This window comes from Nocardioides mangrovicus, from assembly GCF_003674065.1.
Lineage (GTDB): Bacteria > Actinomycetota > Actinomycetes > Propionibacteriales > Nocardioidaceae > Marmoricola > Marmoricola mangrovicus.
In genome coordinates this window covers 394,410-450,207 of the sequence record NZ_RDBE01000006.1, presented here as the reverse complement: position 1 = coordinate 450,207, position 55,798 = coordinate 394,410, and the positions used below count along the sequence as shown (strand labels likewise).

Here is a 55,798-nt window from a genome sequence, read left to right as displayed (position 1 = left end):
CCCCGACATGACGCCGACCCTGTGGGGAGCGGTGGTCGGCACCGGCGTCGGCGTCGGACTGCTGCTGGTGGTCGACCGCGTGCTCGCCGCGCGACGGACACCGTTCGAGGTCCGCGTGCTGCCCTACCTGCGCGACCTGCCGCAGCAGAGCGCAGCACGGCCGACGCTCGCGCCCACCTCCGCCCTGCAAGGGGTGTTCGGGCCGCTGCTGCAGCAGGCCGCCGACGTCGTCGAGCGCTTGCTGGGCGGTTCGGCGTCCATCCGGCGCCGGCTCGAGCGGGCGGACCTCGACCTCACGGTGCGCGACTTCCGGGTGCAGCAGGTGCTGTGGGGGCTGGTCGGGTTCGCCGTGGTGGCCGTGCCGGCGGTGCTCGTCTCCCTGGCCTCGCCGCAGCGGGCCGTGCCGTTGTTGGCGGTGTGCCTCGTCGCGTTCGCGCTGGGCGTGCTGCTGCGCGAGAACCGTCTTACTGCCCAGGTGACCACCCGCGAGCGGCTGGTGATGGAGGAGTTCCCCACCGTCGCCGAGCTGCTCGCGCTCTCGGTGGCCGCCGGTGAGAGCCCGGTGGCGGCGCTGGACCGGGTCTGCCGCCGCTCCCACGGCGAGCTCGCGGCCGACCTGCGCCGCGTGCTGGCCGACGTCCGCACCGGCACCCCGGTCACCCACGCCTTCGACGCGTTGGCCAGTCGCACCGGACTCCCCGTGGTCGCCCGCTTCGCCGAGGGTCTGGCCATCGCGGTCGAGCGCGGCACCCCGCTCTCCGACGTCCTGCACGCCCAGGCCGCCGACGTCCGCGAGGCCGGGCGCCGCGCCCTCATCGAGTCCGGCGGCCGGCGCGAGATCGCGATGATGGTGCCCGTCGTGTTCCTCGTCCTGCCCATCACCATCCTGTTCGCCTTCTGGCCCGGCCTGGTCGGGCTGCACCTGGTCACCACCTAACGAGGTTGGAGAAAGAGATGACACGACTGATCGATCGCTGGCTGCATGCCCGCCAGGACGACGAGCGCGGCGACGTGCCCGGGTGGGTCTTGATCACGGTGATGACGGCCGGCCTGGTCGCTGCTCTATGGGCCATCGCCGGCAACCAGCTGGGCGCCATGCTGCGGTCGGCGCTCTCCTCCGTCTCGGGGTAGCCGTGTGTCGGAGGGACGACCGCGGGGCCGCGGTCGTCGACTTCGTGCTGGTCAGCCTGGTGCTGGTGCCGTTGTTCCTCGGCATCATGCAGGTGGCGCTGGTGACCTTCGTCCGTACGACGCTCACCTCCGCCGCCTCCGAGGGCGCTCGCTATGCCGCCACCATCGACCGGGGCCCGGCCGACGGCGTCGCCCGCACGCGACAGCAGGTCTCGCGGGCGATCGCCGGCCACTTCGCCCGCGACGTGACCGCCGAGCCGGCCACCGTCGACGGCGTGGCCGGCGTCGTCGTGCACGTGCGCGCGGTGGTGCCGCCGCTGGGGCTGTGGGGGCCGGGCGTCGCGCTCGACGTCAGCGGCCACGCCGTGAAGGAGCAGGCACCGTGAGACGCCGGACCGAGCAGGGGACGGCGATCGTGGAGTTCAGCTGGTTGGCGATCCTGCTGCTGGTGCCGTTGGTCTACATCGTGCTCGGCGTGCTCGACACCCAGCGCACGGCCTTCGCCGCCACCACGGCTGCACGTTCGGCCACCCGTGCTTTCGTCACCTCGCCCGACGAGGCCTCGGCGCCGGCCCGCGCCCGCGCCGCCGCCCGGCTCGCCTTCGCCGACCAGGGCCTGGACCAGGCGCCGCTCGACCTCCGACTGCACTGCACCCCGCAGCCCTCGAACTGCCTCTCGCCGGGATCGGTCGTCTTCGCCGAGGTGCGCTCCAGCGTGCGGCTGCCGCTCTTCCCGGCGGCGCTCGGCCATCAGGCGCCGGCCGTCGCCGTCGACGCCTCGCACCAGTCGCCGTACGGCACCTTCCGCGAGGACCGCCCGTGAGCCGGGACGAGCGGGGCAGCGTCACCCCGCTGATCATCGGCTTCACGCTGATCCTGCTGGTGCTCGTCGCCGTCGTCACCGACGCCAGTGCCGCGTTCCTGCGCCGCCAGGAGATGGACTCCCTCGCCGACGCCTCCGCGCTCGCCGCCACCGACGGCCTCCAGGGCGACCAGGTCTACACGCGCGGCCTCGACCACGAGCAGGCCGAGATCGACCCCGTGGCCGCGCAGCGCTACGTGCAGGACTACCTCGCCCGCTCGGGGGCGAGATCGGCCTACCCGGGCCTCGACGTCCGGGTGGTCACCGACACCAACGTGGTCCGCGTCCGCCTCAGCGCCCCGCTCGTGCTGCCCTTCCACGTACCCCACGCCGGACCGAGCACGACCGTCACCGGCGATGCGGCCTCCGAGGTACTCATCGGCCGATGAGGAGAGCGATCGCGTGGGCGACGCGCTGAATCGGTGTGGACTGCGTGCCGGCCGTCCGGATCCTCACCGGTGCGAAGCGACCCCCCAGAAAGGCCACAGGAACGGCACAGGACCCGCCGCGAGGCTCTCGCGTCATGACTCCTCCTCACTCCCGTCGCACCGTGCTGCGTGCCGGTGCCGCCAGCGGCATCGGCGCTGTCTTGGCCACCGAGATCCTCGGCGCCGTCCGTGACACCGCGTTCGCGGTGCCCACCGCCTCGTCGAGGGCCGCCCTCGCCACCTCCACCGCCTGCACCACGTTGACCAAGGAGGAGACGCAAGGCCCGTTCTGGGTCGATGAGAAGCTCGAGCGCTCCGACATCCGCACCGACACCGAGGGCACGACCGGGACCCAGGCCGGTGTGCCCCTGACGCTGACCATCAACCTGCAGGACGCCGGTGCGAGCTGCGCACCCCAGGCCGGTGCGTACGTGGACATCTGGCACGCGAACAACCAGGGCGCCTACTCCGACGTCTCCGGCAGCGGCAACCCCGACAACGTCGGGCAGAACTGGCTTCGCGGCTACCAGGTCAGCGACGCCAACGGCTCGGTCACCTTCACCACCGTCATGCCGGGCTGGTACACCAGCCGCACCATCCACATCCACTTCCGGGTGCGACTCACCCTCAGTGACAGCTCGACGGTCAACTTCACCTCGCAGCTCTACTTCGACGACACGATCAACAGCGCGGTCCTCGCCACCAGCGGCTACAAGTCCGAGGCCAACCGCGACACCTACAACTCCGGCGACCAGCTCTACGACGCCACGCTCCAGGTGCCTCTCACCGGCGACACCACCAGCGGCTACGCGGGCTCGTTCACCGCCAACCTCGACTTCGGCGACGACAGCAGCACCAGCACCAGCAGCTCGAGCACCGACCAGACGGTCTCGGCGACGCTCGTCTCCGCGGTCGCGAAGCGTCGATCACGGCGCCGCCTGGTCGTGGTGCGCCTGAACGCCGGTGAGCGGGTCACCGGCAGGGTCCGGCTGGTCCGTCACGACACCGTGCTCGCCCACCGTCGCTGGGGGTGGCTCGCCCAGGGAGCGCACACGTTGCGGGTCAAGGTGCCTCGCAAGGTCGCCCACGGCGACGCCAAGGTGCTGGTCAACCTCGCCGACGCCAGCGGCAACACGTGGTACGCGGTCAGACGCGTCCACGTGCCGCGCTGACGGGTCCCACCACCTCGTCCCGGCGCCCGGACGCGCTTGGTTCAGTAGGGAGTCGTCGCCGCGACGGCCAGGGCGCGGCCCATCTTGAACGGGCTGGCCTGACGGTAGAGCCAGGGACGCCCGAACCAGAGGTAGCCGTCGACGTCGGCGTCGCCGGTGTTCGGGGTCGGGCGGATGCCGAGGGTGTCGCAGCGGGTCTGGGTGAGCGAGCGGCAGACGTCGGCGTTGTCGAAGTCGCCGTGCGGGTGCATCGTCCAGTACTGCGACCAGGTGAAGCCCTGGCCGTTGTCGGCGGTGTCGATGACCGCCTTCTTGCCGGGCAGGCCCAGCCGAGTCAGGGCGGCGACGACGTCGTGGGCGTGCGCGACGTCGTCGGCGGCGGGGGAGTAGTGGGTGGCGCCGAGCGCGAAGCCGCGGGCGTACTGCACGCCGGCGCGCTGCAGCAGCGAGGCGGCCTGGGAGGCGGTGAGCCAGTCGGCGTCGCCGGCGTCGAGGTACACCGAGGTGCGGGGCAGTGCCGACAGCGTCTGCGCGGCGTAGGCCACCAGGCCGAGGCGGACGCTGGGGCTCCAGCCCTTGAGGGCCAGCGGCAGGTCCGGCTCGAGGACGATCGCGGTACGGGCGTTGCCGATGCCGGCGGCCAGTGCGTCGATCCAGGCGCGGTAGGCGCGCTGCTGGGCCGGGCCGAAGCTGTGGCCCTTGCCCTTCTCGCCGAACCTGCCCCACTCGCGGAAGACGGCCAGCTGCACCAGGTCGTCGGGGTTGCCGTTCTGGCTGTTGGCGACGTAGCTGCGCACCTTGGCGGTGATCGCCCTGGTGCCCACCCAGCCGCCGAACCAGCGCGCCCGCGGCGTCAGCGCGATCTTGGCCAGCAGCGTCTTGTCGGTGCCGCTGGCCCGCAGGTAGGCGCCGTAGGCCTCGTCGTACTTGGAGGTGTACACGCCCCACGGCTGGGCCAGGTGGGGCGTGGTGGCCTCGGCCGGTGCGGCCGCCGGACGGGCCTGGGCCACCGACGTGCCGCCGCACGTGAGTGCGGCGACGAGCAGCGTCGCGAGGACGGCGCGGAGCAGACGGGTCACCGCGCCAGCGTAGAAAGAATCCGTCTATTTCGTGACAGAACGGATAGGTTCGCCCAGTCGTTCCCGTAGCCCCAGGGCCAGCCCGAGCAGCGTCGCCTCGTCGAAGGCGCCGCCGACGCGCTCGGCCAGCCACCGGCGCCGGACCGGTCCGAGCCGCACGCGGGAGTGCACGCGGGTGCCACCGTCGGGGGTGGGGGCACAGAACAGCGCCCACGAGAACGCCGTGCGGCCGCGCTGCGAGCGGTGCACCAGCACCACGGGCTCGACCGCCTCCACCAGGGTCAGAGTGGCCTCACGACCGCCCCAGTCGGGGATGGTGTCGCCGACCTCGAGGTGCTGCAGCGACGCCACCACCTCGCGGGTCGCACGACGACCGGCGGGCACGAACCGCTCGACGCTGCGGGGCAGGTACCAGCCGCCGCGCTGCTTGCCCAGCTGCACCAGCCACGGCCAGACGTCCTCGGGCGGAGCGGCGAGCGTGAACGCCCGGTCCATCGCGACGTCGGCGGCCACCAGGTCGTCGCCCGGCAGCCGGGCGGCCACCTCGTCCGCGGTGGGTCGCACGACGTCGGTCAGCACCTGCCTCAGACTAGTGACATGAACGACCGGCCGATCGAGACCTGGCTGACCGACATGGACGGCGTGCTGGTGCACGAGGAGACGCCCATCGCGGGGGCCCAGGAGTTCGTCGAGGCGCTGCAGAGCTCCGGGCGTGAGTTCCTGCTGCTGACCAACAACTCCATCTACACCCCGCGCGACCTGCGCGCGCGGCTGCTGCGCAGCGGCATCGACGTCCCCGAGGAGCGGATCTGGACCTCGGCGCTGGCCACCGCCCAGTTCCTGCTCGAGCAGCGACCCGGCGGCTCGGCGTACGTCATCGGCGAGGCCGGCATCACCACGGCGCTGCACGACGTCGGCTACGTGATGACCGAGCGCGACCCCGACTACGTCGTGCTCGGCGAGACCCGCACCTACTCCTTCGAGGCCATCACCCGGGCGATCCGGCTGATCGAGGCCGGGGCCCGGTTCATCGCCACCAACCCCGACGTCTCCGGGCCCAGCCCCGACGGCTCGCTGCCGGCCACCGGCTCGGTGGCGGCGCTCATCAGCGCGGCCACCGGCAAGCAGCCCTACTTCATCGGCAAGCCCAACCCGCTGATGATGCGCAGCGCGCTCAACCGGCTCGAGGCGCACTCGGAGTCGACGGTGATGATCGGCGACCGGATGGACACCGACATCAAGAGCGGCCTGGAGGCCGGGATGCGCACGGTGCTGGTGAAGACCGGCTCCACCCGCCCCGACCAGGTGGGCGACTGGCCCTACCTGCCCACGCACGTCGTCGACTCGATCGCCGACCTCGTCGGGCTGGTCGGCGAGCTCGCGCCCGGCACCTGGGCAACCGAGTCGTAGGTAGGCTGTCCGGTCGTGGCAGGACCCGACTTCGACACCGAGATCAAGCAGCTCCAGGCGACGATGGGCACCATCGGCAAGGTGCTCGGCCTGGACGCGATGCGCGCCGAGATCGCCGACCTCGGCGACCAGGTGGCCGCACCCGATCTGTGGGACGACCAGGCCAACGCCCAGCGCGTCACCGGCCGGCTCTCGGACCTGCAGGGCCAGCTCGACCGGTTCACCTCGCTGCAGAACCGCGTGGAGGACCTCGAGGTGCTCGTCGAGCTCGCCCGCGAGGAGGGCGACGCCGAGTCGCTGGCCGACGCCGAGGCGGAGCTGGGCCGGCTGCACAAGTCGATCGAGTCGCTGGAGGTCCGCACGCTGCTCTCCGGCGAGTACGACGCCCGCGAGGCGCTGGTGACGATCCGCTCGGGCGCCGGTGGTGTCGACGCCGCCGACTTCGCCGAGATGCTGATGCGGATGTACACGCGCTGGGCCGAGCGCAACAAGTACGGCGTCGAGGTCTTCGACACCTCCTACGCCGAGGAGGCGGGCCTGAAGTCGGCCACCTTCGCCGTCCACGCCCCGTACGCCTACGGCACGCTCAGCGTCGAGGCCGGCACCCACCGGCTGGTGCGCATCAGCCCCTTCGACAACCAGGGCCGCCGGCAGACCTCCTTCGCCGCCGTGGAGGTGGTGCCGGTGCTCGAGCAGACCGACGAGATCGACATCCCCGAGGAGGAGATCCGCGTCGACGTCTACCGCTCCAGCGGACCGGGCGGCCAGTCGGTCAACACCACCGACTCCGCGGTCCGGCTGACCCACCTGCCGACCGGCACGGTCGTGTCCTGCCAGAACGAGAAGTCCCAGCTGCAGAACAAGGCCTCGGCCATGGTGATTCTCAAGGCCAAGCTGCTGGCCTTGAAGAAGGCCGAGGAGAAGGCCCACCTCGACGAGCTGCGCGGCGACGTCGCGGCCAGCTGGGGCGACCAGATGCGCAACTACGTGCTGAACCCGTACCAGATGGTCAAGGACCTGCGCACCGAGTTCGAGTCCGGCAACCCGCAGTCGGTGCTCGACGGCGAGATCGACGGCTTCCTCGAAGCCGGCATCCGCTGGCGCCGCGGCGCCGAGGCCACCGCCACGGCCTGAGCGCTACCGCGTCGTGTTGAGGGCGTTCGCCACCTGGACGCACCACGCGTCGGCGCGCTCGCGCACGTCGCGGGCCGGCGTCGCGCCGGGCGCGGCGACCTCGCAGGAGAGCCAGGTGGCGCCGAAGAGCCCCGCGACGCGGACGCGGCGGGTGCCGTCGGAGAGCCGGCAGGCCTGACGCACGCTGGGTGAGCCGAAGCTCACACCGGTGGTGGCGGCCCGGCAGCCGCGGTGACGCCCGCTGTCGGCGACCACGGCCTGTGCCTGCTGCGCGGTGGTGGAGCGGGCGAAGACCCAGGCGCTGGCCGAGCTCTGGTCGTGCGACCAGCGGCAGCCGATCTCGTGCACGACGTCGTCGAGACCGGTCTCCACGTCGGCCTTGTCGCCGTTGCCCCACCGCGTGGCCTTGACCCCGCTGAGCTTCTTGCTGGCCAGCGCATCGCGCAGGGCCGCGTCGGAGAGCCGGGAGCAGAACGGCGTCTGGGCCAGCCGCATCGAGCCGGTGTTGAGCCGCTCGATCGGCGTCGGCGAGGCCGTGACGGCCGTGTGCGACTGCTTCGGCGCGGAGCTGCAGCCCGCGCCCAGCGCCAACGACGCCACCGCCAGCCCCAGCACCCATCCGCGCACCGCCACACCCTACGGGCGAGCCTGCGCCGCCCGCCTTGGGCGCCGCCCTACAGTGGCGAGCGGTCGGACGTGCAGCCCTGCACGCCCGCGCCCGGTCCCGAGGCGGCCCGGGGCGGTGATGTCCACCTCCGGCCACCGACGATGTGATCAAGTTCGAGAACGTCACCTCGACCTACGACGCCGCGCAGCATCCTGCGCTCGAAGGCGTCAACGTCGAGGTCGAGAAGGACGAGTTCGTCTTCCTGGTGGGGGCCTCCGGCTCCGGCAAGTCGACGTTCCTGCGTCTCATCCTGCGCGAGACCCGGCCCACCAGCGGCCGCGTCTACGTCGCCGGCAAGGAGATCAACCGCCTCGCCGGCTGGAAGGTCCCCGGACTGCGCCGCCAGATCGGCACCGTGTTCCAGGACTTCCGGCTGCTGCACAACAAGACCGTCGCCGAGAACGTCGCCTTCGCGCTGCAGGTCATCGGCAAGCCGCGCGCCCACATCAAGCGGGTCGTCCCGGACACGCTGGAGATGGTCGGGCTGCAGGGCAAGGAGAACCGTATGCCCGACGAGCTCTCCGGCGGCGAGCAGCAGCGCGTGGCCATCGCGCGCGCGTTCGTCAACCGGCCGATGATCCTCATCGCCGACGAGCCCACCGGCAACCTCGACCCGAACACCTCGGTCGGGATCATGAAGTTGCTCGACCGGATCAACCGCACCGGCACGACCGTCGTCATGGCCACCCACGACGTCGACATCGTCGATCAGATGCGCAAGCGCGTCATCGAGCTCGACGAGGGCCGGGTCGTGCGCGACCAGTCCCGTGGCGTCTACGGTCGGAGCTGATCGATGCAGCTGAGGTACGTCTTCTCCGAGGCCGCCATCGGGTTGCGGCGCAACCTGACGATGACCATCGCGCTCGTGGTGACGATGTTCGTCTCGCTCACGCTGGTGGGCATGGGGCTGCTCCTGCACGCCCAGGCCGACAAGGCCGAGCAGCGCTGGGGCTCCCAGCTGCAGATCACCGTCTACCTGTGCAACGCCAACGCTCGCGCCGCCACCTGCGCGGGCGGCGAGGTCACCGACCCGCAGAAGTCGGCGGTGGTGCAGGTGCTCAAGACCCACCCCGAGGTCAAGAACTTCTCCTACCGCAGCAAGCAGCAGGCCTACGACGCGCTGCAGAAGCTGGCCAAGCAGCAGGACACCTCGAGCAACGACCTCTACTCCACGGTCACCGTCAACGACATGAACCAGTCGTACACCGTGACGCTGAAGGACCCCCGCAAGTACCAGGGGGTCGAGCAGGCGATCGCGGGCCTCGACGGGGTCGAGAACGTCCAGGACCTGCACAACCTGCTCTCGCCGATCTACAAGTTCCTCTCCGCGATGCTGGTCGGGGCGCTCGTCTTCGCCGGCGTGCTGCTGGTGGCCGCCGTCTTGGAGGTGGGCAACACCATCCGGCTCACCGCGCACGCCCGACGTCGCGAGATCGGCATCATGCGGCTGGTCGGGGCGGGCAGTCTCTCCATCCAGCTGCCGTTCCTGATGGAGACGCTGGTGGCCGCGATGATCGGCATCGTGCTCTCGGCCGGCGCCTTGGCCTTCTTCGTCTGGTACGTCGTCTACGGCAAGCTGCGCACGTCGAACATCGTGTACTGGATCGACTACTGGGACCTGTTGCGCGCGATCGCGGCCATCGCCGTGCTCGGCATCGTCATGACGGTGATCCCGACACTCCTGATGACCCGCAAATACCTCAAAGTCTGACGCTGCGGGCATACGTTCTCCTCGTTCATCTTCCCCCACTGAACGAAGGCAGATCCCTGTGGAGAAGCCGCACCCCCTGGTCAAGCGCGCCCTCGTGACGGCCTCGCTGGTCGCCCTGGTCACCGCCGGCACCCTGGCCCCCTCGGCCAACGCCGACGACCACCTCAAGCACAAGAAGAAGCAGGTCGAGGCCCACATCAGCTCGGCCCAGGCCGACCTGGACGAGTCCTCGCACGCCGCGGTGGCCGCCTACACCAAGCTGCAGTCGGCGAAGACCCAGCTCGGCGGGGCCCAGCAGAAGCTGGCCACGACGCAGTCGCAGCTGGTGCAGGCCCAAGCCGTCGCCGCGCAGGTCGGCCAACAGCTGGCCGCCGCGCAGGCCCAGCTGGTGACGGCGACCGCGAAGCTGCGGGCCGGCGAGCAACGGGTGGTCGACCAGCGCTCGCAGGTGGCCCGGATGGCCGCCCAGAGCGTGCAGGGCATCGACCCGCGCGTGGTCGGGCTGGTCGCGCTGGTCAGCGACGACGACCCGGCCAACCTCAGCGACCAGATGCAGGGGGTCGGCAACGCGATCGACCACCAGAGCGCGGTGCTCGCCGGGCTGCGCACCGCCGAGGAGCAGCTGCGCGCGACCCGCAAGCAGGTCAAGCAGGCCAAGGACGACGTCGCGAAGCAGCAGGCGGCCGCCGAGGCCAACGTCGCCGAGCAGCAGCGGCTGACCAACCAGGCCGCCGCCGACGAGCAGTCGGTCGTCGCCCTCATCGGCCAGCGCCGCTCCGCCGCACGGCAGGCCAAGGTCGTAGAGAAGACCGACCGGCAGAAGCTCAAGCAGCTGCAGGCCGAGGACGCCAAGATCGAGAAGCAGCTCAAGGCCCAGGCCGCGCACGCGCAGAGCTACAGCAACTCCGGACCGCTGCTGATGCCGGCCCAGGCGGCGGTCACCTCGCCGTTCGGCTGGCGTGAGCACCCGATCTACCACTACTGGGGGCTGCACGACGGCGTCGACCTCGGCGTCGGCTGCGACACCCCGCTCAAGGCGTCGGGCAACGGCAAGGTGACCCAGGAGTACTACAGCTCGGTGTGGGGCAACCGCCTCTTCCTCGACCTCGGCAAGGTCAACGGCCACGCCATCACCGTCATCTACAACCACCTCACCTCCTACAAGACCTCCGTCGGGGAGTCGGTGACGCGCGGCCAGACCGTCGCGCTCTCCGGCACCACCGGCTGGTCGACCGGCTGCCACCTGCACTTCACGGTGATGGTCGACGGCCAGCCCCAGGACCCCATGAAGTGGTTCTGAGGAGCTGCGCCGACGCTGGTCGAGCAGGGCGTCCGATGGGGACGCTGGTCGAGGACTGCGCCCCGGGCGCTGGTTGAGGACGGTGCTCACGTGGGGGCGCTGGTTGAGGAGGGCGCCCCGCGCCCGTCTCGAAACCGAGCCCGGTGAGCCTGGTTCTGGCCTTGGTGTCGAAACGATTGCCGCGCAACCTGCTCCACCAGCGGCTTATCGCCTGGACCGGACTGCGAGAATGGTCCGATGGCCAAGGAGACGGGGACGAAGCTGATCGCGTCCAACCGCAAGGCCCGGCACGACTACCACATCGAGGACACCTTCGAGGCCGGGCTGGTGCTGCAGGGCACCGAGGTGAAGTCGCTGCGCGCCGGCCGCGCGACGCTGACCGACGGGTTCGGCGAGATCCACCGCGGTGAGGCGTTCCTGCACGGCGTCCACATCCCCGAGTACACCCAGGGCACCTGGACCAACCACCAGCCGCGCCGCGTCCGCAAGCTGCTGCTGCACCACGCCGAGATCGAGAAGATCGAGTCGCGGGTCAACGAGCGCGGCTTCACCCTCATCCCGCTCTCGCTCTACTTCAAGGACGGCCGCGCCAAGGTCGAGCTCGGGTTGGCCAAGGGCAAGAAGAGCTACGACAAGCGCCACGCGCTGGCCGAGCGTCAGGCCGACCGGGAGAAGCAGGAGGCGCTGGGTCGCCGTCTGAAGGGCATGGAGTAGGCGGCCGCGTGATCCCGGAGTCCGACGCCGACGTCCCCGCCTGGTGGAGCTCGCTCGGGCTCCCGGGGCTGGTCGACGTCCACGTCCACTTCCTGCCGCCCGGCATCCAGCGCGCGGTGTACGAGGTGTTCGACGCCGCCGGTCCCAAGATCGGCCAGCCGTGGCCGATCACCTACCGCGGCACCCACGAGGAGCGCGTCGACCAGCTGCGCGCGCTCGGCGTCCGCCGCTTCGGGGCCCTGCCGTACGCCCACAAGCCCGGGGTGGCGACCTACCTGAACGACTGGGCCCGCGACTTCGCTGCCCGCACCCCCGACGCGTTCTGGTCCGCCACCCTCTACCCCGAACCCGAGGCGGCCACCTATGTGACCGATCTGGTCGCCGCGGGGGCCGAGGTGTTCAAGGTCCACGTGCAGGTGGGGGAGTTCGCCCTCGACGACCCCCTGATCGACGAGGCCTGGGGCACGCTGGCCGACGCCGGCACCCCGGTGGTGATCCACGCCGGCTCCGGTCCGGTCGGCAACGCCTTCACCGGGCCCGGGTCGCTGGCCCGGGTGCTCCAGCAGCACCCGCGGCTCACGGCGGTCGTGGCCCACATGGGCGCGCCCGAGTACGCCGACTTCCTGGCGCTGGCCGAACGCTATGAGCGCACGCACCTGGACACCACGATGGTGTGGACCGACTTCTTCGAGGCGCTCGACCACGGCCACGGCGGCTTCCCGGCCGACCTGCTGCCGCGCGTGGTCGACCTGGGGCCGAAGGTGCTGCTCGGCAGCGACTTCCCGACCATCCCGTACCCCTACGCCCACCAGCTCGAGGCGCTCACCCGGTTGCGCGACCTCGAGCCGCGCCTGGACGACGACTGGCTGCGCGAGGTCTGCTGGCACACCCCGGTCCGGCTGCTGGGTGATCCGCTGGAGTGACCGGTGGGACGAGCCGACATCGGCCCGTCACGTACACCTGTCCTACGGGTCGGTACGACACAAGCCCCTCATCTGTCCGTGATGTAGGGGTATCAGATGATTCGTACGTTTTGAGCGTTCCAACCGGCCGCCGACGTCGACGTCGAAGCCGCACAGCTCACCGCCCGCCTCGCGCTCCTCCTGCCCCCGACGGGAGTCACGTTGACGATCGCTCCGCCGTCCCCGCCTGTCCGCACAGCCCCACCGGCGCGGCCCGCCACCGACCCACCGGCACCGCCCGCCCACGAGCCGTCGCGCTCACGGCGCGCACCGCGCCCGGTGCCGCGCCGGTTCCGACCCGACATCGAGGGCCTGCGGGCGATCGCCGTCGTCAGCGTCGTGGTCTACCACGCCGGCCTCGGGCTGCCCGGCGGCTACGTGGGCGTCGACGTCTTCTTCGTCATCTCAGGCTTCCTCATCACCCGGCAGCTGGTGGCCGCCGTCGCCCAGCAGGGCATCCGCGCGCTGCCGGTGTTCTACTCCCACCGCATCCGGCGGCTGCTGCCGGCCGCAGTGGTCGTCGTGCTGGCCACCGTGCTCGCGGCCCGGATCTGGGCGCCGGCCCTGCAGCTGCGCTCGATCGTCACCGACGCCGCGTTCACCACGTTCTACGGGCTCAACTACCGGCTGGCCGCGCTGGGCACCGACTACCAGCACGTGGGCACCGCCGCCTCTCCGCTGCAGCACTTCTGGTCGCTGGCGGTGGAGGAGCAGTTCTACGTGGTGTGGCCGATCGTCGTGGCCCTGGCGCTCGTGCTGGGCTCGCGCCGTGGCCGGGCGGCGCTGATCGTGCTCGTGGTCGCGGTCGTCGCGGTGTCCTCGGCGTACGCCGTGGTGGTCACGCGCGCCTCGGCGCCCTGGGCGTACTTCTCGCTGCACACCCGCGCCTGGGAGCTCGCGCTCGGCGCCCTCGTCGCGTTGGCCGCACCCGCCCTGGCGCGGCTGCCGCGCCGGCTGGCGGCGATCGGTGCCTGGGGCGGGATCGCGATGATCGTGCTGAGCGCGGTGCGCTACACCGACGCCACCGCGTTCCCCGGCTACGCGGCGTGGCTGCCGGTGGGCGGCGCCGCGCTGGTCGTGGCCGCCGGGTGCGGTGAGCGCACCTCGGCCGAGCGGGTGCTCGGCGAGCCGCTCATGCAGTGCCTCGGCCGGATCTCCTACGCCTGGTACCTGTGGCACTGGCCGATGCTGGTACTGGCCCCCGACGTTCTGGGCCACCGGCTCGACGCCGTCGAGCGCGGCGCCGTCGTGTGGCTCTCGCTGGTGGCCGCGCTGGTCAGCTTCTTCGCCGTCGAGGAGCCGGCCCGCAACCTGCGCATGCCCGACTGGCGCTGGTTCGCCACCGCGTTCGCGCTGAGCGGCACCGTGGTGGCGGCCTGCGGCGCGGCGGTGCTGTGGGGTCCGCGGCTGGTGGGCACCGGTGCCGACCAGAACCTCACGGTGCTGGGCACGACGAGCAGCAGCGCCCACGGCATCGACGCCGTGATCGAGCGGCAGCTGAAGGCGGGCCTACGCATCGAGGCCGCCCCGGCCAACCTCACGCCGAAGCCGGCCGACGCCTCGGCCAGCCTGCCGCCGACCTCGCACGACGGCTGCCACGCCGGCTTCACCCAGGTGCAGCAGGGCTCGTGCGTCTACGGCGACACCACCGCGCACCGCACCGTCGTGCTCTTCGGCGACTCCCACATGGAGCAGTGGCAGCCGGCGCTGGACCAGCTCGGCCGGCGGATGCACTGGCGGGTGGTCAGCTGGACCAAGGCCGCCTGTCCCGCCGCGGCGCTGACCGTGCAGAACCCGTCGTTGAACCGCACGTACACCGAGTGCGACACCTGGCGGGCCCAGACCATCTCTCGGATCCGCGCGCTGCAACCGGCGCTGGTGCTGATGAGCCAGTCGGAGAACGTCGCCTCGTCCTCGGTGAGCCCCTCCGCGTTCGCCGACGCGACGCTGCGCACGATCGACGCGCTGCAGGCCGGCGGTGTGGTGAAGGTCCACTATCTGCAAGACATCCCGATCCCGGGCACCGACCTGCCGACCTGCGTCGCGAGCCACCTCGACGACGTCGGCCACTGCGACTTCGAGCGCTCGAAGGCCTACACCTACCCCGCCCGGCACGCGGCCCTGGCGCCGGCGCTGCGCAAGGCCGGGGTGGCCCAGACGGATCCGGCCGACTGGTTCTGCACGAGCACCGAGTGCCCGGCCGTCGTCGGCAACGTCCTGGTCTACCGCAACGACTCGCACATGACTGTCCCCTACAGCCGCTGGCTCGCACCGGCGCTGCGACCGGTCCTGCGGGCCGCGAAGGAGAGCCGCTGATGTTCATCGCCATCCTCGAGCTACGGCACACCATCACCCAGCACGCGCACCTCTACCTGTTCTCGATCTTCGTGGTCCTCACCTGGCTGGTCTGGTGGGTCAAGGTGATGCTCTCGCGGCGCTACCGGCCCTGGCGCCGGGCGTACACGGTGTCCACCAGCGTCGTGATCCCCGTCGTCGACGAGCCGCTGGAGCTGTTCCGCGACGTGCTGCGCCGGATCACCGAGCAGCGGCCCGACGAGACGGTCGTCGTGATCAACGGCCCCGTCAACGTCGCGCTGCAGGAGGTGTGCGAGGAGTTCGCGCCCGCCGTGCGGTGGACGTGGACGCCGGTGGCCGGCAAGCGCAACGCCGTGCGGGTGGGCGTCGAGGCTACCCGGGGCGATGTCGTGGTGCTGGTCGACTCCGACACCGTGTGGACACCGCACACGCTGCGCGAGCTGGTCAAGCCGTTCGCCGAGCCCGACGTCGGCGGCGTCACCACCCGGCAGCGGATCCTCGAGCCCGAGCGCTGCTTCCTCACCCGCTGGGCCGACTGGCTGGAGAACACCCGGGCGCTGTACTCGATGCCGGCCCAGAGCGTGCTCGGCACCGTCGGCTGCCTGCCCGGGCGCACCATCGCCTTCCGGCGCGACGTGCTCGAGGACTCCATGGAGGAGTTCATGACCGCGCGGTTCCTCGGCATCTTCCTCGAGGTCTCCGACGACCGGACGCTGACCAACCTCGCCCTCAAGCGCGGCTTCCGCACCGTCTACCAGGCCACCAGCCTCGTCTACACCGACGCGCCCACCCGGGTGTGGAAGATGATGAAGCAGCAGCTGCGGTGGGCCCGCGGCAGCCAGTACAACACGCTGCGGATGCTGCCCTGGATGAGCCGTCGGGCCCGGGTGCTCGCGTTCTTCTTCGTCTGCGACATCGTGATGCCCTTCCTGCTCATCACGGTCATCACGGCCTGGGCCATCCGGCTCGGACTGGGCACGGGGGAGAACCTCTACGCCGGGCTGCTGCACATGCCCTCGCGCTCGTGGATGCTGCCCGCGATCATCGCGTTCACGGTGCTGCTCTCCACGCTGTCGATGACGCTGCGCCAGCTGCGCCATATCGAGGACAAACCCAGCGACCTGCTGTGGATGCCGCTCTACATCGTCTTCAGCACGTTGTTCTTGATGCCGTTGCGGGCCTACGGGTTCCTCCGGCTCGGCCACGTCGGCGGCTGGGGCACCCGCACCGCCGCGTACTCCGTCGACACCGACGACCGCTCGACCGGCGCCGACGGCTCGGCCGTGGTGGCCGGCGGGGCACCCCGGACCGGCGACCCCCGCGCGCTCGTCCCGTACCTGATCGCCACCGCGCTCGTGACCTTGGGAGTGATGTTCGATGCTCAGCTCTTCTGACCAGAAGGCCGACGCCGCCGAGGCCGAGGTCTCCGACGGCATGCCGCGGCTCTCGCGCCTCAACCTGACCCTCATCTGCCTCTCGATCGTCTCGATGTGCGCCGCGCTCTACATGTCGCCGATCGCCGCCGGAACCCGCAAGCAGGTCACCTCGGGGGTGTCGGCGGCCCTCGACAAGGCCGGTGTGGCCGACCTCGGTGCCGGCGCGGCCAGCCCGTCGGCGACACCGAGCGCGAAGCCGACCACCAAGGCTGCCGTCGCCGCCCGAGCTGCCACGGTGAGCGCCTCGCCGACGTCCTCGGCCTCGACGTCGGCCACCGCCTCGGCGACGCCGACCCACACCGCGGCGCACGCCTCGATCGTGAAGAGCAACACGGCCAAGAAGATCTCCTGCTCCTCCTTCACCTACCAGCAGGACGCGCAGGCCGTGTACGTGCAGAACCTGTCCGACCCCTACGGCCTCGACGGCAAGGTCGGCCCCTACGACGGCGACGGACTGGCCTGCTCGGCCCTGCCCGACGACCCCAGCCGGGCGGCCTCCACGCCCGTGGGGGCGTACGTGCCGCCCACCCCGAGCGCCGCCGCGAAGGCGGCACTGGTCAACCCGAGCCAGGACTACTTCGGCTACTCCCAGAACGGGTTGCCCGGCGACAGCGCCATGTTCACCTCGTTGGCCAAGCAGGCCGGGAAGGCGCCCAGCTCGGTCGGCTGGTTCCAGAACTTCGACACCGCCTACCGCGGCGACCTGGTGACGAAGGCCTGGAAAGCCGGCGCCCTGCCGGTCATCACGCTGATGCCGACCGGCGCGGACTCCACCAAGAGCTACAGCCTGACCTCGATCCTCAACGGCAGCTGGGACAGCTACCTGACCCGCTACGCCGGCGACGTCGTCCGTACCAACCTCCCGGTGACCATCCGGTTCGCCCACGAGATGAACAGCACCTCCTACCCGTGGGCCGCGGGCATGACGTCGTACAACAACACCCCGGCCAAGTACGTCGCCGCCTGGCGCCACGTGTGGTCGATCTTCCAGAGCGTCGGCGCCAACGACGACGTCATCTGGTTGTGGTCGCCCTCGCGGGTCGACAATCTCGTGCCGAGCAGCACCAACGGCATCAGCTCCATCGCCGACGACTACCCCGGCGACGCCTACGTGGACTGGGTGGGCGCCTCCGTCTACCTGCGTCGCGCCAGCGTCGGCGCGAGCTACGCGGCCTCGTTCGGCCAGACCGTCAACCAGCTCGAGGCGCTGACCGACAAGCCGATCTTCTTCGCTGAGACCGCCGCCATCCAGACCGACAACGGCGCCGACCAGACCGCCCTGAAGGCCGCCTGGACCGCCAACGTGCTCAGCACGTTCGCCGCCGACAGCCGCATCGTCGGCTTCTTGTGGTTCAACAACGTCGCCACCGCCGAGGGGGTGACCAACGACTGGCGGGTCAGCTCGTCCGCCGACGCGCTCGCCGCCTTCTCCGCCGGCGTCGCCGCTGAGGCGTTCGCCGCCGGCGTCGACCCCGACTCCTGACCCTGCCTCGCACCACCTCCCGCACTCACCCGAACCGAAGGAGTACCCCCATGAAGCTCTCCGTCATCGGCACCGGCTACCTCGGTGCCACCCACGCGGCCGCGATGGTCGCCCTCGGCCACGACGTGGTCGGCCTCGACGTCGACGCCGACAAGGTCGCCAGCCTGTCCAGGGGCGAGGTCCCCTTCCACGAGCCCGGCCTGCCCGAGCTGCTGCGCGAGGGCCTGGCCTCCGGGCGGCTTCGGTTCACCACCGACGTCACCGACGTGGGCGCGAGCGCCGACGTGCACTTCCTGTGCGTCGGCACCCCGCAGAAGCCGGGGGAGAAGGCCGCCGATCTCACCTACGTCGAGGCCGCCATCGCCGCCCTGTTGCCCGAGCTGCGGGCCGGGGCCCTAGTGGTGGGCAAGTCCACGGTGCCGGTCGGTACGGCGGCGGGTCTGGCCGAGCGGGTGGAGGCCGTCGACGCCGACCTGGTCTGGAACCCCGAGTTCCTGCGCGAGGGGTTCGCCGTGGACGACACGCTGCGCCCCGACCGCATCGTCGTCGGGGCCACCTCCGAGCGCGCGGAGAAGACGCTGTTGGAGGTGTACGCCTCGCTGGTCGAGGCCGGCACCCCGGTGGTGAGCATGGACTACGCCACCGCCGAGCTGGTCAAGGTCGCCGCCAACGCCTTCTTGGCCACCAAGATCTCCTTCATCAACGCGATGGCCGAGGTCTGCGAGGCCGTCGACGCCGACGTCACCCTGCTCGCCGACGCCATCGGCCACGATGAGCGGATCGGCCGCCGCTTCCTCTCCGCCGGGCTGGGCTTCGGCGGCGGTTGTCTGCCCAAGGACATCCGCGCCTTCATGGCCCGCGCCGGCGAGCTCGGCATCGATCAGGCGCTGACCTTCTTGAAGTCCATCGACGACATCAACGTGCGCCGCCGAGCCCGCACCGTCGACCTGGCCCGCGAGATGTGCGGCGGGTCGCTGGCCGGCCAGCGCGTGGCCGTCCTCGGTGCGGCCTTCAAGCCGGACTCCGACGACATCCGCGACTCCCCGGCCCTCGACGTCGCCCTGGCCTGCCAGCGCGCCGGCGCCGCCGTGCGCGTCTACGACCCCCATGCGATGGACAACGCCCGCCGCGACTACGCGACGCTGGCCTACGCCGCCAGTGCCGTGGAGGCGGCCACCGATGCCGACGTCGTGCTGCACCTGACCGAGTGGGAGGAGTTCGTCACGATGCACCCCTCGACGCTCTCGGCCGTCGTCCGGCAGCGTCACATCGTCGACGGGCGCAACAAGCTCGACCGCGAGCTGTGGACCCGCGAGGGCTGGACCCACCGGGCGCTGGGTCGCCGCTCGCTATAGCGCCGGCAGGACGTCGGTGTGGGTGAAGTTCTCGCCCTTGAACAGCAGGGGTTCTCCGGCCACCGAGGCGAGGGCGTAGGAGAAGCAGTCGCCGAGGTTCAGTCGAGCCGGTGACCCCGAGCCCTTGCCGTAGCGCCGGTAGGCGAAGCGCGCGATCCGCGCCTGCTCGGCGGTGAACGGTGCGACGTCGATCTGCAGCTCGTCGAGGAGCTCGTCGAGACGCTGGCGGGTGGCCGGTCCCTGAGCGTCGAGCACGATGCCGCACTCCGCCAAAGACGCCGCCGACATGCGCGCGCGGCTGCCGAGCAGAGCTGCGGCGAAGACATCGCACTCGGGTTCGTCCCGCGCCATCGCCACGATGGCCGAGGAGTCGACGATCACGCCGGCAGGCCGGTCTCGGGGTCGTAGAGGTCATCGGTCGTCTCGATCGCCCGGTCCGGATCGGGGACCTCGGCGTGCATCTCCGCCAGGATCACGTCGATCCTCTCGCGACGCCTCGCCAGCTCCACCTGCTCCGGATCGGCGCCGTGACGGCGCAACAGCATCTCCAACGCCTCCTCGATCGCACCGGTCTGCGTCTTGCCCGTCCGCGCCGCGGCGTCCTTCGCCAGCTGGTGCACCCGCTCGGACTTGATGTTCAGTCCCACGGGTAGAAGTCTACCTTCGGCCGTTGACACCCATCTACCTCGTCGACCGATTGCTATGCTGTCAGCACAACTCAAGAGGGGCTGATTGGTTTCGACTGGGGACGCTAGTCCCAGGAGAAGCGGGTCGAGGAGCCAGCGTCATCTCGTAAACGACCGCTGGAACACACAGTTGCCAACTCTAAGCGCAACGACTTCGCTCTCGCTGCCTGAGCAGTGATCGAAGGGTCAGACCGGGCATCCGTCTCCGTCCCGGACCCTGGCCTCATTTAGGAGACTTGCTGGTCACTCCCTGTCAGGAGGGGTGACCGGGACTTTTTCCTGACTGAGCTCGTCGGCGACCTGTTCGTGGGAGTGCCGGAGCCGAGAAACCGCCATCACGAACTGCACCCGGAGAAGACCTGGTTCGGCGCTCGAGGACGCGGGTTCGATTCCCGCCAGCTCCACGCAACGCGCACGTGCGGCATCCCCGGGTGTCGCCGCGGCTACCGTCACCGCTCAGCCCCGAGTCGTCCTAAGTCTGGGCTCCCAGCTCGTCCAGCTCGCCAGCAGCGCAAGCGCTTCGGCCTCTGGCGAGTCCGGCTCGGGTGTGTAGACGTTCAGTCTGAGACCGGTGTCGGCGCTGAGGTCCATCGCCTCGTACGGGAGGGTCAGCTCGCCGACGATCGGGTGTCGCAGCCGTTTGACGCCGGCGCGATGGAACTTGACGTCGTGCCGGGCCCAGCGGGTGGCGAAGGCCTGGCTCCTGGTGCTGAGCTCGCCGATCATCTGCGTCAGCACGCGGTCGTTCGGCGCCCGACCCGCCTCGGATCGGATGAAGGCGACCGAGTCGTCCGCCGCCTTGTCCCAGTCGACCCAGAAGTCCTCGGCAGCCGGGTCGAGGAAGCAGAACCGTGCCGAGTTGACCGGGCCGCGCTCGGCGAACAGCGGTGACTCGAACACCGGGGCGTACAGGGCCCTTCCGAGTTGGTTGGCAGCCAAGATGTCGAAGCGGCCGTTGCGCACGTAGACCGGTACCGTCGCCATCGCGTCGATGACACGCAGCGTTGCGGCTCGTACCCGGCTCGGCGGCGTCGATCCCCGTCGACCCGCGGAGCTCGCGGCTCGGGCCAAGTCGTAGAGATGCGCCCGCTCCGCGTCGTCGAGCTGCAGCGCCTGTGCCAGCGCATCGAGCACCGAGTCGGAGGCGCCGGACAGGTTGCCCCGCTCCAGACGGACGTAATAGTCGACGCTGAGCCCGGCCAGCAGTGCGACCTCTTCTCGGCGCAGGCCCTTGACCCGGCGGTTGCCACCGTAGAACGTCAGGCCGGCCCCGTCCGGCGTCAGTCGTTCCCGGCGCGATGTGAGGAAGTCGCGCACCTCGCTGCGGTTGTACACCCCTCGACGGTAAGGGCTCTCGCTGAGGGGATGGGGGTACTGCCAGTACCGGTCAAGGCAGTCACTGCCGGGTCCTCGCGATCTTGCGTTGCATAGCTGCATGAGCAACCGGTCGCGAGCTGTTCGCGACGTCGCAGACGTGCAGAGCGAGCAGCTGGCCGACCAGACGCACGACGTCGCCCAGCGGGGGCCGTCGCGGACCGGCACTCGCAAGACCGCCATCCTCGGGATCATCTGCATCAGCTACTTCATGGTGATCCTGGACAACTCGATCATCTTCACCGGGCTGCCGAGCATCCAGGCCTCGATGCACTTCGGCGCGACCGGCCTGACCTGGGTGCAGAACGCCTACACGCTGGTCTTCGGCGGCCTGCTGCTGCTCGGCGCCCGGGCTGGCGACATCCTCGGCCGTCGTCGGATGTTCGTGTGGAGCCTGGTGGTCTTCGGCAGCGCATCGTTCCTGGTGGGCATCGCCCCCCTCAGGTGGTGGTTGATCGCCGCCCGGGCGTTCCAGGGCGTCGGGGCAGCGATCCTGGCGCCGTCGGCGCTGGCGCTGCTGACGGCGACCTTCACCGAGTCGCGGGAGCGCGGCCGAGCGGTCGCCGCTTACAGCGCGGTGGCCGGCATCGGCGCGAGCGCCGGCTTGGTCGTCGGTGGGGTTCTCGCTGACTGGATCTCATGGCGAGCGGGGTTCTTCCTCAACGTGCCGATCGGTATGGCCATGCTGCTCGCCGCACTTCGGATCCTGAAGCGCGAGCCGCCGACGCAGCGCGGCAGGTTCGACGTCCGCGGTGCGCTGTTCGCCACGCTCGGGATGACGGCCGTCGTCTTCGGGGTCATCAACGCCGCCGAGTCCGGCTGGGGAGCGCTGAGCACGATCGGTTCGTTGCTGGTCGGCGCCCTGCTGTTGAGTGGGCTGGTGCTCAACGAGGCGCGAGCCGAGCAGCCGATCATGCCGCTGCGACTGTTCGCGGACCGGCAGCGGGTCGGGGCTTACCTGACGCGTCTGCTTTTCCTGGGCGCCATGATCGGGTTCTTCTTCTTCACCACCCAGTACCTGCAGGACGTGCTCGGCTTCTCACCGCTGCAGGCTGGCTTCGCATTCCTGCCGATGTCGGCGATGAACTTCGCGGTGGCGGTACTGGTCACGCGCATCATCGGCCGCATCGGCGCCACGCCTACCCTGATCGTGGGCGTGGCGGTCACGTTGGCCGGGATGGTGTGGCTCAGCCGTGTGGAGCTCACCAGCGGCTACCTGAGCGCGGTCGCGCCGCCGATGGTGCTCATCGGTATCGGTCAGGGCCTGGCCTTCGCGCCGATGACATCGGCCGGCCTGCACCAAGTGGCCGGCCCGGACGCCGGGGCGTCGTCGGGCCTCGTCAACACGTTCCACCAGCTCGGAAGTGCTGTCGGCCTCAGCGTCCTGGCCGCCCTCGGCGCCGCGGCCGCCAGTGCCACCGCCGCGCCCACGCAGGCCGTCGTCCAGCGAGTCACCGCGGCCCTGACCGGAGGCAGCGTCCTGCTGTCGATCGCCCTCGGGGCGGTGGTGACGCTGATCGCGACCTGGCGCAGCTCCGCAGCCGAATCGGCGCCGCTGAACCCCGTCAAGCGCACCGACCCCAGCTCATCAACCCAGATCGTTCAAGCAGAGGAGACCACATCATGAAGGCAGCACTGTTCAAGGGCGAGAAGCAGATCGAGATCGGCGAGCGACCCGATCCGACGATCCAGAACGACACCGACGCCGTGGTCAGGGTCATCCGTGGTTGCGTCTGCGGCTCGGACCTCTGGTACTACCGGGGCATCAACCAGCACAAGGTCGGCAGCATCGGCCACGAATACATCGGCGTCGTCGACCAGGTCGGTGTCGGTGTCAAGGACCTCGCGGTGGGTGACTTCGTGATCGCACCGTTCACCTACAACGATGGCACCTGCTCGGCGTGCCGCAACGGCTTCCAGTCGAACTGCGAGCACGGCGGCGCGTTCGGCGATGGCGAGACCGATGGCGGCCAGGGCGAGTTCGTCCGCAGCCCGTATGCCGACGAGACCTTGGTCAAGGTGACGGGCTCGGACTTCACCGACGAGCAGCTGGCCTCGTTCACCGCTCTGTCCGATGTCATCTGCACCGGTTACCACGCCGCGGTCAGCGCCGGGGTCGAGAAGGGCGACGTCGTCGCAGTGGTCGGTGACGGGGCGGTGGGTCTTGGCGGCGTGCTCGGTGCCAAGCTGCTCGGCGCGAGCCGGATCATCGCTTTGAGCCGTCACGCTGAGCGACAGAAGGTCGCCATCGAGTTCGGCGCGACCGACATTCTCGAGGAGCGCGGCGACGACGCTCTCCAAGCCGTCATGGCGCTCACTGACGGCGTCGGTGTCGACGCCGCTCTGGAGTGCGTGGGCACCGATGAGTCCATCAGGACCGCAGCCGAGATCACGCGCGCCGGCGGCATGATCGGCGCCGTCGGTGTGCCGCTGTACGAGGGTTTCGAGTATCAGACGCTGTTTTGGAAGAACGTCGGTATCAAGGGCGGCGTCGCGCCCGCTCGGCGGTACATCCCCGAGTTGCTGGAGCGAGTGCTCTCGGGCGAGATCAACCCTGGTCTGATCTTCGACCTGACCACCGACCTCGACGACATCGCCGAGGCCTACGCAGCCATGGACGAGCGGCGGGCGATCAAGTCGCTGGTCCGCGTGAGCGAGGAGCAAGGATGAAGCGTGTGGAGCCGAGCACGTCGAAGGGACCGGCCGAGCGGTTCACCGGGGACGTCCACCCGACCATCGTCTTGTCCGGTGAGGACCCTTCGCTGGTCCGGATGGGCTCGGTGCATTTCGCGCCCTGCGCTCGCACCGCCTGGCATTCCCACGCCGTGGGTCAGTACCTGCACATCGTCGAGGGCACGGCGCTGTTGCAAGAACGCGGCAGCGACGTCGTGAAGCTCAAGGCGGGGGAGACGGTCTACACCGAGCCCGGTGTTGAGCACTGGCACGGCGCCAGCGACGACAGCTTCATGGTGCATCTAGCCATATGGGAAGCACCGGTCGACGGCAGTGAGGAGACCACGTGGGGTGAGCACGTCACCGACCAGGAGTACAGCGGAGAAGCCGTAGTGGACCAAAAGGCAGGAGTCACGAGATGAAGAAGCGCACGCTAGGCAGCCAGGCTCTCGAGGTATCGGCGGTCGGGCTGGGTTGCATGGGGATCAGCCAGTCGTTCGGCCCCTCGCCGGAGCGCCCGGAGATGCTGCAGTTCCTCCGCGACGCCGCCGACAGCGGTGTGACCTTCTTCGACACCGCCGAGGTCTACGGGCCGTTCCACAACGAGGAGGTCGTCGGTGAGGCGCTGGAGCCCATCCGCGACGAGGTGGTCATCGCCACCAAGTTCGGGTTCTCCCTCGATGACGGCGACCGCAAGCTGGACAGCCGTCCCGAGCACATCCGCGAGGCGGTCGAGGGGTCGCTACGGCGGCTTCGTACCGATCACATCGACCTGCTCTACCAGCACCGGGTCGACCCGGAGGTGCCCATCGAGGAAGTCGCTGGTGCGGTCAAGAGGCTCATCGCCGAGGGCAAGGTGCGCCACTTCGGGCTGTCGGAGGCCGGCGTCGACACCATCCGCCGGGCACATGCCGTGCACCCGGTAGCCGCGTTGCAGAGCGAGTACTCCCTGTTCTGGCGTGAGCCCGAAGGCACCATCCTCACCAGGGTGGATGAGCTCGGAATCGGCTTCGTGCCGTTCAGTCCGCTGGGCCGTGGCTTCCTCACCGGAACTGTCGACGCCTCGACGCAGTTCTCCGACGGGGACATCCGCTCCAACTTGCCCCGCTTCACCACGGAGGCACGTGAGGCGAACCTGGCCCTGGTCGACCGGGTCCGCGTCGTCGCCGAACGCAAGGACGCCACCGTGGGACAGATCGCCCTCGCCTGGCTGCTCGCCCAGAGCCCCACGATCGTGCCCATCCCGGGCACCCGCCGACTGAGCCGTCTGGAGGAGAACCTCGGCGCGGCCGACCTGGTCCTCGACGACACCGACCTGGCCGAGCTCGACCAGGCGTCGACGCAGGTCAAGGTCGTCGGCGAGCGTTATCCCGAGGCGATGCAGGCGATGATCGATCGTTGATCCGAGGTCGTCGAGGATGCGTGGGCATCGCTATCGACGTCGGTACTACCGGCGCCATCGGCTTCTCGGCGTGTCGTCGGACCTCAGGACTTGGGCCTGGAGAACAGGTTGACCGTGTTGCCGTCCGGGTCGAGGAACACCGCCGAGCGGTTGCCCCACGGCATGGTCGTGGGTTCCTGGACGATGTCGGCGAGGTGCTCGCGCAGCGCCTGGAAGGCGTTGTCGGCGTCGTCGACGAGGAACTCCAGCAGCACGCTCCGGTTGTCGGTGGGGTGCGGAGCGTGCTCGCCGAGCATGGCGACCGTGGCGGGGCTTGCGAAGGCGAGCAGGCCCGTCTCGAGCCGAAGCTCGGCGAAGAAGGGCGTGGGTCGGCTCGCTTGCACGCCCGTCAGGCGCTCGTAGAACTCGACGAGGCGGTCGATGTCGTCGGTGATGATGCGGATGCCGAAGATCATGGTGGGTCCTGTCCGGTGAGGAGGATGGTCGGGTCGGGTCGGGTCGGGGCGGTGGTGGCGTCGGAGCCGTCGTCAGCTCTGCGTCGTCGGTGTCGTCGGTGTCGTCGGTGTCGTCGGGGTCGATGCCTGCGCATCGGCGCCGAGCGTGATCGGGTCGACATCGAGGCTGGTCGCGGTGTCGTCGGCAATGGGCTCTCCCTTGGTGTTGGCGGCGCGGGTGGCGATGGCCGCGGCCACGATCAGGGAGACGGCGGAAGCGAGCAGGGCTCGGTGGAAGCCGCCGGTCAGGGCGACTGGGGGAGCGATGCCGCGGCCGAGCAGGTCGGTGGTGTGGGCGGTCGCGATGGCGGAGAAGACGGCGAGGCCGAGGGCCACCCCGAGCTGGAAGGCGGCGTTGACGAGGGCGGCGGCGAGGCCGGCCTGTTCGGGGAGGACGGCGGCGTTGCCGGCGGTCTGGACGCCGACAAGGACGGCTCCCAACCCCACGCCCATGATGACGAGACCCCCGAGAAGGTCGGCGAGGTAGGACCCCCGGACGGGCACGCGCGAGAGCCAGAGCACTCCGATCGCGGCCAACACGGCGCCGGCAACAATGAGCGGCCGGGTGCCGACGGCGGCGAAGAGCTGGGAGGACAGACCTGCACCGAGGACGACCGCGAGTCCCGCAGGAACGTAGGCGAGTCCGGCCTGCGTGGCGGAGAAGCCGAGGACGTTCTGCATGTACAGGGTGATGAAGAAGAACATCGAACCGAACCCGGCGAACGCGATGACCTGCGTGGCGTCGGCGGCGGCGAGACCCTTGACCCTGAAGATCGAGAACGGCACCAGGGGGTGGGCCTGCAGTCGTTCGTTGAGGATGAACCCGACGAGCAGGACGGCGGCCACGGCGAGCGCGGTGATGGCTCCTGGGCTGCTCCACCCGATCACGGGCGCCCGCACCAGGCCGTAGATCAACGACAGCATGGCGGACGTGATCAGCAGCGCGCCCGGGATGTCGAACTGGGAGAGTCGTGCTCGTCGTCGGTCGTCCTCGACCAGCCAGTACGTCGCGGCGACGATGATCACGCACACCGGTGGGTTGACGTAGAACACCCAGCGCCACCCGGGGCCTCCGGTGAGCACACCGCCCAAGAACACGCCCAGGAGAGAGGCAAGACCGCCAACCGCCCCCCAGGCCCCCAGAGCCTTGAGACGATCGGTGCCCTGGTCGAACGTGGTGGTCAGGATCGACAGCGCGGCCGGGGTCATCAGCGCCGCAGCCAGCCCCTGCACCAGGCGACCGGCCACGAGCACACCCGCGTGGTGGGCGAAGCCGGAGACCAGCGACGCCACGCCGAACGCGGTGGTGCCCGCCAGGAGGAAGCGGCGCCGGCCAAGGAGGTCGGAGAGCCGGCCTCCGAGCAGAAGGAAACCCCCGTAGGTCAGGACGTAGCCCGACAGCACCCACTGCAGGTTCTGGACGCTGACGCCGAGGTCGCGCTGGATCGCCGGCAGCGAGACGTTGAGGATCGAGCCGTCGGCGAAGTCGATGAAGCCGACCAGGCACAAGAAGAGCAGCGTCACCCGCCCCCGTGGTGTGGACAGGAAGGACGCTTCAGGCGTCGTGACTGACATGGGATCACTTCCAAAACTTGGTTGGGTAACCAACTAAACACGAACGACCACCGTGTCCGCAAGTGGGGTCCGGCTGGCCGTTGGGCTGATCCTCGCGATGTCGCGAAGAGCGCGTAGAGTCTGAGTCGGGTAACCAACCGATACGAGGTGACGTGATGGCCGCAGCGAGCTCTCCGACGACGCCCCGTGGTGCCGACAAGCGTGATCGACTCGTCGACGGCGCGCGGCAGGTCTTCTACGAACGCGGCGTCGAACGCACCACCATCGCCGACATCGCCGAGCACACCGGCATCCCGGTCGGCAACATCTACTACTACTTCAAGACCAAGGACGAGTTCGTCGACGCTGTCGTCAAGACTCACGCCGACGCCCGCGAGCAGCTGCTCGCCCGTCTCGGCCGGCGACGCACCCCACGCGCCCGGCTCAAGGCGTTGATCGAGGAACTCGACGCGACCCGCGACCTCATCACCGACTACGGATGCCCCATCGGCACGTTGTCCACCGAGCTCAACAAACGCAGCGGCACCCACCAGGCTCTCGGCAGCCGAGAGCTGCTGGGTTCCATGGTCGACTGGGTCGAGGAACAGTTCAACGAGATGGGTCGAAGCGACGCTCGCGACCTTGCGGTCAACCTCATCGCCACCTACGAAGGCGCGACGATCCTGACCCACTCGCTACGTGACCCCGATCTCCTGCATCGCCAGAGCCAACGGTTGCGGCGATGGATCGACTCGCTCCAGAGCGCCGCTGGTTGACTCGGCCGGCCGACTTCCTCCGCGTCCGGTAGATCGTCCTAGGCGCAGGCCGGGGTTGCGCCGGCTGTTGCTTCGTGAGAGTCGTGCTCGCCGTCCGGCACGTCGCGGACGGTGTGATCGCGACAGCCATGGCGACAGATCCCTGCTATGCAGTCGATCTGCATGCAGGTGCTGGCGTCACGTGTCGTACTCGTACCCGTCCCACGGTGAGGAGTAGGCGATGAAGTCGCCGGGCTCGATGCTGATGTAGTAGCTGCCGTCGTCGTACCGGCCGACCTCCCATCCGAACTCCGTGCCGTCGACGGTCCGGGTGAACGGTTCGACCGTGATCGGCTCGAGGACGAACTTCCCCAGCTCGTGCAATCGGTCCTGCAGCGTGCGGTCCGATGGGGCGGGCGCGGCCTGACCCGGGGGAACGCCGGTGGCGCGGCCCACGGCGCTGACCCGGACCTCGTCGAAGACCCCGTCGGCCGTCCACAGGAAGAGGCCGACCCAGCCCCGGTCGTCGCTGAAGAGCTCGTCGCTGAGGAAGAACCGTCGCCCGTCCGCGGCGGTGCCGGCGTAGGGGACGTGGTAGTCGTCGGGACGGATGGTGAACCGCGTGGGTCTGGAGTCCACGTGCTCCTGCTTTCCTGCGGTGGGCGCCACCGGTCGTGCATGGGCGGCGGCACCGCAGCCGGCCAGCGTGCCGAGGGAGGCCAGGACCAGGAGAGGTCGTCGGGAGAGCATCGGCGTCCGGTGAATCTGGTTCACGGACGTCATCATGGCGCCGCGCTATGGCTACAAGGGGTGTCCGATGCGTCAGCGGCCCGCGGTGTCGCTGCGACGCTCGATGGAGATCACGTCGCGCCAGGTACCGGCGAGCGGTCCGTGGGTCATGTGGCCGACGCGCTGGCGGGTGCCGACGTCGCGCAACCCGGCGGCGCGGTGAAGGGCGAGGCTCGCGGCGTTCTCGGGAAAGATGCCGGACTGGATGGTCCAGATGCCGGCGGTTTCGGTGGAGGTGATGAGCGCGTCGAGGAGCAGCCGGCCGACGCCGCGGCCCTGGGCGCCGGGGTCGACGTAGACCGAATACTCGACGACGCCGGCGTAGACGCATCGGTCGGAGACGGCCGACGCGGCCGCCCAGCCCAGCACCCCGCGCGAGTGGTCGAGGGCGACGAGTCGTTGATGGGGGTCGGATCTCGTCGCGGATCGGGCGAACGGACTCGATGCCCAGGCCGGCCGGATCGTCGAGGACCCAGTCCTCGTAGCGCTTGCCGGGGACGAACGGGCACTCGTCGCCGCAGCCCATGGTGACGACGACGTCGGCCGCCTGCACGGCCTTGGACGTCAGGACGCGGGGCTGAGGACCGGCGATGTCGACGCCGACCTCGGCCATGGCGGCGACGGCCACGGGGTTGATCTCGTGACCCGGCGCCGACCTGGCGGAGAGGACCACGACCCGGTCGCCCGCCAGATGTTGCAGGTAGCCAGCGGCCATCTGCGAGCGGCCGGCGTTGTGGACGCAGACGAACAGGACGGTGGGGCGGGTCGTCACAGGCCGCCACCGATCAAGGCGGACAGGTCGGCCAGCGCTTCGGTGCGCACCGAGTAGTAGACCCAGGTGCCGCGCTTGGAGCGGTCGAGCAGGCCGGCCTCGTGCAGCACCTTCAGGTGGTGGCTGATGGTCGGCTGGGACAGGTCGAAGGCGTCGTTGAGATCGCACACGCACGCCTCGCGCTCGGCGTGGGAGGCCACCAGCGACAGAAGACGCAGTCGCACCGGGTCGGCCAGGGCCTTGAGCAGCGGGGCGATGCGCTCGGACTGATCGGCCGTCAGCGGCGTAGACGTCAGCGGCGAGCAGCACGCCACGGTCTCGACGGGTGTGAGCGCGAGCAGTGACTTCGACACCTGTCTATGTTGACGCACGTCGATGTCTCTGACAATGTCGAACATCGACAGATGTCTATCTATGGAGGACGCCATGTCCCGCCTGCAGCTCGCCCTCAACGTCGACGATCTCGAGAAGTCGGTCGCGTTCTACTCGACCCTCTTCGGCGCGATGCCGGCCAAGACCAAGCCCGGCTACGCCAATTTCGCCATCGTCGAGCCGCCGCTCAAGCTCGTGCTCATCGAGAACTCCGGACACGGCGGCACCGTCAACCACCTCGGCGTCGAGGTGCGCGACACCGACGAGGTCGACGCCGAGCAGACCCGGCTCCACGGCGCCGGCCTCGCCTCGATCGACGAGCGCGGCACCATCTGCTGCTATGCCAGGCAGGACAAGTTCTGGGTGGAGAACGCCCCCGACGCCGAGCGCTGGGAGATCTACGCGGTGCTTTCCGACGCCGACGACTTCGGTGACGGTGCGGGCGAGGGTCAGTCGGTGCGGGGCTGTTGCTGAGCGGTGGGTGCTGGTGGGCCTGCCAGCCCGTCGAGCAGCACCGAGACCATCGTGTCCGAGCGGCCGGGCTCGCCGTCGACCGAGATGCTGATGAGGCGGGCCAGGGCCTCGACGAGGTCCTCGGCGCGGACGTCGGGGCGCAGGGTGCCGTCGGCGGCGCCGGCGTCGAGGATGGCCTGCACCTTCGATGCGAGCACGCCGAGGAACAGCCGGGGCAGCGGGGCGTAGGCGGGGTCGCCGGAGTGCAGGGCGGCGGCGAAGCCGCGCTTGGTCTCCACGAACCGCCGCAGTCGCTCGGCCCAGAGCCGGAGCGCCTCGGCGGGCGGGCGCTCGGCGCCGAGCCGCTCGGCCGCGTCGGCCGTCGCGTCGAGCTCGTGCCGGAAGACCGCGATGATCAGGTCCGAGCGCTGGGGGTAGTTCCGGTAGATCGTGCCGACGCCCACCTCGGCGCGGGCGGCGATCTCGCGTACGGGCGCGTCGACGCCCGACTCGGCGAACACCGCCTTGGCCGCCTCGAGCACGGCCGCGGTGTTGCGTACCGCGTCGGCTCGCTTGCGCTTGACCGGCGCTTCCACGTCCACGCATGTCCTCCCATCGACAAACGGAACAATGTTCCGTATAGTTTCGGAGCAGTGTTCCGGTTATGACTGTACCGCCCCCGGCGGTGCTGATGGAGGAGGAAACGATGAAGTACCGACCGCTGGGCCGCACCGGCATCCACGTCTCCCCGTTCGCGCTCGGCGCGATGATGTTCAGCTCGTTCGGCAACGGCGACCAGGGCGAGGTGGACCAGATGGTGGCGCGTGCGCTGGACGCCGGCGTCAACCTCGTCGACACCGCCGACGCCTACGGCGACTCCGAGGAGATGCTCGGCCGGGCGCTGCGCGGGCGGCGCGACGAGGTCGTCCTCGCCTCGAAGTTCTCGCGCCCGATCGGTGAGGACGTGAACCACCGCGGCGGGTCGCGCCGCTGGATCATGACGGCGGTCGAGAACACGCTGCGCCGGCTGCAGACCGACCACCTCGACCTCTACCAGATGCACCGCCCCGATCCGGAGACCGACGTCGAGGAGACCCTCTCGGCCCTCACCGACCTGGTGCGCAGCGGCAAGGTCCGCGCGATCGGGTCCTCCGACATGCCGGCTTCGGACATGGTCGAGGCGCAGTGGGTGGCCGAGCGGCGCGGGCTGGAGCGGTTCCGCGTCGAGCAGCCGCACTACTCGATCCTGGACCGCACGATCGAGCGCGAGGTCCTGCCCGTCGCGCAGCGGTACGGCCTCGGCACGGTGATCTGGAGCCCGCTGGCCAGCGGCATGCTGACCGGACGCGTGCGCCGCGGCCAGGAGTCCGACCTGCGCCGCACCGCCATGTTCGCGGCGTTGCGCGACGAGCGTCGCATCGACGCCGTCGAGGAGCTGGTGGCTCTGGCCGAGGAGGTCGAGATCCCGCTGACCCATCTGGCGCTGGCCTTCGTGATCGCCCACCCCGGCGTCACCGCCGCGCTCATCGGCCCGCGCACGATGGAGCAGCTCGACGACCTGCTGGCGGCCGCGGAGATCGCGCTCGACGACGAGGTGCTCGACCGGGTCGACGCGATCGTTCCGCCCGGCACCGGCGTGGGCCGGATGGACCAGGAGTACAACACCCCGCCGATCCTCGAGGCGACGCTGCGCCGGCGGCCCTCGGCCCAGCGGTCAGCGGCCTAGCGGCCCGGCACGCTGGCGATCGGACGACGTCGTCTCAGGACGTCATACGAGGTGGTCGCGGGAAGCACCCCTTCGTATGACGTCCGAGGACTGCACCACCACGGCGGCACGACCGGGCTATAGTGGTCCCGCCGAGTAGGACCGACGAGGTCCTGGGGACTCGGCGGCCCGGCGGTGGAACTCTCCGCGGCGGGCCGACTCTCCTGGTGCTTCTCGGCGCGCCGGCGCCTCGCACCAAGGGAGCCGACGACGTGTTCGACGTCGTCAGCAGCGGCCGGGTACCCGCCCGGGCGCGAGCCCAGGAAGGAAACCGTGGCTCGAGGCAACCAACGTCGAGGTGGCGCCACCCGCAACCGGCGGCGTCCGCTCGACAACGAGGGGATCATGCCGGTCCTCGCCCGCGCCGTGCGCGAGGTCGAGAACAACGTGCGCGGCGGCCGTGCCCAGTCGTGGGTGCGCACCCAGTTCCAGGTCATCGCGATCCTGGTCCGCGAGGAGCGCGCGCGGATGAAGGTCGACCCCGACCTGAGCGAGGCGCAGCGCGCCGAGCAGCTCAAGCGGCTCGACGGCGTCGCCACCATCCTGGCCAAGACCGCCACCCGCGACACCAGCCTGCTGATGCTGCTGGCCGAGGACGCCGAGGTGTCCGACGCCGCCCGCGCTCTCAAGCGCGAGATGGTCGCCAAGGCCGGCCTGGAGGCCGCCGAGGAGCCCGAGGTCGAGGACGACGTCGACGACCACGGCCACCACGAGCGGCAGGTCGTGCCGCAGTCGGTGATCTCGCGGCAGCTGGCCAACCCGTTCTTGGCCCCGGACTTCTCCCACGTGGTGCCGCGTCGCGAGGGACCGCACCGGCTGGCCACCTGGGAGCTGCTCGGGCCGCTCTTCCGCTCCTTCGAGAAGGCCACCGACGGCAAGGCCTCCTGCATGACGCTGCCCGAGCCGACGTCGATGGTGGCCGGCGGCCGGGTGCTGATGAACCACCAGGCCCAGCTGGTCGAGTCGGCCGCGGCCGGGCATCGGACCTTCCTGCTCGCCGACGAGCCGGGCCTGGGCAAGACCGCGCAGGCGCTGCTGGCCGCCCAGGCCGCCGACGCGTTCCCGCTGCTGGTCGTGGTGCCCAACGTCGTGAAGACGAACTGGGCGCGCGAGGTCGAGCTGTGGCTGCCCACGCGCCGCTCCACCGTCATCCACGGCGACGGCGCCGACGTCGACGGCTTCGCCGACGTCGTCATCGTCAACTACGACATCCTCGACCGCCACGTCGGCTGGCTCGGTGTGCACGGCTTCCGCGGCATGGTCGTCGACGAGGCCCACTTCATCAAGAACAAGTCCTCCCAGCGCTCGCAGCACGTGCTGCAGATCGCCGACCGGATCCGCGCCCGCTCCCACCAGCCGCTGATGATGGCGCTCACCGGGACGCCGCTGATCAACGACATCGAGGACTTCCGGGCGATCTGGCAGTTCCTGGGGTGGATCGACGACAAGCGCCCGACCCACACGCTGATGGACGCCCTCGAGGACACCGGGCTGACCCCCGCTGAGCCCTCCTTCTACTCCTCCGCCCGTCGTGCGGTCATCGACCTGGGCATCGTGCGTCGCCGCAAGGTCGACGTCGCCGCCGACATCCCGGCCCGTCGCGTGGCCGACCTGCCCGTCGAGCTCGACGGCGAGCTGGGCCGCTCCATCCGGGAGGCCGAGCGCGAGCTGGCCCGCCGCATGGTCGCCCGCTACGACAAGGCGCTGGAGACCCGGATCTCCGGCAAGGTCGTCGAGGGCATCGACCGCGAGCTGGTCCACCGCGTCGCCACCTGGGAGCGCGAGGACAGCGACACGGCCTCGGAGGAGAACGTCTTCACGATGATGCGGCGCATCGGCCAGGCCAAGGCCGGGCTCGCCGCCGACTACGCCGCCCAGCTGGTGCGCAACGTCGGCAAGGTCGTGTTCTTCGCCAAGCACGTCGATGTGATGGACGAGGCCGAGAAGCTCTTCGCCAACCGCGGCATCGGCTACTCGGTCATCCGCGGCGACCAGACCGCGAAGGCGCGTCAGGAGAACATCGACGCCTTCACCAACGATCCCGACGTCTCGATCATCGTCTGCTCGCTGATGGCGGCCGGCGTGGGCATCAACCTGCAGGTCTCCTCCAACGTCGTGCTGGCCGAGCTGTCGTGGACCGACGCCGAGCAGACCCAGGCCATCGACCGCGTCCACCGCATCGGACAGGAGGAACCGGTGACCGCCTGGCGCGTCATCGCCTCCCAGACGCTGGACACCAAGATCGCCGAGCTGATCGACGACAAGGCGGGCCTCGCCGCGCGGGCGCTCGACGGTTCCGACGCGGAGATCGGCTCCAGCACCGACCTGCAGCTGGCGGCGCTCGAGGCGCTGCTGCTCGACGCGCTGGAGGCGCGCGGCTGAGGTCCGCCCCGGGCTGGACCACCGCGGTGTTCACCTGCTGTTGGCCGCCGTGTCGGCCGCTGTCCGGGCGCGACACAGGCTGAGGGGCGTCAGATGGGCTCATGCCTGATCCCAATATCCGGTACAACCCGGACCTGCCCCTCACCGTTGACGAGTTCACGGAGTGGAACGCGCGCGAGCTGGCGCGCCACAGCGTCACGCGCCGCAGCGCGCTGAAGACCATCTCGGCGGGCGCGGGGGCGCTCACCGCGGCCCAGTTCGGTCTGGCCAACGCCGCGTTCGCGGCCGGCGGGGGAGTGGCGGGGCGCTCCGGCGTCGTCGTGTCCGGGCGCCATCTCTCGTTCATCCCCGAGTCGTTCGGGCTGCGCGAGTCCGGGATGGCGCTGACCGCCCAGCTGGTCAGCAAGACGGGCTCGCTGCCCAAGAGGCTGCGCGCCTTCGTCGACGTCGGCGACCGTCACGGTCACTACGGCCGACGCGTCGAGGCCGACATCGTGCACCTGGTCGGCCAGTACGCGATCCCCAACGGGCCGGTCGGCAGCCAGTTCTACCTCAAGGCCAAGATCCACGGGCTGCGCCCGGACGAGGTCTACCACTACCGCGTCCGGCTCTCCGACGGCACGCGCACCGGCGACGCGCACTTCGCCACCGCCCCGCTGCACCGGATCGGCAAGCGGCACCACCACGACGTGCCCAAGCCCTTCACCTTCACCGCGTTCGCCGACGTCGGCACCAACAACGCGCCGACCGACCCGCAGTACGCCTGGGGCAACGACCCGGCCACCGTCACCGCCAACAACGGCGTCTGGGCCCGCGGCGTCTTCGACGACAACTACTACTCCACCACCGACCCGGTCGCCGGCACCGGCGGCACCGACCTGACGCCGGCGGTCACCATGACCAACCTGATGAAGACCCAGCGGCCGGTGTTCACGCTGCTGGCCGGCGACATCTGCTACGCCGACCCCGGCGGGTCCGGGCTGCCGGCCGACAACACGATGCCGACGCCGGTGGGCAAGAACGCCTACAACCCCTACGTCTGGGACGTCTTCCTCAACCAGATCGAGCCGCAGGCGGCGTACACGCCGTGGATGTTCGCCACTGGCAACCACGACATGGAGCCGCTCTACGGCGGCACGAAGTTCCTCGGCGACAGCCCCAAGCACGGGTACGCCAGCCACGAGAAGCGGCTCGACCTGCCCAACAACGGGCCGAAGACCTGCCCGTCGGTCTACAGCTTCGTCTACGGCAACGTCGCGGTGATCTCGGTCGACGCCAACGACCTCTCGGCGGAGATCCAGACCAATACCGGCTACTCCGACGGCGCCCAGCTCCACTGGCTGAAGCGGACGTTGAAGAAGTGGCGGACCGACCCCGACGTCGCGCCCGGCATCGACTTCGTCGTGGCCTTCTTCCACCACTGCGCGTACTCCACGACCAACAACCACGCCTCCGACGGCGGCGTGCGCGACGTGCTGGACCCGCTGTTCAGCAAGTATCAGGTGGACCTGGTGGTGCAGGGCCACAACCACCTCATGGAGCGCACCGACCCGATCAAGTACGGCAAGCGGACCAAGGCCGCGCCGGACCACTCGACCGTGCACCCCAAGGTCGACGGCGTCACCTACATCTGCGTCGGCTCCGGCGGCCGGCCGCGCTACCCGTTCCGACCGGCACCCAGCGCCGCCAACCCGGCGCCTCCCGGCGTCGTGCCCAGCGGGCCGCAGGCGCTCGCCGAGGGTCAGCGCTACCGCGGCTACCAGCCGCCCGGGGGTGCGAACGTGACCGAGAACAACACCGAGAACGTGCTCAACAGCTACGTGTGGAGCAAGGAGGGGACGGCCGTGAACTCCAGCGGCTACCCCGCCGGCACGAAGGTGCCCGAGACCGTCGACTGGTCGCAGGTGCGCTACGACAACTACGCCTTCATCGCCATCGACGTCGACCCGGCGCCGCACGGCAAGCACACGACATTCCGGATCCGGACGCTGGCCGACGCCCTGCCGGGCAGCAACCAGCGCTACACCGAGATCGACCGGATCACGCTCAAGCGCCGGGCCGGGTTCGGCTCGATCCGTCACCCGCACCACTGAGCGACACCACGTCATACGTCCCGGTCGCTGCGGCGACCGGGACGTATGACGTCTCACGCCTCGGCGCGGGCCCGGCGGGGGAGGAGCCAGCCGAGCAGCCAGGCGATGGCGATGGCGCCGACGACGGCCAGCAGGGTGTCCTGTGCCGCGACCAGCGGCCGACCCAGCTCGAGCCGGTCGAAGAACAAGGTGGCCAGCACCGCGACGCCCAGGGAGGCGCCGAGCTGCTGCAGTGACTCCAGCAGACCGCTGGCCGAGCCGACCTCGTGGTCCTCGACCTCGCTGATGATGATCGAGAACAGCGGCACGAAGATCATGCCCATGCCCAGGCCGAACACGGCCAGACCCGGTGCGAGCGACCCGACGCCGACCTCGCCGGTCGCGTGGTCCAGGGCGACCCACAGCACCAGCGTCCCGGCCGCCATCAACGTCAGTCCGACGTGCAGGATCGGCCGGCCGATCGCGGTGGCCGCCCAGGCGCCGACGCCCGCCCCGAGGAACGCGCCGACCGCCATCGCGGCCAGGTAGAGGCTGGCCCTCAGCGCGCTGAAGCCCAGCCCGACCTGCAGGAACAGGCCGATGGCCAGCGAGAACCCGATGACGCTGCCGAAGAAGAACAGCGTGAAGACGATGCCCGAGACGTAGGAGCGCTTGGTCAGCAGCGACGTCTCGATGAGCGTGCTGCGCCCCGCCCGGATGCGCCGGCGCTGGTGCGCGGCCAGCAGCCCGGCCACGGGGACCGCGGCGGCGAGCACGCCGAACACCCAGGCCGGCCAGCCGAGCGTCCGCCCGTCGACCAGGGGGAAGACCACCAGGAAGCTCATCATCGCGACCAGCAGCGTGCCGACGACGTCGGGTCGCGAGCCCGCATGCGAGGGCGCGGGCGCGGGCAGCGTACCCAGCCCGACCACGAGCGAGAACAGCCCGATGGGCAGGTTGATGAGGAAGAGCATCCGCCAGTCCGATCCGAACAGGTCGGCCTTCATCAGCAGTCCGGCCGCCACGGGGCCCAGGATCGTCGAGAGCCCGATCACGGGGCCCAGCGCGGCGAACGGCGCGGCCATCCTCGCCGGACCGAAGATGTCGCGGATCAGCCCGAAGCACTGCGGCACCATGAGCGCGGCTGCGACTCCCTGCAGCACCCGGCCGCCGACGAGCACCTCGGCGCTCCAGGCCGCCGAGCAGAGCACCGAGGTGGCCAGGAAGCCGGTGAGCCCGCGGAGGAACAGCCGGCGACGACCGACCCGGTCGCCCAGCCGTGCGGCGGCGATCAGCCCCACGGCCAGGGCCAGGGTGTAACCGGCGGCCACCCACTCCAGGCTGGCCGAGGACATGCCCAGGTCGCGCTGCACCGAGGGTGCGGCGACGTTGACGATCGTGGAGTCCAAGACGTTGAGGACGATCGCGGCGATGACCGCCGAGAACGCCAGCCAGGGCCGCGAGGCCGTCTCCTGCTGCGGGGCCGCCACGGGGACGGCTGCGCCGGTGACCGGCGCATCGGTGAGTGTCGTCATGCGGCCGACGCTAGGAGCGCATCAGGCATGTTTAGTTCCTGATGTGGAACTATTCTCCACGACATGTCCCAGACCACGACGTCGGGCCGGCTGCTCACGCTGCTGTCCCTGCTGCAGACCCCGCGCGAGTGGCCCGGCCCCGAGCTGGCCGAGCGGCTCGGGGTCTCCCAGCGCACCATCCGCAACGACGTCGAGCGGCTGCGCGGTCTGGGCTACCCCGTGCACGCCTCGCGAGGGTCGGTGGGCGGCTACCGGTTGGCGGCCGGGGCCGCCATGCCGCCGCTGCTGCTCGAGGACGACGAGGCAGTGGCCGTCGCGGTGTCGCTGGCCACGACCAGCGGCAGCGGGATGGACGGCATCCAGGAGACCTCGCTGCGAGCGCTGACCAAGCTGATGCAGGTGCTGCCCAAGCGGCTGGCCGGTCGCGTCGACGCCCTGGCCGCCCACACCGTCCGGGTCGGTCCGAAGCGGGGCGGCTCCGACGTCGACGGCCAGCTGCTCGCGCTGCTGGCCGGCACGGCCCGCGACCGCGAGGTGCTGCGCTTCGGGTACGCCGACCACGCGGGCGCCGGCACCGAGCGCCGGGTGGAGCCGTACCGGCTGGTAAGCATGGGGCGGCGCTGGTACCTGGTCGCGTTCGACGTCGAGCGCGACGACTGGCGCACGTTCCGCGTCGACCGGATGAGCGAGGCCCGCTCGGTGGGCCACCGGTTCCGGCTGCGCGAGCTGCCGGCCGAGGACATCGCCGACTACGTCGCCCGCAAGACGCGCCAGGTGCAGATGAAGGTCACCGGGCGCGTGGTGGTGCACCTGCCGGCCGAGCGCGTCGAGCAGCGGTTCGGCTGGTGGGCCGAGGGCGCCGTCGAGCCGTTGGCCGAGGACCGGTGCCGGGTCACGATCGGCGGTCGCACCCCGGCCGACGTCGCGTCCTGGCTGGGCGTCCTCGACGCCGACTTCGAGGTGGAGGACTCGCCCGAGCTGGCGCGGGCCGTCCGAGCCGTCGCCGACCGCTACGGCCGGGCGGTCCCCGAGGACCTGTCCTGAGCGGCCCCTACGCTCAGGAGGTGGCCGACTGCTTGTTCTGCGCGATCGCCGACGAACGGGCCGAGGCGTCGGTGGTGTACGCCGACGAGGACGTGGTGGCTTTCCTCGACGTCCGGCCGCTGTTCAAGGGACACACGCTGCTCGTGCCGCGAGAGCACGTCGTGACACTGCCCGAGCTGCCCGCTCGGTTGCGCGACCCGTTCCTGGCCGTGGCGCAGCGGCTGACCACGGCGATGACGCAGGCCCTGGACGCCCAGGGCTCGTTCGTGGCGATGAACAACGTGGTCTCGCAGTCGGTGGCGCACCTGCACTGCCACGTGGTGCCGCGCACCAAGGGCGACGGGCTGCGCGGCTTCTTCTGGCCGCGCACCACGTACGCCGACGTCGCCGAGCGCGACGACTACGCGCGCCGGCTCGCCTCGGTCCTGTGACCCAGGGTGGTCTGCGCGGCCGGTTCGGGGTCGGGCACCAGCTTGGGTCGCCAGCCGTCGTGGTTGCCGGTGCCGAGCGCGGAGACCCACACCGCCGCGGCGCCCACGACGATGCCGCCCAGCGTGTCGACGAAGAAGTGCCAGCCCAGGTAGATCGTGGCCAGTGAGGTCGCGACCAGGAACACCCAGGCCAGGATTCGCGTCCAGCGCCTGACCGCCCACAGCTCCAGCAGCAGGCACATCGTCACCATCAGGCCGACGTGCAGCGAGGCGAAGGCCGCGATCGACTGCAGCGTGTGGTGCCCGGTGGGGTTGTTGAGCACGACGGTGCGCTGCTCGTACATCGACTTCTGCAGGCCGCTGACCATCGTGTGCTCGAGGCCGGCGAAGGACCTCGGGTCGGAGTAGATCGGACCCAGCGTCGGGAACAGGAAGTAGGTGGAGGCGCCTATGGCCCAGTCGACCGCGATGGCGGTGACGAACCAGGAGGCGATGGCCCGGTTGCGGGTCCACACCAGCGCCCAGGTCAGCCCGAGCGGGATGAGCACGATCCAGGTGACGTAGATGAGGGAGAACACCTGCGCGGCGAAGCCCTGCCCGAACAGCGAGTGCAGCGCCTGCGCCGGGTCGTGGCCGAACCACAGCAGGTGGTCGAGGCGCTCGAACGGCTTGTCCCACAGGTTGCTGTTGACGAACGGGACGGCGTTCTTGAGGTTGCGGAACGTGGCGTAGCAGACGTACCAGCCGACCAGCCCGACCAGGGTGAACCGCACCTGCTCGCGCGTCCAGCGCCGGCGCAGCACCTCGCGGAAGGCCACCGCGAACCGCTCCTGTTCACGACGGGCACGCCACAGGGCGCGCGGCACGACGTCGACGGCGAAGGCGGCGAGGAGGAACAGCGGGAAGCGGATGTAGGCGGCACCGGCGACGTCGTCGTCGGGGTCGGTGATGGGCAGGTCCTGCAGGCTGCAGACCAGCACCGTCGCGACGGTCATCACGGCGGCCAACGCCACCATGAATCGGAATCTCGGCGCACCCACGCCGGAGACGCTACCGCGAGGGTGGGGCGTTCACAGAAAACGCATGACCCTACAGTGACCTCGACCGCAGTCGAGGAGAAAGGTCGGACGTGGGACGCTACGACGGACGTGTGGCCATCGTCACAGGAGGCGCGCGCGGCATCGGTGCCGGCATCGCCCAGCGCTTCGCCGAGGAGGGTGCGGCGGTGGCTGTGCTCGACCTGGACGAGACGCAGGCCGCGCAGACCGCAGAGGGGCTCGGCGCCGCTCAGGCGATCGGCGTCGGCTGCGACGTCGCCGACGCCGCGAGCGTCGAGGCGGCCGTGGGTCGCGTCGTCGCCGAGCTCGGCGGCGTGCACGTGCTGGTCAACAACGCCGGCATCACTCGCGACAACCTGCTGTTCAAGATGAGCGAGGCCGACTGGGACTCGGTGCTCGGCGTGCACCTGCGTGGTGCCTTCTTGATGAGCAAGGCGGCCCAGCAGAGCTTCGTGGAGCAGAAGTACGGCAAGATCCTCAACCTCTCCAGCAGCTCGGCCCGCGGCAACCGCGGCCAGGCCAACTACTCCGCGGCCAAGGCCGGCGTGCAGGGCTTCACCCGCACCCTGGCCATCGAGCTGGGTCGCTACAACGTCAACGTCAACGCCATCGCCCCCGGCTTCATCGCCACCGACATGACCGACGACACCGCACGCCGGGTCGGCATGGACGTCGAGGAGTTCCGCCAGGCCGCCGCCCAGCGCAACCCGATCGGCCGCGTCGGCGAGCCCGGCGACATCGCCGCCACCGCAGCGTTCCTGTGCAGCGACGAGGCCTCCTACATCACCGGTCAGATCCTCTACGTCGACGGCGGCGCCACGCTCGCGGGCGGCTGATCGATATCACATCGGGCGCGGCGACTCGCCGCGCCCGGTCGGACGATGCCCACGGCCGGCCCTCCATGATGATCACCATGCTTCGCCGCTCCTCTCGTCCTGCCCGCACCGCCTCGCTCGCCGCGATCGCCGCGCTGTCGCTGACCCTGGCCGGCTGCGGTCACGGCGCGGACTCCCAGAGCTCCTCGACGAAGGACGGCGGCTCCAGCAGCAGCCCGAGCGCGACGGCCGAGCCGGCCGTCTGGCCGCTGACGGGCCTGCCGCTCAAGGGCAGCGCGCCGACGCACCCGCCGGTGGTGGTCAAGATCGACAACACGGTGGCCTCCGAGCCGCAGGAGGGGCTGGGCAAGGCCGACCTCATCACCGAGGAGCTGGTCGAGGGCGGGCTGACCCGGCTGGCCGTCTTCTTCGACACCCGCATCCCCGAGCTGGTCGGGCCGGTGCGCTCGATGCGCGCCTCCGACATCGGCATCGTCAAGCCGGTGCACGGCGTCGTGGTCACCAGCGGGGCCGCTGCCGTGACGATCGGGCGCCTCAAGGCCGCCGGCGTCAACTTCAAGTCCAACGACGGCGGCGCCTCGGGCTTCTACCGCGACTCCTCGCGCCACGCCCCGTACAACCTGATGATGCACCTGCGCGACCTGGTCAAGACCCTCAAGCCGGCCTCCTCCACCAAGCCCTACCTGCAGTGGAGCACCGACGGCGCCTTCGCCGGCACCGAGCCCGCCACCTCGATCAGCGCGCGGTTCGGCGGCGGGCACACCACCCAGTGGTCCTTCCAGGGCGGGAAGTACGTCAACACCAACTCCAACGCCGACCCCAAGGGCCGGTTCCGCCCGAACACCGTCATCGCGGTGCGCGTGGGCATCAAGAGCGCCGGCTACCTCGACCCGGCCGGCAACTTCGTGCCGGAGTCGATCACCACGGGCAGCGGCAACGCCTGGATCTTCCACGACGGGAAGGCACTCAAGGGCACCTGGTCCAAGGTGGGCCCGAGCGCCATCTGGCGCTTCAAGGACGCCTCGGGCAAGGCCGTGCGCATCCCGGCCGGGCACACCTGGATCGAGGTCATGCCCACCGACGACAAGGGCGGCAACCTCAGCTACCAGTGAGCCGGCCGCTGGGGCCCTCTTCTCAGGTGGAGGGCACCCGCGGCGTGACGCCTTGGTCGGAGAGCACGCGCAGTCCGTCGAGGATCAGCCCCACCGCCACCTCGATGCGGGCCACGGCCAGCACCGGGTCGTCGGCGCTGGTGACGCTCTCGCCGGCGGCCGAGAGCGCGCCGTAGAAGATCCGGCTGAAGGTCTCGACCATGGCCCCGTCGAGGTCGTAGGTCGAGGAGTCCAAGGTGGCCCGGACGATGTCCTGCATGAGCGCGAACGTGGAGCGCCGCTCCTGCTCGCGGAACCGCTCGTAGCCCAGTACGGCGGGACCGTCCTGGATCACCACGCGCTGGTAGGTCGGGTCCTGGACGACGGTGAGGAACGCGCGCAGCCCGTCCATCGCGGCGTCCCAGGGGTCCTCGCGAGTGCGTAGCGCCTCGGTGATGCGGCCGCAGGCCTCCTGCTCGACCCGCTCGAAGACGGCCTCGAAGAGCGCCTGCTTGCCGTGGAAGTGGTGGTAGAGCGCGCCCTTGGTCACCTGCGCGCCGGCCACGATCGAGTCCAGGCTGGTGGCGGCGTACCCCTGGCCGGCGAAGTGCTCCTCGGCGACGTCGACCAACGCCCGCTTGGTGGCGGTGGAGAACTGCTGGCGCCGGCCCATCTTCGAGCCCGAGCGCGCCACCTCCAGCAGCTTCTCGGTGGGTCGGGGCGCGCGGGGCATCGGACCAGCATATGACCGGCGTCACCCGGGTGGGCGAGGTCACCCGTGTCGGGGTTGGAGGCGGCGCCGCGAGCCCGACATACTGTGAGTACGTACCAACGGTATGTACTCCCACCACCCCAAGGAGCACACCATGAGTTGGACCGCACAGCACCGCCGCGGGGACGTCCTGCGCGAGCTCGCCGAGCGGCTCGAGCAGCGCGAGGACCACACCCTGGCTCCCGTTCTGCCCACCACCGTGCCTGCCCCGTTCCACGACCACCGCGACCTCGTCGGCGCCCTGCAGTTCCGCTGGCACCACCGCCTCGTCGGCCTGCTCGAGCAGCGCCTCGACGCCGACCCCGAGTCCTCGGCCGACCGCGCGGGCGCCGTCAGCGAGGCCTGGGCCGAGGCGGCCCGCTCGCTGCCCGGGCTGCGCGCGCTGCTCGACGCCCAGCTCGTTGACCCGGTGGACCCCGAGGTCGGCGAGGCCATGCGCCGGGCCACCGCCAAGGAGCGCCAGCTGCTCGCGGCCATGGCCGGGATCGGCGGCCGCGTGGACGTGCGCCCCGACTCCCGCGCCGTCTCCGCCGGGCGCGAGCTGGAACAAGCGGCGCGGGCGAGGCTTGCCGAGCGCCCGGAGCCCTCCGTGGCGCCGAGCCGGGTCGAGCGCGTGCCGCGCGGCTCGGCCCGCTTCGTGCGCCGGCTGCGCGAGGTCCTCGCCGCCTGACCCGTGCCACGATGGGCGGGTGGAGCCGGCGGACCTGCGCGCAGCCAACATCGTGCCCGCCGCCGGGTGCCTGCTCGTCGCGGCGCCGATGCTGCGCGACCCGCACTTCGTGCGCACCATCGTGCTGCTGCTCGAGGTCGAGACCGGCGACCGTGATGGTGACGGTGACAGTGGCGGTGAGGACGCCGTCGATCGCGAGGGGAGCGTGCTCGGGGTCGTCCTGAACCGGCCCGGCACCGTCGCCGTCGGCGACGTGCTCGCCGCCTGGGGTCCGGCCGTCTCGGCCCCGGCGGTGCTCTTCGAGGGCGGCCCGGTCAGCCCGGAGTCCGCGGTCGCCGTCGGCCGGCTCAGCGATCCGCGGGCCGGGGACCCGGTCGGTTGGCGCGCGCTGGACGAGGCCACCGGGCTGGTCGACCTCGACACCCCGACCGAGCTGGTCGGCCCGGCGCTGGCGGGCCTGCGCATCTACGCCGGCTACGCGGGCTGGTCCTGGTCGCAGCTGCTCGGCGAGATCGCCGAGGGCGCCTGGTACGTCGTGCCCAGCGTCCCCGAGGACCTGCTGGTCGAGGACCCCGCGGCGCTGTGGCGCCAGGTGCTGGGCCGCCAGCCGGGCGACCTGGCCTGGCTGGCCACCTGGCCGGCGGACCCCACCCAGAACTGATCGAGCCCGAACATCGGCGCCCGTCGCGCTCGTCGGCGCGGCGTCCTAAACTGCGCCGGTGAGCGAACAGGGGACCGGGGTCCTGACCGACGTCGAGCAGGACCGACGCACCGTCCCCACCGACGAGGGCGACCACGAGCGGTTCTCGCACTTCGTGCCCAAGGACCGGCTGATGGACGCCATGGTCAACGGCACCCCGGTCGTCGCCCTGTGCGGCAAGGTGTGGGTGCCCAGTCGCGACCCGCAGCGCTTCCCGGTCTGCCCCGAGTGCCAGGAGATCTGGGAGAGCCTCAAGCACGGTGACGAGGAGTGAAGCGCGCCCTCCTCCTGGCTGCTGCGCTCCTCTTCTCGCTGGCCCCGGCGCTGGCCGCGGCGCCCGCGCACGGTGCGTCGACCGGGGTCTCGGCCGGCACGGCCTGCGTGAGCGGCACGGCTCGGTCGACGTCGGTGCCCACCTATCGCCGCGACGTCGGCTCGAGCCTGTCGCGAGCGGCCGCCGAGCAGGTCAACCGACGCCTCGCGGCCTCGGGCGAGCGCTCGGTGCCCTCGACGATCGTGGTGCCGATCCGCGCCCACGTCATCAAGGGCACCCACCGTCACGACCGCCACACCACGCGCGCGCAGGTGATCGCGCAGGTCAAGCAGCTCAACAAGGCCTACTCCGGGCAGGAGGCGCCGGGCGTCGCCGCCGACACCCACGTCCGCTTCCGGCTGCGCTCGATCACCGCCACCGTCAACGACCGCTGGTTCCACATCAGCGGGCCCGGCCGGGTCGCGAACCAGATGAAGCGCAGCCTGCACCAGGGCAAGAGCTTCACCCTCAACCTCTACTTCGTCGACCTCGCCCACGACGGGCTGCTCGGCTACACCACGTTCCCGTGGCGCTACCACGTGCACCCGCGGCTCGACGGCGTCGTCGTCGCCTACAACACGGTGCCCGGCGGCCGGCTCAAGCCCTACGACGAGGGCGACACCGCGGTCCACGAGGTCGGTCACTGGCTGGGGCTGCTGCACACCTTCCAGGGCGGCTGCGAGGGCAGCGGCGACGGAGTCGCCGACACCCCGGCGGAGGCCGCGCCGCAGTATCGCTGCGACACTACGGCCGACACCTGCCCGAGCCCGGGGCTCGACCCGGTGCACAACTTCATGGACTACAGCCTCGACTCGTGCATGGACCAGTTCACCGCGGGGCAGGCTGCCCGTATGTTCTCCGCCTGGGCGACGTTCCGCCAGCGGCGCTGACCCCTTCAACCACGCCACATCTTGGGAGCTCCCACCATGACCACCACTCGCACCCGCGCCGTCGCGCTCGCCTCCCTGCTCCTCGGGGCCGGCGGGCTCGCCGGCCTGTCCGTGCCGTCGGCCCAGGCCGCCCAGCCCGCCTCGGCGCGCGCCCACCAGCAGGCCACGGCCAAGGCCACCAAGCCCGGTGACCGGCTGCTGACGCCGGCCGACGAGGGCCGGATCTCGGCCGCGACCGCCCGGCAGGTGCAGGGCGTGCTGACGTCGAAGGCGACCCAGCGCGCGGTGGCCGCCCACCGTGGCGGCGGGGTCATCAAGGTGCGGGCGCACATCATCGTGGGCACCAAGAAGCGCGACCGTCACCGTCACGCGACCAAGCGGCAGGTGCGCCAGCAGGTCAAGTGGCTCAACCTGGCCTACGCCGGCGGCGAGGGCCCCGGCGTCGACACCGGCGTCCGGTTCCGGCTGCGCTCGATCAGCACCACGAAGTCCAAGCGCTGGGCCCACCTGCGCACCGTCGGCCAGCTGAACTCGATGAAGAAGAAGCTGCACCGCGGCGGCCGCAACACGCTCAACCTGTACTTCACCGGCCTGCCCGGCGGTCTGCTCGGCATCTCGACCTTCCCGTGGCAGAACCGCGGCAAGCGGGGCAAGCTGCTCGACGGGTCGGTCATCCAGTACAGCAGCATTCGCGGCGGCAAGCTGGCGCCGTACAACGAGGGCGACACCGTGGTGCACGAGGTGGGTCACTGGCTGGGTCTGCTCCACACCTTCCAGGGCTACGACGGCAACGCCGGATCCGGCTGCGCCGAGCCCAACGACTACGTCGGCGACACCCCGGCCGAGGGCGAGCCGCAGTACCAGCCCGCCGAGCGCGACACCTGCCCGGCGGCCGGTACCGACCCGGTGCACAACTTCATGGACTACGCGCCGGACTACTTCATGTACCAGTTCACCGCGGGTCAGGCCGCACGCATCTCGGCGGCCCGGGCGGCCTACCGCGCCTCCTGACCTGCACGCTTGCTTCGTCCCCCTCCTGAGAGGAACCCACCACCGGTGAAGTCACCTCGTGTGCCGGTCCGCGTCTTCGCGGCCGGCGCGCTGGTCGGCGTCGTATGCGGTGGGGCGGGCCTGTCCTCCTCGGCCTCGGCCGAGGAGGAGCCGGTCTCGTCCCACCGCTCGACGCAGGTTGTCGAGCGATCCGAGGCGGGCGGCACGATGTCGGCCGCCACTGCGCGGGCCGTCGACCGCGCGGTGCGCTCGCAGGCCACCCGGCGGCAGGCGCAGTACGCGCCGGGGTCGATCGTCATCGGGGTGCGGGCCCACATCATCGAGGGCACCCACCGCGGCGAGCGCCACGCGACCCTGGCGGGCGTCCGCCGCCAGATCGCCGTGCTTAACCAGGCCTACGCGGGCCAGGAGGCCCTCGGGCGGACGCCGGACGTCAACAGCACCACGACGGCCGACACCAGCTTCCGGTTCGCGCTGCGCGGGGTGACCAAGACCCGCAACGAGGCCTGGTACCACGTCAGCGCCCCCGGGGCGACGGCGAACCGCATGAAGCGGACGCTGCACCAGGGACACGCGTACACGCTCAACATCTACTTCGTGCAGCCCAGCCGCAGCAGCGGGCTGCTCGGGTACGCGACCTTCCCCTACCAGTACGCCGCGCACCCGCGTCTGGACGGGCTGATCGTCAACGACCAGTCGCTGCCCGGTGGGAACCTGACCCACTTCAACCTGGGCAACACCGCGGTGCACGAGATCGGCCACTGGCTCGGGCTGCGCCACGTCTTCAACGACCAGGCCGTCGGCAGCACCGAGGCACCCGACCCGGTGGACGACTGCGTCGACAACGACGGACTGGCCGACACCCCGGTGCAGGCCTACCCGACCTCGGGCGACCCGGTCGGCAAGGACACCTGCGTCCAGGACGCGGACCACCCGCAGTGGGTCGGCGACGACGCGATCCACAACTTCATGGACTACAGCTGGGACGAGGCGATGTACCAGTTCACGCCGGACCAGTCCTCGTACATGGACCTCAGCTGGGCGCACTACCGCGCCCCGCACCGGGCGTCGTGACGGGGGAGGACCAGCCGCTCGACGCCTCATCAGGTGGACCCGCTCCCGTCGACCTCTCCCCGGCGTGGCCCGAGCGTGCCGCCTGGGGGACGGCCGGCAGCCTGCGGGCCTGGCAGTCGGCGGCGCTCACGCGGTACTTCGACGGCGAGAACCGCGACTTCCTCGCCGTGGCGACGCCGGGGGCCGGGAAGACCACGTTCGCGCTGACCGTGGCCAACGAGCTGCTCGCCCGCCGGGTGATCGACAAGGTCACCGTCGTCGCCCCGACCGAGCACCTGAAGACCCAGTGGGCGCAGGCCGCCGAGCGCGTCGGCATCCCGCTGGACCCGGCGTACGCCGGCCGGGCCGGTCGCACCAGCAAGGACTTCGTCGGCATCGCCGTCACCTACGCCGGCGTGGCGGCCAACCCGCTGGCGCTGCGGATCCGCACCGAGCGCTCCAAGACGCTGGTCATCCTCGACGAGGTGCACCACGCCGGCGACGCGCTGAGCTGGGGCGAGGCCGTACGCGAGGCGTTCGAGCCGGCGCGGCGCCGGCTGTGCCTGACCGGCACGCCGTTTCGCTCCGACGTCAACCCGATCCCGTTCGTGCGCTACGAACCGGGCGCCGACGGCGTCCCGCGCAGTGCGGCGGACTACACCTACGGCTACGGCCACGCGCTGGCCGACCACGTCGTGCGGCCGGTGCTGTTCCTGGCCTACAGCGGCACCATGAGCTGGCGCACGCGGGCCGGCGACGAGGTGGCCGCCCGGCTGGGGGAGCCGCTGACCAAGGACATGACCGCCCAGGCGCTGCGCACCGCGCTCGACCCGCACGGCTCGTGGGTGCCGTCGGTGCTGGCCGCCGCCGACCGGCGGCTCTCGGAGGTGCGGCGGCACGTGCCCGACGCCGGTGGTCTGGTGATCGCCGGCGACCAGGACTCCGCGCGGGCGTACGCCAAGCTGCTCGCGGAGGTGGCCGGCGAGAAGCCGGTGGTGGTGCTCTCGGACGAGAAGACCGCCTCCAAGCGGATCGCGGAGTTCACCGACGGCGACCAGCGCTGGATGGTCGCGGTGCGCATGGTCTCCGAGGGCGTCGACGTGCCGCGGCTGGCGGTCGGCGTCTACGCCACCACCATCTCCACGCCGCTGTTCTTCGCCCAGGCCGTGGGCCGGTTCGTGCGGGCCCGCGCGCGCGGCGAGACGGCGTCGGTGTTCGTCCCCTCGGTGCCCGGCCTGCTCGGGTTCGCCTCGGAGATGGAGCTCGAGCGCGACCACGTCCTGGGCCGCACCGTGCGCGACGAGGACGACATCTTCGCCGCCGAGAAGGACCTGCTGGCCGCGGCGGAGCAGACGCAGACCGAGCCTGAGGAGTCGCTGCCCTTCGAGGCCCTCGGCTCCGACGCCACCTTCGACCACGTGCTCTACGAGGGCGCCCAGTTCGGCCACGAGGGCGAGGTGCACGTCGGCTCGGAGGAGGAGATGGACTTCCTCGGCATCCCCGGCCTCCTCGAGGCCGACCAGGTGCGCGACCTGCTGCGGCAGCGCCAGAGCGACCGGGCCCGCAAGCGTCGCGACGAGCAGACCGGCGCCCCCGAGCCGTCGGTGCGCGAGCCGGCCACCCACGAGCGGCTCTCGGTGCTGCGTCGGGAGCTGAACTCGCTGGTCGCCGCCTGGCACCACCGCACCGGCCAGCCCCACGGCGTCACGCACAACACGCTGCGCAAGGAGCTGGGCGGGCCGCCGTCGGCCGTCGCCAGCGAGGTGCAGCTCGAGCAGCGGATCGAGCGGATCCGGGACTGGGCGAGGGGGGCTTAGCTGCCGGTCTTGAATGGTGAGGCGTCGCATTGCCGCCGGTCTGGGACGGTGAGGCGTCGCATCCTGGCGAGCGCACTCCCCGGCTTCAGACCAACCCGCTCCTGCCGCTAGCTGCGCAGACGTCTCGGCTCCTGCGTAGCCCTCGCTGGGGCTCGGGCTACGCGACGCCTCGCGTGGGTGTTCAGCCCTCGGCGCCCAGGTTGCGCCAGTAGGCGTTGACCGCGTTGTTGGTCTGCACGAACCACACGATCAGGCCGGCGAAGCAGGCCCAGCCCAGCAGGAGCGCCCAAAGACCGGTCAGGGCGCTGACCGGGCTCTGCCAGCCCTTGCGCTGGTACATCGCCTCGACCTCGTAGGGGGTGAGGAAGTACAGCACCGGCGCCAGCAGGATCCCCAGCACCAGGCCGAGGCCGCCGCCGATGCCGTTGCCGGTGTGGCGCTTCATCTCGTCGTGGACGACGTAGAACCAGTACCAGGTGTAGAAGCCGAGCGTGACGACCGTCAGCAGGATGCAGGTCCCGGTGCTGCGCGGGCGGCCGATGGGGCCGTCGTAGGTGTACTGCGGCTGCGGCAGCGGATCGGGCACCGGTTGGGGCTGGGTCACGAGCCGACAGGCTAGCCGTCCTCGGCGCCGAGGACGGGGCTGACCCGGTAGGCCACCTGGCTGGCCAGCGCGATGACGGTGCTGGAGCGCAGCACGCCGGGGATCGACAGCACGGCGTCGATGACGCGCTGCAGGTCGGTGTTGGAGCGGGCGACCACGCGGCACCACAGGTCGCCCGGGCCGGTGATGGTGCAGGCCTCGAGCACCTCGGGGATCGTGGCCAGGGCGCGGCCGACGGTGTCGTGGTCCTGGCTCTGCTGGTGGATCTCGAGGGTGAGGAACGCCGTAACGGGATGGCCCATCGCGGCCGGGTCGAGGGCGGGCGCCCAGCCGGTGACGACTCCGGTGGCGGACAGCTTGTCCAGGCGGGCCTGCACCGTGCCACGGGCGACGCCGAGGCGACGCGAGGCCTCCAGGACGCCGATGCGCGGCTCGTCGGTGAACAGGCTGAGCAAGGTGCGATCCAGATCGTCCACTCTCGGCTCCCAGGGTGGGCAACATGTCCAGCAAACCGAGTAAGTGTTGCACAGGTTGACCGGTTCCCCGCACAGTGCGCACATGACGCAGACCACCGTGACGGCGCTGACCGACGAGGAGATCCAGGCGGGGCTGAGCTTCGATCAGCTCAAGGAGCTGGTCGGGCTGGTCGAGTACGACGCCAGCAGCGACCCGTTCCCGGTCACCGGCATGGACGCGGTGTGCTTCGTGGTCGGCAACGCCACCCAGACCGCGACCTTCTACCAGCTCGCCCTCGGCATGGAGCTGGAGGCCTACCGCGGTCCCGAGAACGGCAGCCGCGAGGCCAAGAGCTACGTGCTGCGCTCGGGCTCGGCGCGGTTCGTCTTCTCCGGCGGCGTCAGCCCCGACAGCCCGCTGCTGGACCACCACCGCCGCCACGGCGACGGCGTCGTCGACCTGGCGCTGGAGGTGCCCGACGTCGACCGGTGCATCGAGCACGCCCGCTCGGTGGGCGCCACGATCCTCGAGGAACCGCACGACGTCACCGACGAGCACGGCACGGTGCGCACCGCCGCGATCGCGACGTACGGCGAGACCCGGCACACCCTGGTCGACCGCTCGCACTATGACGGGCCCTACCTGCCCGGCTACGTCGCCGCCGTCGGCACCGTGGCCCGCGGCGAGGGCGACGCGGCCAACGCCCGCGGCCGGCGTACGTTCCAGGCCGTCGACCACTGCGTCGGCAACGTCGAGCTCGGCCGGATGGACGAGTGGGTCGAGTTCTACAACAAGGTCATGGGCTTCGTGAACATGGCCGAGTTCATCGGCGACGACATCGCCACCGACTACTCGGCGCTGATGAGCAAGGTGGTGGCCAGCGGCAACCACCGGGTGAAGTTCCCGCTCAACGAGCCGGCCGTGGCGGCGCGCAAGTCGCAGATCGACGAGTACCTGGAGTTCTACGCCGGCGCCGGCTGCCAGCACATCGCGCTGGCCACCAACGACATCCTGCGCACCGTCGACACGCTGAGCGCCAACGGCATCGAGTTCCTCGAGACCCCGGACTCCTACTACGACGACCCCGAGCTGCGCGCCCGAATCGGCGAGGTGCGTGTGCCGATCGAGGAGCTCAAGGCCCGCGGCATCCTGGTCGACCGCGACGAGGACGGCTACCTGCTGCAGATCTTCTGCAAGCCGCTGGGCGACCGGCCGACCGTGTTCTACGAGTTCATCGAGCGCCACGGCTCGCTCGGGTTCGGCAAGGGCAACTTCAAGGCGCTCTTCGAGGCCATCGAGCGCGAGCAGGAGCTGCGCGGCAACCTGTGACCTTCCTGCGCCCGGCGACGCGGGCGGGCCGGGCTCAGGGCCAGGCGGTACCGTCTGCTGCCGTGTCTGCTGCTTCCGTCGGGCGTGTGTCGGGCCTGCTGTGCTGTGCCGCCGTGCTGGCCGTGGGCCTGGCCGGCTGCGGCGGCTCGGACTCACCCAAGAAGGCCTCTGCCTCCATGTCTGCGTCGGCCTCGGCGAGCGCCTCCGCCTCGTCGACTCCGTCCGGCTCGGCCTCGGCCGATCCGAAGCTCGCCAGCATCCGACAGAGCGTGCAGCAGCAGGGCACCGGCACCTTCACCCAGTCCGACGAGAAGGTCGACGGCACCCAGGTCTCCAGGGCGCAGGGCAGCTACTCGCTCAAGGACGAGACCGTGTCCGCCACCGTCACCATCCCGGACACGACCACGAAGAAGGTCGCCACCGCGCGGGTGCGGTTGGTCGACGGCAAGGCCTACCTGCAGGTCGACCAGTGGAAGCAGCCCTCGCGCTCGTGCTGGCTGGCCAGCACCGCCAGCGACCTGTCGTCGTCCTACGCCCTCGACGTGTCCTCCGGCGGCTCGACGCCGCTCGCCGTCGCCCTGCTCGACGAGTTCAAGGTCACCGGCAACAGCGGCCCGGGGACCTTCCAGGGCTCGATCCCGATCGCCTCGGTGCTGCCGCTGCTCAGCGGCTCGCTCAAGGAGCAGCTCGAGCAGGCGAACCCGAAGGGCACCGCGCCGGCCTTCCTGGTCGCCGACGGCAAGACGATCACCTTCACCGTCCCGGGCTACGGGTTGGTGCCGGAGCTCGCCGCCGCGCTGGGCGTCGACACCAGCCAGTTCAGCTCCATCCAGAACGACCGCTACTTCGCCACCGTCACGCCCGGGGCCTCGAGCGACACCGTCGTGGCGCCGGCGAAGAGCAAGCAGATGACCGACCAGCAGCTGGCCAAGAACAGCTGCGGCTGACGTCATACGCCGTGGTCGTGCGAGCGACCACAACGTATGACGTCTCCGGACTCAGGCGGCGTCGCCGGCCAGCACGGCCTCGGTCTCGGGCTCCGAGCCGGCCGGGTCGTGCGCCGTCCGGCCGGCGACGGTGCGCGCACCGGCGGCCAGCACGAGGATGCCCAGGCCCACGGCCGCCGCGCCGAACCAGAACGGCGCGTGCACGTGCACCTGGCCGCCGTGCTCGAAGAGCTTGAGCGCCACGTAGGGGCCGATCGCGCCGCCGCAGAACCGCACGAACGAGTACGCCGCGGAGGCCACCGGCCGCTCCACCGGGGCCGCGCCCATCACGGCCTCGGTGATGAGGGTGTTGTTGCTGCCGATGAACGCGCCGGAGACGACGATGCCGATCGTGACCACGGTCGGGTGGTCGGCGAAGACCGCCATCACGGCGAGGTCGGCGCAGAAGAGCACCAGCGTGCCCAGGATGGCCGGCACCGTGCCGACGAGACGCTGCACGATCGGCGCGACGACGACCGAGACGAACGCGACCAGCAGGCCCCAGCCGAAGTAGACCCAACCGATCTGGATGATGCCGGCGTCGGGGAGCGCGAACGGGCCCGCGGCGAGGATGGTGAAGAAGCCGATGTTGTAGAAGATCGCGGTCAGCGCGATGAGCAGCAGCGCCTTGTGCTTGAGCGCGCGGAACGGGTCGGCCAGCGACGTCTTGCGTCCGCTCGGGGGAGTGGTGGGCAAGAAGAAGGCGGTGGCGACCAGCGCGATGATCATCAGGCAGGACACGCCGAAGAACGGTGCGCGCCAGGAGTGCTCGCCTAGCACCCCGCCGACCAGCGGGCCAGAGGCGATGCCGATGCCGAGGGCCGCCTCGAAGAGGATGATGGCCTGCGCGGTGGAGCCGGAGGCCGACATCACGATCGTGGCCAGGGCCGTGGCCACGAACAGGGCGTTGCCCAGCCCCCAGCCGGCGCGGAAGCCGACGATGGCGCCGACGCTGTTCGACGAGCCCGCCAGTGCGGCGAAGACGATGATGAGGACCAGGCCGCCGATGAGGGTCCGCTTGGGCCCGATGCGGCTGGAGACGACGCCGGTGACCAGCATCGCGATCCCCATGATCGCCATGTAGCTGGTGAACATCAGCGACACGTCGCTCGGGGTCGCGTCGAGCTGGGCCGCGATCGACTTCAGGATCGGGTCCACCAGGCCGATGCCCATGAACGCGATGACGCAGGCGAAGGCGACCGCCCACACCGCGCGTGGCTGCCGCAGGATCGAGGCCTTGGCCTGCTGGTGAGAGGTGGGTGTGTGCTGGGTGGCGGTCACGCCGGTCCTTCCTGGGTGGTGTCGTCGGGGTGGGGTGGGAGCAGGTCGGCGAGCAGCCGGACGGCCGCCTCGAGCTCCTGCTCGGTGTGTCCGGTGGCCAGGACGCGCTCGGCGATGAGCGCCGAGTGGCGCCGGCGCAGGTCGGTCAGCACCGTGCGCCCGAGGTCGGTCAGGTCGACCAGCTGGGCGCGCGAGTCGTGTGGGTGCGGGGTCCGGTCGACCCAGCCGCGCTCGACCAGGCCCTTGACCATCCCGGTCATCGTCGGCTGGCTGCAGCGGTCGCGCTCGGCGAGCACGCCGACGGTGCTGGGGCCGAGCTCGTCGATCAGGCTCATCAGCCGCGTCGCGCTGGCCGGCAGGTCCGAGCTGTTGCGGCGTACGTCGCGCACCAGCCGCGCCACCTGGATCACCAGGTCGCTGCTGAGGTCTCGCAGCCGGTCCTGTCCCACAGCGCTCACTATACATAGGTTCCCTATATAAATCACCCCGGGCTACGGTGCTTCGATGGCGGTGCGACTCGAGGCGGCGACGTTCGAGGTGGCCGACGCCGAGGCGACGGCCCGGTTCTGGGCGGCGCTGCTCGACCGCTCGGTGGTCGCGGAGGCGGGCGGCGCCCTCCTGCCCGGCTCGGCCACCCAGGTCGGGCTGCGTTTCGTCGCCTCCGAGCGCGAGCAGGTCGGTCCGCGACGCCTGCACCTGCACCTGACCAGCACCAGCCTCGAGGACCAGCAGGGCACCGTGGACCGCGTGCTCGAGCTGGGCGGGCGTCACCTCGACGTGGGTCAGGCCCCGGCGGACGCCTTCGTCGTCCTGGCCGACCCCGGCGACAACGAGCTGTGCGTCATCGAGCCGGGCAACCGCTTCCTGGCCGGCACCGGGTTCCTGGGCGAGGTCACGTGCGAGGGCAGCCGTGACGTCGGGGTGTTCTGGCGCGACGCGCTGGGCTGGTCGCTGGTGTGGGACGACGGCGGCGAGACCGCGGTGCAGTCGCCGCTCGGTGGCACCAAGGTGTCCTGGGGAGGCCCGCCGGTGGCGCCGCAGGCCGGCCCCGCCCGGCAGCGGCTCGACGCGGTGGCCGACGACCTCGCCGCCGAGACCGCACGCCTGCTCGGCCTCGGCGCGACGCTGGTGCGCGAGCTCGACGACCGCGTCGACCTCGCCGACCCGGACGGTACGACCGTCGGGCTGCGGGCCGGGTCCTAGTGTCGCGAGTCAGAA

At 70.8% G+C, this 55,798-nt stretch carries 59 protein-coding genes, 1 other RNA gene and 1 pseudogene; 41 read left to right on the top strand and 20 right to left on the bottom strand.

The window, feature by feature from the left end; translation table 11 throughout:
- Positions 1-7 precede the first annotated feature (7 nt).
- The 6 genes from D9V37_RS08145 (at position 8) to D9V37_RS08125 (ending at position 3,593) form a co-directional block, all read left to right on the top strand.
- Positions 8-937 carry a type II secretion system F family protein gene (locus tag D9V37_RS08145; protein WP_121805613.1) on the top strand — a complete coding sequence of 310 codons (930 nt, stop codon included), beginning with the start codon at positions 8-10 and terminating at the stop codon, positions 935-937.
- Positions 938-954: 17 nt separating this feature from the next.
- A complete protein-coding gene (locus D9V37_RS20420) occupies positions 955-1,131 on the top strand; it encodes a hypothetical protein (RefSeq protein WP_198412439.1) in 177 nt (58 codons plus the stop codon).
- 2 nt (positions 1,132-1,133) lie between these two features.
- The gene (locus tag D9V37_RS08140) at positions 1,134-1,517 is read left to right on the top strand and encodes a TadE/TadG family type IV pilus assembly protein (protein WP_121805612.1); all 384 of its coding nucleotides are present in this window, start codon (positions 1,134-1,136) and stop codon (positions 1,515-1,517) included.
- Positions 1,514-1,954: a hypothetical protein gene (locus D9V37_RS08135; RefSeq protein WP_121805611.1), complete on the top strand. Its 441-nt coding sequence runs from the start codon at positions 1,514-1,516 to the stop codon at positions 1,952-1,954. Before D9V37_RS08140 ends, D9V37_RS08135 begins: the two co-directional genes overlap by 4 nt.
- Positions 1,951-2,382: a pilus assembly protein TadG-related protein gene (locus D9V37_RS08130; protein WP_121805610.1), complete on the top strand. Its 432-nt coding sequence runs from the start codon at positions 1,951-1,953 to the stop codon at positions 2,380-2,382. The genes D9V37_RS08135 and D9V37_RS08130 overlap by 4 nt, the downstream gene beginning before the upstream one ends.
- 134 nt (positions 2,383-2,516) lie before the next feature.
- The gene (locus D9V37_RS08125; protein ID WP_121805609.1) at positions 2,517-3,593 is read left to right on the top strand and encodes an intradiol ring-cleavage dioxygenase; all 1,077 of its coding nucleotides are present in this window, start codon (positions 2,517-2,519) and stop codon (positions 3,591-3,593) included.
- Between the two features lie 41 nt (positions 3,594-3,634).
- On the opposite strand, the gene D9V37_RS08120 is transcribed toward D9V37_RS08125, so the two are convergent.
- On the bottom strand, positions 3,635-4,672 hold the full coding sequence (locus D9V37_RS08120; protein WP_121805608.1) for a glycoside hydrolase family 6 protein: 1,038 nt from the start codon (positions 4,670-4,672) through the stop codon (positions 3,635-3,637).
- Between the two features lie 24 nt (positions 4,673-4,696).
- Complete coding sequence (locus tag D9V37_RS08115; protein ID WP_198412437.1) at positions 4,697-5,251, bottom strand: hypothetical protein; 555 nt, start codon at positions 5,249-5,251, stop codon at positions 4,697-4,699.
- An 18-nt stretch (positions 5,252-5,269) separates the two neighbouring features.
- On the opposite strand from D9V37_RS08115, the gene D9V37_RS08110 reads away from it, so the two are divergent.
- A complete protein-coding gene (locus tag D9V37_RS08110) occupies positions 5,270-6,082 on the top strand; it encodes an HAD-IIA family hydrolase (protein WP_121805607.1) in 813 nt (270 codons plus the stop codon).
- Positions 6,083-6,097: 15 nt separating this feature from the next.
- Positions 6,098-7,216 carry a peptide chain release factor 2 gene (prfB, locus tag D9V37_RS08105; RefSeq protein ID WP_121805606.1) on the top strand — a complete coding sequence of 373 codons (1,119 nt, stop codon included), beginning with the start codon at positions 6,098-6,100 and terminating at the stop codon, positions 7,214-7,216.
- Between the two features lie 3 nt (positions 7,217-7,219).
- On the opposite strand, the gene D9V37_RS08100 is transcribed toward prfB, so the two are convergent.
- Positions 7,220-7,843 (bottom strand): hypothetical protein, encoded by a 624-nt coding sequence (locus D9V37_RS08100; protein ID WP_147455896.1) that lies wholly within the window; start codon positions 7,841-7,843, stop codon positions 7,220-7,222.
- A gap of 143 nt (positions 7,844-7,986) precedes the next feature.
- Between D9V37_RS08100 and ftsE the strand changes: the two genes are divergently transcribed.
- From ftsE to D9V37_RS08055, 9 genes are all read left to right on the top strand, one after another.
- Positions 7,987-8,673 (top strand): cell division ATP-binding protein FtsE, encoded by a 687-nt coding sequence (gene ftsE, locus D9V37_RS08095; protein ID WP_121805604.1) that lies wholly within the window; start codon positions 7,987-7,989, stop codon positions 8,671-8,673.
- A gap of 3 nt (positions 8,674-8,676) precedes the next feature.
- Positions 8,677-9,594 carry a permease-like cell division protein FtsX gene (ftsX, locus tag D9V37_RS08090; RefSeq protein ID WP_121805603.1) on the top strand — a complete coding sequence of 306 codons (918 nt, stop codon included), beginning with the start codon at positions 8,677-8,679 and terminating at the stop codon, positions 9,592-9,594.
- 58 nt (positions 9,595-9,652) lie between these two features.
- Positions 9,653-10,894, top strand: a complete 1,242-nt coding sequence (locus D9V37_RS08085; RefSeq protein WP_121805602.1) for a peptidoglycan DD-metalloendopeptidase family protein — start codon at positions 9,653-9,655, stop codon at positions 10,892-10,894.
- Positions 10,895-11,131: 237 nt separating this feature from the next.
- Positions 11,132-11,608, top strand: coding sequence for an SsrA-binding protein SmpB (gene smpB, locus D9V37_RS08080; protein WP_121805601.1), 477 nt, complete (start codon positions 11,132-11,134; stop codon positions 11,606-11,608).
- A gap of 8 nt (positions 11,609-11,616) precedes the next feature.
- Positions 11,617-12,531, top strand: coding sequence for an amidohydrolase family protein (locus tag D9V37_RS08075; RefSeq protein WP_121805600.1), 915 nt, complete (start codon positions 11,617-11,619; stop codon positions 12,529-12,531).
- Positions 12,532-12,849: 318 nt separating this feature from the next.
- A complete protein-coding gene (locus tag D9V37_RS08070) occupies positions 12,850-14,886 on the top strand; it encodes an acyltransferase family protein (protein WP_158604414.1) in 2,037 nt (678 codons plus the stop codon).
- A complete protein-coding gene (locus tag D9V37_RS08065; RefSeq protein ID WP_121805598.1) occupies positions 14,886-16,280 on the top strand; it encodes a glycosyltransferase in 1,395 nt (464 codons plus the stop codon). Before D9V37_RS08070 ends, D9V37_RS08065 begins: the two co-directional genes overlap by 1 nt.
- Complete coding sequence (locus tag D9V37_RS08060; RefSeq protein ID WP_121805597.1) at positions 16,264-17,805, top strand: glycoside hydrolase family 26 protein; 1,542 nt, start codon at positions 16,264-16,266, stop codon at positions 17,803-17,805. Before D9V37_RS08065 ends, D9V37_RS08060 begins: the two co-directional genes overlap by 17 nt.
- 50 nt (positions 17,806-17,855) lie before the next feature.
- Positions 17,856-19,160, top strand: coding sequence for a UDP-glucose dehydrogenase family protein (locus D9V37_RS08055; RefSeq protein ID WP_121805596.1), 1,305 nt, complete (start codon positions 17,856-17,858; stop codon positions 19,158-19,160).
- Here the strand turns inward: D9V37_RS08055 and D9V37_RS08050 are convergent.
- Together D9V37_RS08050 and D9V37_RS08045 are read right to left on the bottom strand one after the other, a co-directional pair.
- Positions 19,155-19,541, bottom strand: coding sequence for a type II toxin-antitoxin system VapC family toxin (locus D9V37_RS08050; protein WP_121805595.1), 387 nt, complete (start codon positions 19,539-19,541; stop codon positions 19,155-19,157). The genes D9V37_RS08055 and D9V37_RS08050 overlap by 6 nt on opposite strands.
- Positions 19,538-19,807 (bottom strand): type II toxin-antitoxin system VapB family antitoxin, encoded by a 270-nt coding sequence (locus D9V37_RS08045; protein WP_158604413.1) that lies wholly within the window; start codon positions 19,805-19,807, stop codon positions 19,538-19,540. The genes D9V37_RS08050 and D9V37_RS08045 overlap by 4 nt, the downstream gene beginning before the upstream one ends.
- A 77-nt stretch (positions 19,808-19,884) precedes the next feature.
- Here D9V37_RS08045 and ssrA point away from each other — a divergent pair.
- Positions 19,885-20,253, top strand: a transfer-messenger RNA (tmRNA) gene (gene ssrA, locus D9V37_RS08040).
- A 49-nt stretch (positions 20,254-20,302) separates the two neighbouring features.
- On the opposite strand, the gene D9V37_RS08035 is transcribed toward ssrA, so the two are convergent.
- On the bottom strand, positions 20,303-21,181 hold the full coding sequence (locus D9V37_RS08035) for a helix-turn-helix domain-containing protein (RefSeq protein ID WP_198412436.1): 879 nt from the start codon (positions 21,179-21,181) through the stop codon (positions 20,303-20,305).
- Positions 21,182-21,281: 100 nt separating this feature from the next.
- Between D9V37_RS08035 and D9V37_RS08030 the strand changes: the two genes are divergently transcribed.
- Genes D9V37_RS08030 through D9V37_RS08015 form a run of 4 tightly spaced genes read left to right on the top strand, consistent with a single transcriptional unit; the run spans position 21,282 to position 25,295 of the window.
- Positions 21,282-22,847, top strand: a complete 1,566-nt coding sequence (locus tag D9V37_RS08030) for an MFS transporter (protein WP_121805592.1) — start codon at positions 21,282-21,284, stop codon at positions 22,845-22,847.
- Positions 22,844-23,890, top strand: coding sequence for a zinc-binding dehydrogenase (locus D9V37_RS08025; protein ID WP_121805591.1), 1,047 nt, complete (start codon positions 22,844-22,846; stop codon positions 23,888-23,890). The genes D9V37_RS08030 and D9V37_RS08025 overlap by 4 nt, the downstream gene beginning before the upstream one ends.
- Entirely contained in the window at positions 23,887-24,315 is a 429-nt protein-coding gene (locus tag D9V37_RS08020; RefSeq protein WP_121805590.1) for a (R)-mandelonitrile lyase, read from the top strand. Before D9V37_RS08025 ends, D9V37_RS08020 begins: the two co-directional genes overlap by 4 nt.
- Positions 24,312-25,295: an aldo/keto reductase gene (locus D9V37_RS08015; RefSeq protein ID WP_121805589.1), complete on the top strand. Its 984-nt coding sequence runs from the start codon at positions 24,312-24,314 to the stop codon at positions 25,293-25,295. The genes D9V37_RS08020 and D9V37_RS08015 overlap by 4 nt, the downstream gene beginning before the upstream one ends.
- 83 nt (positions 25,296-25,378) lie before the next feature.
- Here D9V37_RS08015 and D9V37_RS08010 read toward each other — a convergent pair whose 3' ends face one another.
- Both D9V37_RS08010 and D9V37_RS08005 read right to left on the bottom strand, forming a co-directional pair.
- Positions 25,379-25,750: a VOC family protein gene (locus D9V37_RS08010; RefSeq protein ID WP_121805588.1), complete on the bottom strand. Its 372-nt coding sequence runs from the start codon at positions 25,748-25,750 to the stop codon at positions 25,379-25,381.
- 72 nt (positions 25,751-25,822) lie between these two features.
- Entirely contained in the window at positions 25,823-27,364 is a 1,542-nt protein-coding gene (locus tag D9V37_RS08005) for an MFS transporter (RefSeq protein ID WP_121805587.1), read from the bottom strand.
- 155 nt (positions 27,365-27,519) lie between these two features.
- Here D9V37_RS08005 and D9V37_RS08000 point away from each other — a divergent pair, with 155 nt between their 5' ends.
- Positions 27,520-28,119, top strand: a complete 600-nt coding sequence (locus D9V37_RS08000; protein ID WP_121805896.1) for a TetR/AcrR family transcriptional regulator — start codon at positions 27,520-27,522, stop codon at positions 28,117-28,119.
- A gap of 177 nt (positions 28,120-28,296) precedes the next feature.
- Here the strand turns inward: D9V37_RS08000 and D9V37_RS07995 are convergent, their stop codons facing one another.
- From D9V37_RS07995 to D9V37_RS07980, 4 genes and pseudogenes are all read right to left on the bottom strand, one after another.
- The gene (locus D9V37_RS07995; RefSeq protein WP_147455895.1) at positions 28,297-28,872 is read right to left on the bottom strand and encodes a hypothetical protein; all 576 of its coding nucleotides are present in this window, start codon (positions 28,870-28,872) and stop codon (positions 28,297-28,299) included.
- Between the two features lie 48 nt (positions 28,873-28,920).
- Positions 28,921-29,349, bottom strand: a complete 429-nt coding sequence (locus D9V37_RS07990) for a GNAT family N-acetyltransferase (protein ID WP_121805585.1) — start codon at positions 29,347-29,349, stop codon at positions 28,921-28,923.
- Positions 29,297-29,602 (bottom strand): annotated as a pseudogene (locus tag D9V37_RS07985) (arsenate reductase/protein-tyrosine-phosphatase family protein); the annotation flags it as partial. The gene D9V37_RS07990 and the pseudogene D9V37_RS07985, both read right to left, overlap by 53 nt.
- Positions 29,603-29,655: 53 nt before the next feature.
- Entirely contained in the window at positions 29,656-30,012 is a 357-nt protein-coding gene (locus D9V37_RS07980) for an ArsR/SmtB family transcription factor (protein ID WP_232524809.1), read from the bottom strand.
- Positions 30,013-30,085: 73 nt separating this feature from the next.
- Between D9V37_RS07980 and D9V37_RS07975 the strand changes: the two genes are divergently transcribed.
- Positions 30,086-30,505, top strand: coding sequence for an ArsI/CadI family heavy metal resistance metalloenzyme (locus D9V37_RS07975; RefSeq protein ID WP_121805894.1), 420 nt, complete (start codon positions 30,086-30,088; stop codon positions 30,503-30,505).
- Here D9V37_RS07975 and D9V37_RS07970 read toward each other — a convergent pair.
- Positions 30,481-31,086 carry a TetR/AcrR family transcriptional regulator gene (locus tag D9V37_RS07970; protein WP_198412435.1) on the bottom strand — a complete coding sequence of 202 codons (606 nt, stop codon included), beginning with the start codon at positions 31,084-31,086 and terminating at the stop codon, positions 30,481-30,483. The genes D9V37_RS07975 and D9V37_RS07970 overlap by 25 nt on opposite strands.
- 104 nt (positions 31,087-31,190) lie before the next feature.
- Here D9V37_RS07970 and D9V37_RS07965 point away from each other — a divergent pair, with 104 nt between their 5' ends.
- From D9V37_RS07965 to D9V37_RS07955, 3 genes are all read left to right on the top strand, one after another.
- Positions 31,191-32,210 (top strand): aldo/keto reductase, encoded by a 1,020-nt coding sequence (locus D9V37_RS07965; RefSeq protein WP_121805583.1) that lies wholly within the window; start codon positions 31,191-31,193, stop codon positions 32,208-32,210.
- A gap of 384 nt (positions 32,211-32,594) precedes the next feature.
- Complete coding sequence (locus tag D9V37_RS07960; protein WP_121805582.1) at positions 32,595-34,631, top strand: DEAD/DEAH box helicase; 2,037 nt, start codon at positions 32,595-32,597, stop codon at positions 34,629-34,631.
- Positions 34,632-34,732: 101 nt separating this feature from the next.
- Positions 34,733-36,724, top strand: coding sequence for a purple acid phosphatase family protein (locus D9V37_RS07955; protein ID WP_121805581.1), 1,992 nt, complete (start codon positions 34,733-34,735; stop codon positions 36,722-36,724).
- Positions 36,725-36,777: 53 nt separating this feature from the next.
- Here the strand turns inward: D9V37_RS07955 and D9V37_RS07950 are convergent, their stop codons facing one another.
- A complete protein-coding gene (locus tag D9V37_RS07950; protein WP_121805580.1) occupies positions 36,778-38,238 on the bottom strand; it encodes an MFS transporter in 1,461 nt (486 codons plus the stop codon).
- A gap of 63 nt (positions 38,239-38,301) precedes the next feature.
- Between D9V37_RS07950 and D9V37_RS07945 the strand changes: the two genes are divergently transcribed.
- Complete coding sequence (locus D9V37_RS07945) at positions 38,302-39,282, top strand: helix-turn-helix transcriptional regulator (protein ID WP_121805579.1); 981 nt, start codon at positions 38,302-38,304, stop codon at positions 39,280-39,282.
- Positions 39,283-39,302: 20 nt separating this feature from the next.
- Positions 39,303-39,713: an HIT family protein gene (locus tag D9V37_RS07940; protein ID WP_121805578.1), complete on the top strand. Its 411-nt coding sequence runs from the start codon at positions 39,303-39,305 to the stop codon at positions 39,711-39,713.
- On the opposite strand, the gene D9V37_RS07935 is transcribed toward D9V37_RS07940, so the two are convergent.
- Positions 39,683-40,729 carry a phosphatase PAP2 family protein gene (locus D9V37_RS07935; protein ID WP_121805577.1) on the bottom strand — a complete coding sequence of 349 codons (1,047 nt, stop codon included), beginning with the start codon at positions 40,727-40,729 and terminating at the stop codon, positions 39,683-39,685. The genes D9V37_RS07940 and D9V37_RS07935 overlap by 31 nt on opposite strands.
- A gap of 113 nt (positions 40,730-40,842) precedes the next feature.
- Between D9V37_RS07935 and fabG the strand changes: the two genes are divergently transcribed.
- Both fabG and D9V37_RS07925 read left to right on the top strand, forming a co-directional pair.
- Positions 40,843-41,607 carry a 3-oxoacyl-ACP reductase FabG gene (fabG, locus tag D9V37_RS07930; RefSeq protein WP_121805576.1) on the top strand — a complete coding sequence of 255 codons (765 nt, stop codon included), beginning with the start codon at positions 40,843-40,845 and terminating at the stop codon, positions 41,605-41,607.
- Between the two features lie 77 nt (positions 41,608-41,684).
- Positions 41,685-42,719 carry a DUF3048 domain-containing protein gene (locus D9V37_RS07925; RefSeq protein WP_158604412.1) on the top strand — a complete coding sequence of 345 codons (1,035 nt, stop codon included), beginning with the start codon at positions 41,685-41,687 and terminating at the stop codon, positions 42,717-42,719.
- Positions 42,720-42,741: 22 nt separating this feature from the next.
- Here D9V37_RS07925 and D9V37_RS07920 read toward each other — a convergent pair whose 3' ends face one another.
- Entirely contained in the window at positions 42,742-43,431 is a 690-nt protein-coding gene (locus D9V37_RS07920; protein ID WP_121805574.1) for a TetR/AcrR family transcriptional regulator, read from the bottom strand.
- A gap of 133 nt (positions 43,432-43,564) precedes the next feature.
- Between D9V37_RS07920 and D9V37_RS07915 the strand changes: the two genes are divergently transcribed.
- From D9V37_RS07915 to D9V37_RS07885, 7 genes are read left to right on the top strand one after another with little or no spacing between them, the layout of a single operon-like run.
- Positions 43,565-44,140 carry a hypothetical protein gene (locus D9V37_RS07915; protein WP_147455894.1) on the top strand — a complete coding sequence of 192 codons (576 nt, stop codon included), beginning with the start codon at positions 43,565-43,567 and terminating at the stop codon, positions 44,138-44,140.
- A 19-nt stretch (positions 44,141-44,159) separates the two neighbouring features.
- Positions 44,160-44,801: a YqgE/AlgH family protein gene (locus D9V37_RS07910; RefSeq protein WP_232524808.1), complete on the top strand. Its 642-nt coding sequence runs from the start codon at positions 44,160-44,162 to the stop codon at positions 44,799-44,801.
- A 58-nt stretch (positions 44,802-44,859) separates the two neighbouring features.
- The gene (locus D9V37_RS07905) at positions 44,860-45,114 is read left to right on the top strand and encodes a DUF3039 domain-containing protein (protein ID WP_121805572.1); all 255 of its coding nucleotides are present in this window, start codon (positions 44,860-44,862) and stop codon (positions 45,112-45,114) included.
- Positions 45,111-46,043, top strand: a complete 933-nt coding sequence (locus tag D9V37_RS20415; protein WP_198412434.1) for a zinc metalloprotease — start codon at positions 45,111-45,113, stop codon at positions 46,041-46,043. The genes D9V37_RS07905 and D9V37_RS20415 overlap by 4 nt, the downstream gene beginning before the upstream one ends.
- Before the next feature lie 36 nt (positions 46,044-46,079).
- Positions 46,080-47,054: a zinc metalloprotease gene (locus D9V37_RS07895; protein ID WP_121805571.1), complete on the top strand. Its 975-nt coding sequence runs from the start codon at positions 46,080-46,082 to the stop codon at positions 47,052-47,054.
- Between the two features lie 45 nt (positions 47,055-47,099).
- On the top strand, positions 47,100-48,128 hold the full coding sequence (locus D9V37_RS07890) for a zinc metalloprotease (RefSeq protein ID WP_147455893.1): 1,029 nt from the start codon (positions 47,100-47,102) through the stop codon (positions 48,126-48,128).
- Positions 48,125-49,924: a DEAD/DEAH box helicase gene (locus tag D9V37_RS07885; RefSeq protein WP_121805569.1), complete on the top strand. Its 1,800-nt coding sequence runs from the start codon at positions 48,125-48,127 to the stop codon at positions 49,922-49,924. Before D9V37_RS07890 ends, D9V37_RS07885 begins: the two co-directional genes overlap by 4 nt.
- Positions 49,925-50,105: 181 nt before the next feature.
- Here D9V37_RS07885 and D9V37_RS07880 read toward each other — a convergent pair whose 3' ends face one another.
- Both D9V37_RS07880 and D9V37_RS07875 read right to left on the bottom strand, forming a co-directional pair.
- The gene (locus D9V37_RS07880; protein WP_198412433.1) at positions 50,106-50,528 is read right to left on the bottom strand and encodes a DUF4234 domain-containing protein; all 423 of its coding nucleotides are present in this window, start codon (positions 50,526-50,528) and stop codon (positions 50,106-50,108) included.
- Between the two features lie 11 nt (positions 50,529-50,539).
- Positions 50,540-51,004 (bottom strand): Lrp/AsnC family transcriptional regulator, encoded by a 465-nt coding sequence (locus D9V37_RS07875; RefSeq protein ID WP_232524807.1) that lies wholly within the window; start codon positions 51,002-51,004, stop codon positions 50,540-50,542.
- 82 nt (positions 51,005-51,086) lie between these two features.
- On the opposite strand from D9V37_RS07875, the gene hppD reads away from it, so the two are divergent.
- Positions 51,087-52,313, top strand: a complete 1,227-nt coding sequence (gene hppD / locus D9V37_RS07870) for a 4-hydroxyphenylpyruvate dioxygenase (protein ID WP_121805568.1) — start codon at positions 51,087-51,089, stop codon at positions 52,311-52,313.
- 62 nt (positions 52,314-52,375) lie between these two features.
- Positions 52,376-53,260 (top strand): hypothetical protein, encoded by an 885-nt coding sequence (locus D9V37_RS20410; RefSeq protein ID WP_198412432.1) that lies wholly within the window; start codon positions 52,376-52,378, stop codon positions 53,258-53,260.
- Between the two features lie 51 nt (positions 53,261-53,311).
- Here the strand turns inward: D9V37_RS20410 and D9V37_RS07860 are convergent, their stop codons facing one another.
- Positions 53,312-54,580, bottom strand: coding sequence for an MFS transporter (locus D9V37_RS07860; protein ID WP_232524806.1), 1,269 nt, complete (start codon positions 54,578-54,580; stop codon positions 53,312-53,314).
- The gene (locus D9V37_RS07855; RefSeq protein ID WP_232524805.1) at positions 54,577-55,038 is read right to left on the bottom strand and encodes a MarR family winged helix-turn-helix transcriptional regulator; all 462 of its coding nucleotides are present in this window, start codon (positions 55,036-55,038) and stop codon (positions 54,577-54,579) included. Before D9V37_RS07855 ends, D9V37_RS07860 begins: the two co-directional genes overlap by 4 nt.
- Before the next feature lie 46 nt (positions 55,039-55,084).
- On the opposite strand from D9V37_RS07855, the gene D9V37_RS07850 reads away from it, so the two are divergent.
- The gene (locus D9V37_RS07850; protein WP_121805566.1) at positions 55,085-55,783 is read left to right on the top strand and encodes a VOC family protein; all 699 of its coding nucleotides are present in this window, start codon (positions 55,085-55,087) and stop codon (positions 55,781-55,783) included.
- Positions 55,784-55,798: the final 15 nt, after the last annotated feature.

What these genes read in the sequence shown, in the direction of transcription:
- D9V37_RS08145 (WP_121805613.1), top strand. Translation starts at nt 8, where the DNA reads ATGACGCCGACCCTGTGGGGAGCGGTGGTCGGCACCGGCGTCGGCGTC.
- D9V37_RS20420 (WP_198412439.1), top strand. Translation starts at nt 955, where the DNA reads ATGACACGACTGATCGATCGCTGGCTGCATGCCCGCCAGGACGACGAG.
- D9V37_RS08125 (WP_121805609.1), top strand. Translation starts at nt 2,517, where the DNA reads ATGACTCCTCCTCACTCCCGTCGCACCGTGCTGCGTGCCGGTGCCGCC.
- D9V37_RS08110 (WP_121805607.1), top strand. Translation starts at nt 5,270, where the DNA reads ATGAACGACCGGCCGATCGAGACCTGGCTGACCGACATGGACGGCGTG.
- ftsX (WP_121805603.1), top strand. Translation starts at nt 8,677, where the DNA reads ATGCAGCTGAGGTACGTCTTCTCCGAGGCCGCCATCGGGTTGCGGCGC.
- smpB (WP_121805601.1), top strand. Translation starts at nt 11,132, where the DNA reads ATGGCCAAGGAGACGGGGACGAAGCTGATCGCGTCCAACCGCAAGGCC.
- D9V37_RS08065 (WP_121805598.1), top strand. Translation starts at nt 14,886, where the DNA reads ATGTTCATCGCCATCCTCGAGCTACGGCACACCATCACCCAGCACGCG.
- D9V37_RS08060 (WP_121805597.1), top strand. Translation starts at nt 16,264, where the DNA reads ATGCTCAGCTCTTCTGACCAGAAGGCCGACGCCGCCGAGGCCGAGGTC.
- D9V37_RS08055 (WP_121805596.1), top strand. Translation starts at nt 17,856, where the DNA reads ATGAAGCTCTCCGTCATCGGCACCGGCTACCTCGGTGCCACCCACGCG.
- D9V37_RS08030 (WP_121805592.1), top strand. Translation starts at nt 21,282, where the DNA reads ATGAGCAACCGGTCGCGAGCTGTTCGCGACGTCGCAGACGTGCAGAGC.
- D9V37_RS08025 (WP_121805591.1), top strand. Translation starts at nt 22,844, where the DNA reads ATGAAGGCAGCACTGTTCAAGGGCGAGAAGCAGATCGAGATCGGCGAG.
- D9V37_RS08020 (WP_121805590.1), top strand. Translation starts at nt 23,887, where the DNA reads ATGAAGCGTGTGGAGCCGAGCACGTCGAAGGGACCGGCCGAGCGGTTC.
- D9V37_RS08015 (WP_121805589.1), top strand. Translation starts at nt 24,312, where the DNA reads ATGAAGAAGCGCACGCTAGGCAGCCAGGCTCTCGAGGTATCGGCGGTC.
- D9V37_RS08010 (WP_121805588.1), bottom strand. Translation starts at nt 25,750, where the DNA reads ATGATCTTCGGCATCCGCATCATCACCGACGACATCGACCGCCTCGTC.
- D9V37_RS08005 (WP_121805587.1), bottom strand. Translation starts at nt 27,364, where the DNA reads ATGTCAGTCACGACGCCTGAAGCGTCCTTCCTGTCCACACCACGGGGG.
- D9V37_RS08000 (WP_121805896.1), top strand. Translation starts at nt 27,520, where the DNA reads ATGGCCGCAGCGAGCTCTCCGACGACGCCCCGTGGTGCCGACAAGCGT.
- D9V37_RS07975 (WP_121805894.1), top strand. Translation starts at nt 30,086, where the DNA reads ATGTCCCGCCTGCAGCTCGCCCTCAACGTCGACGATCTCGAGAAGTCG.
- D9V37_RS07965 (WP_121805583.1), top strand. Translation starts at nt 31,191, where the DNA reads ATGAAGTACCGACCGCTGGGCCGCACCGGCATCCACGTCTCCCCGTTC.
- D9V37_RS07960 (WP_121805582.1), top strand. Translation starts at nt 32,595, where the DNA reads ATGCCGGTCCTCGCCCGCGCCGTGCGCGAGGTCGAGAACAACGTGCGC.
- D9V37_RS07955 (WP_121805581.1), top strand. Translation starts at nt 34,733, where the DNA reads ATGCCTGATCCCAATATCCGGTACAACCCGGACCTGCCCCTCACCGTT.
- D9V37_RS07950 (WP_121805580.1), bottom strand. Translation starts at nt 38,238, where the DNA reads ATGACGACACTCACCGATGCGCCGGTCACCGGCGCAGCCGTCCCCGTG.
- D9V37_RS07945 (WP_121805579.1), top strand. Translation starts at nt 38,302, where the DNA reads ATGTCCCAGACCACGACGTCGGGCCGGCTGCTCACGCTGCTGTCCCTG.
- D9V37_RS07935 (WP_121805577.1), bottom strand. Translation starts at nt 40,729, where the DNA reads ATGGTGGCGTTGGCCGCCGTGATGACCGTCGCGACGGTGCTGGTCTGC.
- D9V37_RS07925 (WP_158604412.1), top strand. Translation starts at nt 41,685, where the DNA reads ATGCTTCGCCGCTCCTCTCGTCCTGCCCGCACCGCCTCGCTCGCCGCG.
- D9V37_RS07920 (WP_121805574.1), bottom strand. Translation starts at nt 43,431, where the DNA reads ATGCCCCGCGCGCCCCGACCCACCGAGAAGCTGCTGGAGGTGGCGCGC.
- D9V37_RS07915 (WP_147455894.1), top strand. Translation starts at nt 43,565, where the DNA reads ATGAGTTGGACCGCACAGCACCGCCGCGGGGACGTCCTGCGCGAGCTC.
- D9V37_RS07895 (WP_121805571.1), top strand. Translation starts at nt 46,080, where the DNA reads ATGACCACCACTCGCACCCGCGCCGTCGCGCTCGCCTCCCTGCTCCTC.
- hppD (WP_121805568.1), top strand. Translation starts at nt 51,087, where the DNA reads ATGACGCAGACCACCGTGACGGCGCTGACCGACGAGGAGATCCAGGCG.
- D9V37_RS07850 (WP_121805566.1), top strand. Translation starts at nt 55,085, where the DNA reads ATGGCGGTGCGACTCGAGGCGGCGACGTTCGAGGTGGCCGACGCCGAG.